This is a genomic window from Rhizobium sp. AP16, assembly GCF_000281735.1.
Lineage (GTDB): Bacteria > Pseudomonadota > Alphaproteobacteria > Rhizobiales > Rhizobiaceae > Rhizobium > Rhizobium rhizogenes.
In genome coordinates this window covers 1-54,334 of record NZ_AJVM01000008.1, presented here as the reverse complement: position 1 = coordinate 54,334, position 54,334 = coordinate 1, and the positions used below count along the sequence as shown (strand labels likewise).

65 protein-coding genes and 2 pseudogenes (1 of these 67 cut by a window edge) are annotated in these 54,334 nt (G+C 59.8%); 22 read left to right on the top strand and 45 right to left on the bottom strand.

Going from position 1 to position 54,334, the window contains the following annotated elements; translation table 11 throughout:
- From PMI03_RS05860 to PMI03_RS05825, 8 genes are all read left to right on the top strand, one after another.
- Positions 1–21, top strand: the final stretch of a protein-coding gene (locus PMI03_RS05860) for a competence/damage-inducible protein A (RefSeq protein ID WP_007690859.1). Its footprint begins 753 nt before the window's first position; the window shows 21 of its 774 coding nt (coding positions 754–774); its start codon lies beyond the left edge, outside the window; the stop codon is at positions 19–21.
- Positions 22–138: 117 nt separating this feature from the next.
- On the top strand, positions 139–981 hold the full coding sequence (locus PMI03_RS05855; protein ID WP_007690858.1) for a universal stress protein: 843 nt from the start codon (positions 139–141) through the stop codon (positions 979–981).
- Between the two features lie 349 nt (positions 982–1,330).
- The gene (gpt, locus tag PMI03_RS05850) at positions 1,331–1,828 is read left to right on the top strand and encodes a xanthine phosphoribosyltransferase (protein WP_007690857.1); all 498 of its coding nucleotides are present in this window, start codon (positions 1,331–1,333) and stop codon (positions 1,826–1,828) included.
- Positions 1,829–2,599: 771 nt separating this feature from the next.
- Positions 2,600–6,394: a vitamin B12-dependent ribonucleotide reductase gene (locus tag PMI03_RS05845; protein ID WP_007690856.1), complete on the top strand. Its 3,795-nt coding sequence runs from the start codon at positions 2,600–2,602 to the stop codon at positions 6,392–6,394.
- 201 nt (positions 6,395–6,595) lie between these two features.
- Positions 6,596–7,291, top strand: a complete 696-nt coding sequence (locus tag PMI03_RS05840; protein ID WP_007690853.1) for an HAD hydrolase-like protein — start codon at positions 6,596–6,598, stop codon at positions 7,289–7,291.
- 137 nt (positions 7,292–7,428) lie between these two features.
- Positions 7,429–7,992, top strand: coding sequence for a flavin reductase family protein (locus tag PMI03_RS05835; RefSeq protein WP_007690851.1), 564 nt, complete (start codon positions 7,429–7,431; stop codon positions 7,990–7,992).
- Positions 7,993–8,202: 210 nt separating this feature from the next.
- Entirely contained in the window at positions 8,203–8,811 is a 609-nt protein-coding gene (locus tag PMI03_RS05830; RefSeq protein ID WP_007690850.1) for a DUF2026 domain-containing protein, read from the top strand.
- A gap of 149 nt (positions 8,812–8,960) precedes the next feature.
- The gene (locus PMI03_RS05825) at positions 8,961–9,440 is read left to right on the top strand and encodes a hypothetical protein (RefSeq protein WP_007690847.1); all 480 of its coding nucleotides are present in this window, start codon (positions 8,961–8,963) and stop codon (positions 9,438–9,440) included.
- 123 nt (positions 9,441–9,563) lie between these two features.
- Here PMI03_RS05825 and PMI03_RS05820 read toward each other — a convergent pair whose 3' ends face one another.
- Positions 9,564–9,986: a helix-turn-helix domain-containing protein gene (locus PMI03_RS05820; RefSeq protein WP_007690844.1), complete on the bottom strand. Its 423-nt coding sequence runs from the start codon at positions 9,984–9,986 to the stop codon at positions 9,564–9,566.
- A 71-nt stretch (positions 9,987–10,057) separates the two neighbouring features.
- Here PMI03_RS05820 and PMI03_RS05815 point away from each other — a divergent pair, with 71 nt between their 5' ends.
- Positions 10,058–12,346, top strand: coding sequence for a heavy metal translocating P-type ATPase (locus tag PMI03_RS05815; RefSeq protein WP_007690842.1), 2,289 nt, complete (start codon positions 10,058–10,060; stop codon positions 12,344–12,346).
- Between the two features lie 68 nt (positions 12,347–12,414).
- Here PMI03_RS05815 and PMI03_RS05810 read toward each other — a convergent pair whose 3' ends face one another.
- On the bottom strand, positions 12,415–13,383 hold the full coding sequence (locus tag PMI03_RS05810) for a DUF1402 family protein (protein WP_309574326.1): 969 nt from the start codon (positions 13,381–13,383) through the stop codon (positions 12,415–12,417).
- Between the two features lie 164 nt (positions 13,384–13,547).
- Between PMI03_RS05810 and PMI03_RS05805 the strand changes: the two genes are divergently transcribed.
- Positions 13,548–13,871 (top strand): hypothetical protein, encoded by a 324-nt coding sequence (locus tag PMI03_RS05805; protein ID WP_007690839.1) that lies wholly within the window; start codon positions 13,548–13,550, stop codon positions 13,869–13,871.
- Here PMI03_RS05805 and PMI03_RS05800 read toward each other — a convergent pair.
- Entirely contained in the window at positions 13,859–14,533 is a 675-nt protein-coding gene (locus tag PMI03_RS05800; RefSeq protein ID WP_007690837.1) for a transglutaminase-like cysteine peptidase, read from the bottom strand. The genes PMI03_RS05805 and PMI03_RS05800 overlap by 13 nt on opposite strands.
- 275 nt (positions 14,534–14,808) lie before the next feature.
- Between PMI03_RS05800 and PMI03_RS05795 the strand changes: the two genes are divergently transcribed.
- Together PMI03_RS05795 and PMI03_RS05790 are read left to right on the top strand one after the other, a co-directional pair.
- Positions 14,809–16,098, top strand: a complete 1,290-nt coding sequence (locus tag PMI03_RS05795) for a hemolysin family protein (RefSeq protein WP_007690835.1) — start codon at positions 14,809–14,811, stop codon at positions 16,096–16,098.
- Between the two features lie 138 nt (positions 16,099–16,236).
- Positions 16,237–17,859, top strand: a complete 1,623-nt coding sequence (locus PMI03_RS05790; protein WP_007690833.1) for an ABC-F family ATP-binding cassette domain-containing protein — start codon at positions 16,237–16,239, stop codon at positions 17,857–17,859.
- A gap of 33 nt (positions 17,860–17,892) precedes the next feature.
- On the opposite strand, the gene PMI03_RS05785 is transcribed toward PMI03_RS05790, so the two are convergent.
- The 4 genes from PMI03_RS05785 to PMI03_RS05770 are packed head-to-tail and all read right to left on the bottom strand — an operon-like array spanning position 17,893 to position 22,130.
- Positions 17,893–18,912 (bottom strand): OmpA family protein, encoded by a 1,020-nt coding sequence (locus PMI03_RS05785; RefSeq protein WP_007690830.1) that lies wholly within the window; start codon positions 18,910–18,912, stop codon positions 17,893–17,895.
- Positions 18,906–19,886, bottom strand: coding sequence for a hypothetical protein (locus PMI03_RS05780; RefSeq protein WP_007690828.1), 981 nt, complete (start codon positions 19,884–19,886; stop codon positions 18,906–18,908). Before PMI03_RS05780 ends, PMI03_RS05785 begins: the two co-directional genes overlap by 7 nt.
- Positions 19,886–20,704: a hypothetical protein gene (locus PMI03_RS05775; protein ID WP_007690827.1), complete on the bottom strand. Its 819-nt coding sequence runs from the start codon at positions 20,702–20,704 to the stop codon at positions 19,886–19,888. The genes PMI03_RS05780 and PMI03_RS05775 overlap by 1 nt, the downstream gene beginning before the upstream one ends.
- Positions 20,682–22,130: a hypothetical protein gene (locus tag PMI03_RS05770; RefSeq protein ID WP_007690826.1), complete on the bottom strand. Its 1,449-nt coding sequence runs from the start codon at positions 22,128–22,130 to the stop codon at positions 20,682–20,684. Before PMI03_RS05770 ends, PMI03_RS05775 begins: the two co-directional genes overlap by 23 nt.
- 265 nt (positions 22,131–22,395) lie before the next feature.
- Between PMI03_RS05770 and PMI03_RS05765 the strand changes: the two genes are divergently transcribed.
- Complete coding sequence (locus tag PMI03_RS05765; protein WP_007690825.1) at positions 22,396–23,412, top strand: ketopantoate reductase family protein; 1,017 nt, start codon at positions 22,396–22,398, stop codon at positions 23,410–23,412.
- Between the two features lie 88 nt (positions 23,413–23,500).
- Here PMI03_RS05765 and PMI03_RS05760 read toward each other — a convergent pair whose 3' ends face one another.
- Positions 23,501–24,502 carry a LuxR family transcriptional regulator gene (locus tag PMI03_RS05760; RefSeq protein WP_039973641.1) on the bottom strand — a complete coding sequence of 334 codons (1,002 nt, stop codon included), beginning with the start codon at positions 24,500–24,502 and terminating at the stop codon, positions 23,501–23,503.
- Positions 24,503–24,534: 32 nt separating this feature from the next.
- Positions 24,535–24,720, bottom strand: a complete 186-nt coding sequence (locus tag PMI03_RS05755) for a hypothetical protein (protein WP_007690821.1) — start codon at positions 24,718–24,720, stop codon at positions 24,535–24,537.
- Between the two features lie 262 nt (positions 24,721–24,982).
- Between PMI03_RS05755 and PMI03_RS05750 the strand changes: the two genes are divergently transcribed.
- The 5 genes from PMI03_RS05750 to PMI03_RS05730 all read left to right on the top strand — a co-directional run bounded on the left by PMI03_RS05750 (position 24,983) and on the right by PMI03_RS05730 (position 27,243).
- Positions 24,983–25,210, top strand: coding sequence for a hypothetical protein (locus PMI03_RS05750; RefSeq protein WP_007690819.1), 228 nt, complete (start codon positions 24,983–24,985; stop codon positions 25,208–25,210).
- Between the two features lie 14 nt (positions 25,211–25,224).
- Positions 25,225–26,166: a 4-hydroxy-tetrahydrodipicolinate synthase gene (gene dapA, locus PMI03_RS05745; protein WP_007690817.1), complete on the top strand. Its 942-nt coding sequence runs from the start codon at positions 25,225–25,227 to the stop codon at positions 26,164–26,166.
- A gap of 142 nt (positions 26,167–26,308) precedes the next feature.
- The gene (locus tag PMI03_RS05740; protein WP_034518426.1) at positions 26,309–26,500 is read left to right on the top strand and encodes a hypothetical protein; all 192 of its coding nucleotides are present in this window, start codon (positions 26,309–26,311) and stop codon (positions 26,498–26,500) included.
- A gap of 31 nt (positions 26,501–26,531) precedes the next feature.
- Positions 26,532–26,801: a hypothetical protein gene (locus PMI03_RS05735; RefSeq protein WP_007690815.1), complete on the top strand. Its 270-nt coding sequence runs from the start codon at positions 26,532–26,534 to the stop codon at positions 26,799–26,801.
- Positions 26,802–26,910: 109 nt separating this feature from the next.
- Positions 26,911–27,243: a DUF1883 domain-containing protein gene (locus tag PMI03_RS05730; protein WP_007690814.1), complete on the top strand. Its 333-nt coding sequence runs from the start codon at positions 26,911–26,913 to the stop codon at positions 27,241–27,243.
- A 71-nt stretch (positions 27,244–27,314) separates the two neighbouring features.
- On the opposite strand, the gene PMI03_RS05725 is transcribed toward PMI03_RS05730, so the two are convergent.
- Together PMI03_RS05725 and PMI03_RS05720 are read right to left on the bottom strand one after the other, a co-directional pair.
- Complete coding sequence (locus tag PMI03_RS05725; protein ID WP_007690813.1) at positions 27,315–28,631, bottom strand: replication-associated recombination protein A; 1,317 nt, start codon at positions 28,629–28,631, stop codon at positions 27,315–27,317.
- Entirely contained in the window at positions 28,628–30,031 is a 1,404-nt protein-coding gene (locus PMI03_RS05720; protein ID WP_007690812.1) for a DegQ family serine endoprotease, read from the bottom strand. The genes PMI03_RS05725 and PMI03_RS05720 overlap by 4 nt, the downstream gene beginning before the upstream one ends.
- A gap of 175 nt (positions 30,032–30,206) precedes the next feature.
- On the opposite strand from PMI03_RS05720, the gene PMI03_RS05715 reads away from it, so the two are divergent.
- The gene (locus PMI03_RS05715) at positions 30,207–30,572 is read left to right on the top strand and encodes a lysozyme inhibitor LprI family protein (RefSeq protein WP_007690811.1); all 366 of its coding nucleotides are present in this window, start codon (positions 30,207–30,209) and stop codon (positions 30,570–30,572) included.
- A gap of 75 nt (positions 30,573–30,647) precedes the next feature.
- On the opposite strand, the gene ilvD is transcribed toward PMI03_RS05715, so the two are convergent.
- Complete coding sequence (gene ilvD / locus PMI03_RS05710) at positions 30,648–32,486, bottom strand: dihydroxy-acid dehydratase (RefSeq protein WP_007690810.1); 1,839 nt, start codon at positions 32,484–32,486, stop codon at positions 30,648–30,650.
- Positions 32,487–32,841: 355 nt separating this feature from the next.
- Between ilvD and msrP the strand changes: the two genes are divergently transcribed.
- Positions 32,842–33,792 (top strand): protein-methionine-sulfoxide reductase catalytic subunit MsrP, encoded by a 951-nt coding sequence (msrP, locus tag PMI03_RS05705; protein WP_007690809.1) that lies wholly within the window; start codon positions 32,842–32,844, stop codon positions 33,790–33,792.
- A complete protein-coding gene (gene msrQ, locus PMI03_RS05700) occupies positions 33,792–34,445 on the top strand; it encodes a protein-methionine-sulfoxide reductase heme-binding subunit MsrQ (protein ID WP_007690808.1) in 654 nt (217 codons plus the stop codon). The genes msrP and msrQ overlap by 1 nt, the downstream gene beginning before the upstream one ends.
- Positions 34,446–34,476: 31 nt before the next feature.
- Here the strand turns inward: msrQ and PMI03_RS05695 are convergent, their stop codons facing one another.
- The 5 genes from PMI03_RS05695 to PMI03_RS05675 form a co-directional block, all read right to left on the bottom strand.
- Positions 34,477–35,367, bottom strand: a complete 891-nt coding sequence (locus PMI03_RS05695) for an HlyD family secretion protein (RefSeq protein WP_007690806.1) — start codon at positions 35,365–35,367, stop codon at positions 34,477–34,479.
- Positions 35,364–35,573, bottom strand: a complete 210-nt coding sequence (locus PMI03_RS05690) for a DUF1656 domain-containing protein (RefSeq protein ID WP_007690804.1) — start codon at positions 35,571–35,573, stop codon at positions 35,364–35,366. Before PMI03_RS05690 ends, PMI03_RS05695 begins: the two co-directional genes overlap by 4 nt.
- 4 nt (positions 35,574–35,577) lie before the next feature.
- On the bottom strand, positions 35,578–37,650 hold the full coding sequence (locus tag PMI03_RS05685; protein ID WP_007690802.1) for an FUSC family protein: 2,073 nt from the start codon (positions 37,648–37,650) through the stop codon (positions 35,578–35,580).
- Positions 37,647–38,123: a MarR family winged helix-turn-helix transcriptional regulator gene (locus PMI03_RS05680; RefSeq protein WP_007690800.1), complete on the bottom strand. Its 477-nt coding sequence runs from the start codon at positions 38,121–38,123 to the stop codon at positions 37,647–37,649. The genes PMI03_RS05685 and PMI03_RS05680 overlap by 4 nt, the downstream gene beginning before the upstream one ends.
- 109 nt (positions 38,124–38,232) lie before the next feature.
- On the bottom strand, positions 38,233–38,631 hold the full coding sequence (locus PMI03_RS05675; RefSeq protein ID WP_007690798.1) for a DUF2809 domain-containing protein: 399 nt from the start codon (positions 38,629–38,631) through the stop codon (positions 38,233–38,235).
- Between the two features lie 434 nt (positions 38,632–39,065).
- On the opposite strand from PMI03_RS05675, the pseudogene PMI03_RS31485 reads away from it, so the two are divergent.
- Positions 39,066–39,200, top strand: a pseudogene (locus PMI03_RS31485) (DUF817 family protein); the annotation flags it as partial.
- 97 nt (positions 39,201–39,297) lie between these two features.
- Here PMI03_RS31485 and rplQ read toward each other — a convergent pair.
- The 28 genes and pseudogenes from rplQ to tuf form a co-directional block, all read right to left on the bottom strand.
- Positions 39,298–39,720 carry a 50S ribosomal protein L17 gene (rplQ, locus tag PMI03_RS05665; protein ID WP_007690793.1) on the bottom strand — a complete coding sequence of 141 codons (423 nt, stop codon included), beginning with the start codon at positions 39,718–39,720 and terminating at the stop codon, positions 39,298–39,300.
- A gap of 47 nt (positions 39,721–39,767) precedes the next feature.
- Positions 39,768–40,778, bottom strand: a complete 1,011-nt coding sequence (locus PMI03_RS05660; protein WP_007690792.1) for a DNA-directed RNA polymerase subunit alpha — start codon at positions 40,776–40,778, stop codon at positions 39,768–39,770.
- A gap of 103 nt (positions 40,779–40,881) precedes the next feature.
- A complete protein-coding gene (gene rpsK / locus PMI03_RS05655) occupies positions 40,882–41,271 on the bottom strand; it encodes a 30S ribosomal protein S11 (RefSeq protein WP_003547577.1) in 390 nt (129 codons plus the stop codon).
- A gap of 133 nt (positions 41,272–41,404) precedes the next feature.
- Complete coding sequence (gene rpsM / locus PMI03_RS05650) at positions 41,405–41,773, bottom strand: 30S ribosomal protein S13 (protein WP_007690791.1); 369 nt, start codon at positions 41,771–41,773, stop codon at positions 41,405–41,407.
- A 218-nt stretch (positions 41,774–41,991) separates the two neighbouring features.
- The gene (locus PMI03_RS05645) at positions 41,992–42,642 is read right to left on the bottom strand and encodes an adenylate kinase (RefSeq protein ID WP_007690790.1); all 651 of its coding nucleotides are present in this window, start codon (positions 42,640–42,642) and stop codon (positions 41,992–41,994) included.
- Entirely contained in the window at positions 42,639–43,979 is a 1,341-nt protein-coding gene (secY, locus tag PMI03_RS05640) for a preprotein translocase subunit SecY (protein WP_007690789.1), read from the bottom strand. The genes PMI03_RS05645 and secY overlap by 4 nt, the downstream gene beginning before the upstream one ends.
- 225 nt (positions 43,980–44,204) lie before the next feature.
- Positions 44,205–44,675, bottom strand: a complete 471-nt coding sequence (rplO, locus tag PMI03_RS05635) for a 50S ribosomal protein L15 (RefSeq protein WP_007690788.1) — start codon at positions 44,673–44,675, stop codon at positions 44,205–44,207.
- A 16-nt stretch (positions 44,676–44,691) separates the two neighbouring features.
- Positions 44,692–44,904, bottom strand: a complete 213-nt coding sequence (gene rpmD / locus PMI03_RS05630) for a 50S ribosomal protein L30 (protein WP_007690786.1) — start codon at positions 44,902–44,904, stop codon at positions 44,692–44,694.
- 13 nt (positions 44,905–44,917) lie between these two features.
- Positions 44,918–45,487, bottom strand: coding sequence for a 30S ribosomal protein S5 (gene rpsE, locus PMI03_RS05625; RefSeq protein ID WP_007690783.1), 570 nt, complete (start codon positions 45,485–45,487; stop codon positions 44,918–44,920).
- 129 nt (positions 45,488–45,616) lie between these two features.
- Positions 45,617–45,979, bottom strand: coding sequence for a 50S ribosomal protein L18 (gene rplR, locus PMI03_RS05620; RefSeq protein ID WP_007690781.1), 363 nt, complete (start codon positions 45,977–45,979; stop codon positions 45,617–45,619).
- 12 nt (positions 45,980–45,991) lie between these two features.
- Positions 45,992–46,525 (bottom strand): 50S ribosomal protein L6, encoded by a 534-nt coding sequence (gene rplF, locus PMI03_RS05615; protein WP_007690780.1) that lies wholly within the window; start codon positions 46,523–46,525, stop codon positions 45,992–45,994.
- 42 nt (positions 46,526–46,567) lie between these two features.
- On the bottom strand, positions 46,568–46,966 hold the full coding sequence (rpsH, locus tag PMI03_RS05610; RefSeq protein WP_007690778.1) for a 30S ribosomal protein S8: 399 nt from the start codon (positions 46,964–46,966) through the stop codon (positions 46,568–46,570).
- Between the two features lie 12 nt (positions 46,967–46,978).
- On the bottom strand, positions 46,979–47,284 hold the full coding sequence (gene rpsN, locus PMI03_RS05605; protein WP_007690775.1) for a 30S ribosomal protein S14: 306 nt from the start codon (positions 47,282–47,284) through the stop codon (positions 46,979–46,981).
- A gap of 33 nt (positions 47,285–47,317) precedes the next feature.
- Complete coding sequence (gene rplE, locus PMI03_RS05600; protein WP_007690773.1) at positions 47,318–47,875, bottom strand: 50S ribosomal protein L5; 558 nt, start codon at positions 47,873–47,875, stop codon at positions 47,318–47,320.
- Positions 47,868–48,176, bottom strand: coding sequence for a 50S ribosomal protein L24 (gene rplX / locus PMI03_RS05595; protein ID WP_007690770.1), 309 nt, complete (start codon positions 48,174–48,176; stop codon positions 47,868–47,870). Before rplX ends, rplE begins: the two co-directional genes overlap by 8 nt.
- A gap of 12 nt (positions 48,177–48,188) precedes the next feature.
- Positions 48,189–48,557 carry a 50S ribosomal protein L14 gene (rplN, locus tag PMI03_RS05590; RefSeq protein ID WP_003573790.1) on the bottom strand — a complete coding sequence of 123 codons (369 nt, stop codon included), beginning with the start codon at positions 48,555–48,557 and terminating at the stop codon, positions 48,189–48,191.
- A 225-nt stretch (positions 48,558–48,782) separates the two neighbouring features.
- Complete coding sequence (gene rpsQ / locus PMI03_RS05585) at positions 48,783–49,022, bottom strand: 30S ribosomal protein S17 (RefSeq protein ID WP_007690764.1); 240 nt, start codon at positions 49,020–49,022, stop codon at positions 48,783–48,785.
- Between the two features lie 12 nt (positions 49,023–49,034).
- Positions 49,035–49,235 (bottom strand): 50S ribosomal protein L29, encoded by a 201-nt coding sequence (gene rpmC / locus PMI03_RS05580; RefSeq protein WP_007690763.1) that lies wholly within the window; start codon positions 49,233–49,235, stop codon positions 49,035–49,037.
- Between the two features lie 11 nt (positions 49,236–49,246).
- Complete coding sequence (rplP, locus tag PMI03_RS05575) at positions 49,247–49,660, bottom strand: 50S ribosomal protein L16 (protein WP_004118395.1); 414 nt, start codon at positions 49,658–49,660, stop codon at positions 49,247–49,249.
- A 36-nt stretch (positions 49,661–49,696) separates the two neighbouring features.
- Positions 49,697–50,422 carry a 30S ribosomal protein S3 gene (rpsC, locus tag PMI03_RS05570; RefSeq protein WP_007690761.1) on the bottom strand — a complete coding sequence of 242 codons (726 nt, stop codon included), beginning with the start codon at positions 50,420–50,422 and terminating at the stop codon, positions 49,697–49,699.
- Positions 50,422–50,820: a 50S ribosomal protein L22 gene (gene rplV / locus PMI03_RS05565; protein WP_007690758.1), complete on the bottom strand. Its 399-nt coding sequence runs from the start codon at positions 50,818–50,820 to the stop codon at positions 50,422–50,424. The genes rpsC and rplV overlap by 1 nt, the downstream gene beginning before the upstream one ends.
- Positions 50,821–50,822: 2 nt before the next feature.
- On the bottom strand, positions 50,823–51,101 hold the full coding sequence (rpsS, locus tag PMI03_RS05560; RefSeq protein ID WP_007690757.1) for a 30S ribosomal protein S19: 279 nt from the start codon (positions 51,099–51,101) through the stop codon (positions 50,823–50,825).
- A gap of 15 nt (positions 51,102–51,116) precedes the next feature.
- Complete coding sequence (rplB, locus tag PMI03_RS05555) at positions 51,117–51,953, bottom strand: 50S ribosomal protein L2 (RefSeq protein ID WP_007690756.1); 837 nt, start codon at positions 51,951–51,953, stop codon at positions 51,117–51,119.
- Positions 51,954–51,964: 11 nt separating this feature from the next.
- The gene (locus tag PMI03_RS05550) at positions 51,965–52,258 is read right to left on the bottom strand and encodes a 50S ribosomal protein L23 (RefSeq protein WP_007690755.1); all 294 of its coding nucleotides are present in this window, start codon (positions 52,256–52,258) and stop codon (positions 51,965–51,967) included.
- Complete coding sequence (gene rplD / locus PMI03_RS05545) at positions 52,255–52,875, bottom strand: 50S ribosomal protein L4 (protein WP_007690753.1); 621 nt, start codon at positions 52,873–52,875, stop codon at positions 52,255–52,257. Before rplD ends, PMI03_RS05550 begins: the two co-directional genes overlap by 4 nt.
- Positions 52,876–52,888: 13 nt before the next feature.
- Positions 52,889–53,530, bottom strand: a complete 642-nt coding sequence (gene rplC, locus PMI03_RS05540) for a 50S ribosomal protein L3 (RefSeq protein ID WP_007690750.1) — start codon at positions 53,528–53,530, stop codon at positions 52,889–52,891.
- A 39-nt stretch (positions 53,531–53,569) separates the two neighbouring features.
- Positions 53,570–53,878 carry a 30S ribosomal protein S10 gene (gene rpsJ / locus PMI03_RS05535; protein ID WP_003547547.1) on the bottom strand — a complete coding sequence of 103 codons (309 nt, stop codon included), beginning with the start codon at positions 53,876–53,878 and terminating at the stop codon, positions 53,570–53,572.
- A 156-nt stretch (positions 53,879–54,034) separates the two neighbouring features.
- Positions 54,035–54,334: pseudogene (tuf, locus tag PMI03_RS05530) on the bottom strand (elongation factor Tu); the annotation flags it as partial.

Genomic DNA, 54,334 nt, shown 5'->3' with positions numbered 1-54,334 from the left:
AATCAGTCAGCTGAGGCATGACGCTCAACGAGGTCTTTTTCGTCCGGAAGGGAACCGGAATGATATCGGCGCATTAATATCATGCGGAATGATGGTATAATGAACCGATCCGATCCCTTCCGCACGGGAGATCTCGTCATGTCCTACAAAACCATTTTGGTTATTCTCGACACGCCCGACAACGCAAAGGTCGCGGTCGATTTTGGCGCCGCTTTCGCCAAGGAGCACGGCGCTCACATTGTCGGCCTGCATGCTGAAATCGTCTCGACCGTACCGCTGGTCGCGCCGATGGAGATCCCTGATCCGGTCGCCGTGCAAGCCCTGCAGGACATGGCCCACAGCCAGGCTGTCGAAGTCGAGCAGCTGTTCCGTGCGAAAATGGAGCGTGAGGGTCTCGACTATGAGTGGCGCAGCTTCACCAGCACCGTCGGCTATGGCTCCGAACCCCTGATCGAAAGCGCCCGTAGCGCCGATCTGCTGGTTGCCGTACAGCCAGACCCGTCCAGATCGTCCGACTCGAATGTCGACGTCGAAAGCTTCCTGTTCGAAAGCGGGCGGCCCGTGCTGATGATCCCGTATATACTGACCCAGCCCAAACCGATCCGCCGCGTCCTGATCGCCTGGAACGGCTCGAAGGAAGCAGCCCGCGCGACGTTCGACGCCATGCCGCTCCTGAAGGCTGCCGACACCGTGGAGATTTTCTCGGTCGACACATCCGAGAGCTCCAAGCATTCACCAACGGAGACTAGCCGCGAGATCGGAGCGACGCTTGCGCGTCACGGTGTTCGCGCCACGCTGACGACGGAAAGCTGCGGCGGCAAGACGCCGTCGCAGGTCATCGAGAACCGTCTTGCCGACAACTCGATCGACCTGCTTGTCATGGGCGCCTATACGCATTCCTGGCTCTGGCAGCTGATCTTCGGCGGTACGACCCGGACGCTGTTGAAGTCGATGACAGCGATGACGCTGCTGGCGAGGTAAGCGCGCCTATGATGGACTGAAGGGCACATGATTGCCCGGCATCAAAGCCGCTGCCTCAGCTTTTGCACACCCTGCCGGATGGGCTGCATAGCCGCGGCTCTTGCCTTTTGGCCGTAAATCCAGCAGAAAACAGCGACCGATGACAGAATTCCCGCCAGGGAACCATTCGCGCGGTCCAGGGAACATGCCCCAAACTGCCCAGACGCTTCTGGGTGAGATCATGTTCCGGCAGACGGCGAGCGAATTGCGTTTCAGGATTTGGTCCATGGTCCGCGCCCGTCGCGGGGTCTGCTCAGGGTCGCCGGTAGCGCCGGTGTGTCGTTATTTTTGCTCCCGGAGCTCCTGAGCCATGTCCCTGCCCGATAAAGCCTTTCCCGTATCCTGGGATCAGTTCCATCGCGATGCCCGCGCCCTTGCCTGGCGGCTTGCCGGCCTCAACAAGAACTTCAGGGCGATGGTCTGTATCACCCGTGGCGGCCTCGTTCCCGCGGCCATCATTTCGCGCGAACTCAACATCCGCATGATCGAGACCGTCTGCGTCGCCTCCTACCATGATTATTCGAGCCAGGGCGAAATGAACCTGCTCAAGGGAATCACCGCGGAACTCCTCACCGACGGCGGCGAAGGCGTGCTGGTTGTCGACGACCTGACCGATACCGGCAAAACCGCCCTCGAAGTGCGCGCCATGCTGCCGAAAGCGCATTTCGCCTGCGTCTATGCCAAGCCGACCGGCGTACCGACCATCGACACCTTCGTCACCGAGGTCAGCCAGGACACCTGGATCTACTTCCCCTGGGACATGGGCTTCACCTATCAGGAGCCGATCGCCAAGGGCCATAAGGGCTGAAATGGACTCGGAGCTCGCCCGAATCAGCGGTGATTCTCTGTGACGCATGCGATCCATCTAATATATCAGCAGTAGAGGTGGGCGCTTCGGCGCCCACTATATTTAGTAGCCTTCGCCCGCAAGAACATGCGGGATTCAAGGCCTTCCACGCGAATCATAAGACGCCACAGCATGGTTTTGCGCCAAAACCAATGGTTTCGGGGCCACGTTCACAATATTGTCGCGCTGGCCTCCTTCGTTGATGGTATTTACCCCGAAAGCGGTCGTGCGAAGGGCGAGCATTTTCCGCCAAGCACTTGAATCTTCTGACATCCCAGCGTTTCCCCAGTTTCCACAGGTAAGCCCACAAGATATTGTGGTTAAAAATCTGTCGCAAACCACCCCTTGACGGAATCGGGTCTTTCAAACTTAATAAGAACCGTTGCGGCGGCGACTGGGCCAGGCGGAATAATGAGGGGCTGGTCCTCAACTCGAAATCGGATTTGAATTCAGGGCGATGCACCAATGATGGTCGCGCCGTGAGGCTTTTTGTGCCGATGTCGAAGCTGCCAAAAAAACACATGCGGGGACTGGCGGCAATAAGCTGTTAATACTATATTTAGTGTTTGCAGCCACCATCGCCACAAGATACAGGAAAGTCATCTCCGAATGACATCCCCTGTCAGATAGCGGAATGAGCAATGGCTGCGCGTTGAAGTCGCGAGGCCAGACGAGAACTTTTGCGCCCTGTTTACGAGGCAGGTGTGCTCCAACGAATGAGGTTATGGGACCATGCGCATCGAGCGTCGCTTTACGAAGGCAGGCCAGTCACCCTATGCGGAGATCGAATTCCGCAAGGCTACCAGCGAGATCAAGAATCCCGATGGCTCGATCGTTTTCCGCCTCGAAAACATCGACGTGCCGGCGCAGTTCTCGCAGGTCGCCGCCGATATTCTGGCGCAGAAGTACTTCCGCAAGGCCGGCGTTCCGACCAAGCTGAAGAAGGTCGAGGAAAACGACGTCCCTTCCTTCCTGTGGCGCTCCGTTCCCGATGAAGCTGCCCTGAAGGATCTGCCGAAGGAAAGCCAGACCGGTTCCGAAATCGATGCGCGTCAGGTCTTCGACCGTCTGGCCGGCACCTGGACCTACTGGGGCTGGAAGGGCGGCTATTTCTCGTCCGAGGAAGACGCCTCCGCTTTCCAGGACGAGCTTGCCTATATGCTCGCCACCCAGCGCGTCGCGCCGAATTCGCCGCAGTGGTTCAACACCGGCATGCACTGGGCCTACGGCATCGATGGCCCCGGCCAGGGCCATTATTATGTCGATCCCTTCACCGGCAAGCTCACCAAGTCCAAGTCGGCCTATGAGCATCCGCAGCCGCATGCCTGCTTCATTCAGTCGGTCGAGGACGATCTCGTCAACGAAGGCGGCATCATGGACCTCTGGGTCCGCGAAGCCCGTCTCTTCAAATATGGTTCCGGCACCGGCTCGAACTTCTCGCTGCTGCGCGGCGAAGGCGAAAAGCTGTCCGGCGGCGGCCGTTCTTCCGGCCTGATGAGCTTCCTGAAGATCGGCGACCGGGCTGCCGGCGCCATCAAGTCGGGCGGCACGACGCGCCGCGCCGCCAAGATGGTCGTCGTCGACATCGATCATCCGGATATCGAGGAATACATCAACTGGAAGGTCAAGGAAGAGCAGAAGGTTGCTGCCCTCGTCACCGGTTCGAAGATCGTCGCCAAGCACCTGAAGGCGATCATGAAGGCGACCGTCAATTGCGAAGGCGACAATGACGATTGCTTCGACCCGGCCAAGAACCCTGCCCTGAAGCGCGAAATCCGCGCTGCCAAGAAGGACCAGGTTCCGGAGAACTACGTTCAGCGCGTCATCCAGTTCGCCCGCCAGGGCTACAAGGATCTTGAGTTCAAGACCTACGACACCGACTGGGACTCGGAAGCCTATCTGACCGTTTCCGGCCAGAACTCGAACAACTCCGTCTCGATCAAGGACGAGTTCCTGCGCGCCGTCGAGAACGATGCCGACTGGCACCTGACCGCCCGCAAGGACGGCAAGATCATGAAGACCCTGAAGGCGCGTGATCTCTGGGAATCGATCTCCTACGCCGCCTGGGCATCGGCCGATCCGGGCCTGCACTTCAACACGACGATGAACGACTGGCACACCAGCCCGGCTGCCGGCCCGATCCGCGCATCCAATCCGTGCTCGGAATATATGTTCCTCGACGACACCGCCTGCAACCTTGCCTCGCTGAACCTGATGACGTTCAAGGATGCAGCGACGAAGCGCATCAACATCGCCGATTACGAGCATGCCGTCCGCCTCTGGACCGTCGTTCTCGAAGTCTCGGTGATGATGGCGCAGTTCCCGTCGCGCCGCATTGCCGAACTCTCCTATGAATACCGCACGCTTGGCCTCGGCTACGCCAATATCGGCGGCCTGCTGATGTCCTCCGGCATTCCCTATGACTCCGACGAAGCCCGCGCCATCGCCGGCTCGCTGACCGCGATCATGACCGGCATCTCCTATGCGACCTCGGCGGAAATGGCCTCGGAGCTCGGGACGTTCCCGATGTTCAAGCCGAACCGCGAGAACATGCTGCGCGTCATTCGCAATCACCGCCGTGCCGCCTATGGCGAGACTTCCGGCTATGAAGGCCTGGCGGTTAATCCGGTGGCGCTGATCCATTCCGAAAATCCGGACCAGGATCTCGTTGCCCATGCCAAGGCTGCCTGGGACAAGGCGCTGGCACTCGGCGAAAAGCATGGCTACCGCAATGCCCAGGCAACCGTCATCGCGCCGACCGGCACGATCGGCCTCGTCATGGATTGCGACACGACCGGCATCGAGCCTGACTTCGCCCTCGTGAAGTTCAAGAAGCTCGCCGGCGGCGGCTACTTCAAGATCATCAACCGCGCCGTTCCGGAAGCACTGCGGGCGCTCGGCTATAGCGAAAGCCAGCTTGCAGAGATCGAAGCCTACGCCGTCGGCCATGGCAATCTGAACCAGGCGCCGGCCATCAACCCCTCGACGCTGAAAGCCAAGGGCTTCACCGACGAGAAGGTGGAAGCCGTCAACGCCGCGCTGAAGAGCGCCTTCGACATCAAGTTCGTCTTCAACCAATGGACCCTCGGCGCCGACTTCCTGAAGGGCACGCTGAAAGTTTCCGACGAGCAGATGGCAGACATCAGCTTCAACCTGCTCGACCATCTCGGCTTCTCCAAGAAGGACATCGAGGCCGCCAACATCCATGTTTGCGGTGCGATGACGCTGGAAGGCGCGCCGTTCCTGAAGAACGAGCACCTCGCCGTCTTCGATTGCGCCAATCCCTGCGGCAAGATCGGCAAGCGTTACCTTTCGGTCGAAAGCCACATCCGCATGATGGCGGCTGCCCAGCCCTTCATCTCGGGTGCGATTTCCAAGACGATCAACATGGCCAACGAAGCAACCGTCGAGGATTGCAAGAACGCCTACATGCTCTCCTGGAAGCTCGGCCTGAAGGCGAACGCGCTCTATCGCGACGGCTCCAAGCTCAGCCAGCCGCTCAACTCCTCACTGATCGAAGACGAGGATGATGAGGATGCGCTGGAGGAATTCCTGCAGGCTCCGGCTGCCGCCCAGGCCGTCACCATCACCGAGAAGATCGTCGAACGCGTCATCGAAAAGGTCGTCCGCAGCCAGGAGAAACTCCCCGGCCGCCGCAAGGGCTATACCCAGAAGGCCAAGATCGGCGGACACACCATCTTCCTGCGCACCGGCGAATATGACGACGGCCGCCTCGGCGAAATCTTCCTTGATATGAACAAGGAAGGCTCGGCGCTGCGCGCCTTCATCAACAACTTCGCCATCTCCGTCTCGCTCGGCCTGCAATATGGCGTGCCGCTCGAGGAATATGTCGACGCCTTCACCTTCACCAAGTTCGAGCCGGCCGGCATCGTCACCGGCAACGACGCGATCAAGAACGCCACGTCGATCCTCGACTACGTGTTCCGTGAATTGGCCATCTCCTATCTCGGCCGCCATGATCTCGCGCATGTCGACACTTCGGACTTCAACGCCACGGCGCTCGGCCGCGGCATTTCGGAAGGCAAGGCCGATGTGTTCTCCAAGGGCCTGACCCGCGGCTACAAGCCGACGCTGGTGCCGACTTCGGGCGAGCGCCCGGCAGCCGAGGTCAAGGGTTCGGCCACTGCCGCCCCTGCCCGCGCCTCCTCGGTTTCGACGATCTCCGCTTTCTCCGGCAATGCCGTGCGCAAGCTGGAACCGACGAGCGCCATCTCCACCTCGGAAGTCGTCGCCTTCAAGCGCGATTATGAGGAACGCGCCAAGGAATTGGCCGAAGAGATTGCCGAGGAAGTGGTGGAAGAAACCGGCCTCTTCACCGACAAGGCGGCAGACGACGCGGCAGCGGCCAAGGCCGACGCCAAGAAGTTGGAATCCGAACGCCGCGCCCGCTCCATTATGCAGGGCTATACCGGCAACATGTGCACCGAATGCCAGAACTTCACCATGGTCCGGAATGGCACCTGCGAGAAGTGCGACACATGCGGCAGCACGAGTGGGTGCAGCTGATCAAAGGTGGGCGGGCTTGCTTGTGCTTGTCACAAAGTGATTGTGCCCAGGTTTCCGCGCATTCTGTTCTGTTAGAAATGTCAGAGAGCGGCCGAAAGGCCGCTTTCATTCGTTAGAGCGAACCTTTTGCCGCAATCATTGCGAGGCCATAGGTTCCTGTTCGCTTCCCTTGACGCGTTCCCCTGATATCCGCGTTTATAAATGGCTCTGTTTTCGACCATCGATAGAGAAAGTGAGATCCCCGTGTCCTACACCGCTTCCAACCTCCTCCTCGATCTCGATGGAACGTTGGTCGATTCCCAACCAGGTATCCTTTCAAGCTGCCGCGCGGCGTTGCGGGCTCTTGGCCATGAAACGGACCCCGAGATGGATATCCGCTCGATCATTGGGCCGCCGATCGAAGATGTGATGCGTTACCTTCTCAGCTCATTCGGCGATGATCGTGTCGCGGAGGCGGTCGACGCTTACCGAGCTGACTATGGAACTCGTGGTCTCCTGCTGAGCGAGCTTTACCCCGGCATCAGGGAAACACTCCTCGAGCTGCATTCTCAAGGCATTCGCCTCCTTCTGGCGACTTCCAAACGGCAAACATTCGCACAGCGCATTCTCGACAATCACGGACTATCGAACCTTTTCCGGGGCATATATGGCTCCATACCAGGAGCCGGTCTGGACCATAAGCCCGAACTGCTGGCGCATATTCTGCAGGATACTGGACTGGCCGCCCAGGATTGCCTGATGGTCGGCGATAGAAAATTTGACATCGTCGGCGCCCAGGCGAATCGGATGCGTGCCGTCGGCGTTCTTTGGGGCTACGGTAACCGTGAAGAACTCGAGCTCGCTGGCGCGGATCTTATTCTGGTTGCACCAGAGGAATTGAGATCATTATCGAGGTAAGACGCGCGCTACCGCTCTTCTTCGTTTTTAACGTCCTGGTGCCTGTTTCGGCTTATTTCATTTCACATACGTCGGAATGGCATAAGTACCAGCCAGGAAGCCACGGGCAGTTATGACTTCATCTATCTGGACTTCCAATGAACGAGCACATGAATTCCGTTGAGCTTAAGAAGGCCTTTCGTCTGATCAACCACGGCCCGACCGTGCTCTTGTCCGCACGGCATGGCGGCATCGACAACGTCATGGCTGTGGCCTGGTGTTGCGGTCTTGATATCGATCCACCGAAGCTCACCCTGGTTGTCGACAAGGTTGCGCAGACGCGCTCCCTCATCGAGGCGAGCGGGGTTTTCGTCGTGCAAGTTCCGACGGTCGCCCAACTTGCGCTGACACGGGACGTCGGAACGCGGACATTGTACGACGAACCGGACAAGCTTCAGAAATCAGGTGTCTCGATCTTCGAAGTGCCCGGACAGGATCTGCCGTTCGTTGAAGGCCGTTCGGCCTGGCTCGCCTGCAGACTGGTCAGCGAGCCGCATACACAGGACACCTACGACCTCTTCATTGCCGAGGTCATCGCTGCGTGGGCGGACGACCGCGTGTTCCGGGATGGGCATTGGCATTTCGAAACAGCGGGGCCGGAATGGCGCAGCCTTCATCACGTCGCGGGTGGACACTTCTATGCCATTGGGGAGGCGCTTTAGACCTCGGCCGAAACAACCTGAAATCGCGTGCCCTCATATTCGATAGCCAATTGCGCTTAACTCCTGCCGTCCAAGACTGTCCGTAGCAACACAGGATCGAATGTGACCCTGGGCGAAGGATAGAGGCCATATCTGTCACATCTGACGTTTACATGGCCGCTGCCATCACTTACGGGAAGGCCCATATTGTGGGTTTAAGGGCAAACGATCATGCTGATCAAGCAAAGCGACTACCATCGGATTTACCGGGTCATCAACAGCCTGCTGATCAACGAAAACGCCAATCCCGCCACGGCTTCGATGTATTTCAGTACGTTCGGAGCCTTCATTCTCGAACATCATTTCAAGATCAAGGCAAAGCCGAAGGGCGGTCTCGCCGCTTACAATCTTGACGGAAAACACATCCTTTTCGCCGACCAGCGCGACGATGGCTATGTCTCCGGCGCTGGCGAAAATTTCCACTGCTGGGTCGAAGCGGACGGTTGGGCCATCGACTTCATGGCCCCTGCGTTCTCGGAAAGTGCGCCAGGCCTGTTGATCCATTCGAAGATGTTTCAGCGTCGGCTTTCATCCATGGCTGCGTCTATCAACGATCTCGGCCAGTCCGGCGATTTCTTCTATCATTTCGAGCCTGAGGCGACGGCCGAGCGTTTCGCGGATTGGCGCAAGCATCCGATGATCGGAGACCTCGCCACCGTTGCCACGAACTGGTTTCGGAAGTCGCCTAAGAAAATGCAGGCGTCTATCACCGTTCGGAACCAGGATGGAAGAACCAACCTCGTTCCGCTCCTCGGCAATTCCCTGATTGGCGCTTGGTAATCTTCGGAAACTCGTTCAAGCCAAAGTCACCGTCGCGGCATGGCTTCGCGTTTGCCCGCAAAGGGTTTGCTAGATATCGTAGGGCGCCCAAGCGAACATATTTAAACAGCCATTGACCACCAGTTGATGACGATATGAGGCTTTCAGAGATGGTCATCGAACGCCGACGCCGGTCTGCCTTGCAATTGCTTCTGCTACCTTTGCGGCTCGTCATAACCGTGCTCGTGCTCATCAGCGAAGTCGCCCGACCACTATACCGCCCGTTCGTGAACTGGTTCGCCTCGCTCTCCATCGTAGTGCACTTCGGCGAGTTTGTTGGTTCATTGCCACGAGGCGTCATTCTCGTTCTGTTCGTCGTCCCGCTTGCGATTGCTGAGCCACTGAAGATCTACGCTCTATTCGTCATTGCCAGGGGTCATGTGATCTTCGGACTCGTAATAATCGCATTGGCATACCTGATGAGCTTCCTGTTGGTCGAACGTCTTTTCCACGCAGGCCGCGAGAAGCTGCTAACTTACGGCTGGCTCAAATGGATTATGGATCGTGTGGAGACCGTTCGAAACTCGGTCGCTGACATGAAAAGAAGCGTCATCGCAATGGTACGCAGCTGGCTTCGACAAGGCGCTTGAACGAAGGCCGACTGTTATCCAGCTTGGTGCTGATCAGTCTCGGCTTGAGGAAAAACATTACTTTTCATGGTGCTCGATGGGGCACTGCGAGATGGCAATTGGGGTGAATTCAACCCTATCCCATCAATGCTGCGGATGCATGCATTCCCCGTGATCCGCAAGAACCTCGATCACCCGGCATTGGTCGACGCGGCCGTGGCCGCAGCCTTTTACCATCATTTCCAATTCGGCTTTCAGCGCCATCAGGCTGCGGATGCGCTGCTCGACCTCGATCAGGCGGGCCTTGGCGATGGCGTCGGCCGAGGCGCAGGATTGGTGCGGGTCGTCCTGTAGCGCCAGCAGCGTGCGGATGGAGTCGACTTCGAAGCCGAGTTCACGGGCGTGGCGGATGAAGGCGAGCCTCTGCAGATGCGACTGCTGGTAGGAGCGCTGATTGCCCTCGCTCCGCTCCGGTTCAGCCAGAAGACCGATGCTCTCGTAGTAGCGGATCGTCGGCACCTTCACACCGCTTTGCCGGGCCGCTTCGCCGATCGTGATCTTTTTCATAATTTTCCTCTTGCACCTCTAGTCACTAGAGGATGTAGGAAGGATGCCACGGTTTGACAAGGAAGCGGATCATGGCAGCAGCGACACAGACACGATACAGAGTTGGCGGGATGGATTGCGCGTCTTGCGCGGCCAAGATCGATACGGCCGTCAGGCGCATGCCCGGCGTCGAGGATGTCTCGGTCTCGGTGACCGCCGGCACGATGACCGTCCGCCACGACGAGACCAGCAACCTTGTCGCCATCGAAAAGAAGGTGGCGGGCCTCGGCTATTCCGTCGCGCCGCTTGCCGGCAAGGCAGCACCCTCGCCCACTGAACATCAGCATGACGATCATGGCCACCAGTGCAAAGGCGATCATGACCATTCCCATGATCACAGCGGCCACGATCATTCGGCGCATGACCATGCCAGCCATGATCATCATACCGATCAGAAGCACGCCGAGAAGGAGATCGAGGGACTGCATGGCCACGACCATGCGCCGACGAACGGCCCATGGTGGGCGAGCAAAAAGGGCCGGCTGACGATCCTGTCAGGCGGCGCGCTGGTTGCCGCCTATGCTATCGGCCATCTCGTTCCCTCGATCGCACCCTATGCATTTATCGTCGCGATGCTGGTCGGCCTCGTGCCGATCGCGCGCCGTGCCGTCATGGCAGCATTGGCCGGCACGCCTTTTTCCATCGAGATGCTGATGACCATCGCGGCCATCGGCGCCGTCATCATCAATGCCGGCGAAGAAGCGGCAACAGTCGTCTTCCTTTTCCTCGTCGGCGAGCTGCTGGAAGGCGTGGCCGCCAGTAAGGCGCGCGCCAGCATCCAGTCACTGACGACATTGGTTCCGAAAACCGCGCTGGTCGAGGAAGACGGCCAGACCCACGAAGTCCAGGCCGACAGCCTCAAGGTCGGCACGATCATTCTCATTCGCCCCGGCGACCGTATCGCCGCCGATGGCGTGATCGTCGAAGGCGAAAGCGCCATCGATGAGGCGCCGGTGACCGGCGAAAGCACGCCGGTGCGCAAGGGCATAGACGCCAAGGTCTTCGCGGGCACGATCAATACCGACGCCGTGCTGCGCGTCAAAGTCACCGCGGCCGCCGCCGACAACACGATTGCGCGTGTCGTCAAGCTGGTCGAGGAAGCCCAGGAGTCCAAGGCACCGACCGAGCGCTTTATCGACCGCTTCTCGCGCTACTATACGCCTGCTGTCGTGGCTGTGGCGGCACTGGTCGCGGTGACGCCGCCGCTGGTGGCCGGCGCGAGCTGGATGGAATGGGTCTATAAGGGCCTCGCCATCCTGCTGATCGGCTGCCCCTGCGCCCTCGTCATCTCGACGCCGGCAGCCATCGCTGCGGCCCTTTCGGCGGGCGCTCGCAACGGCTTGCTCTTGAAGGGCGGCGCAGTTCTGGAAACCATGGGCAAGGTGACGACGGTCGCCTTCGACAAGACCGGCACGCTGACCGAGGGCAAGCCGAAGGTGACCGACGTCGCCGGTTTCGGCCATACCGAAGCCCAGGTGCTGTCGAGGGCTGCCGCACTGGAAAGCGGCTCAAGCCATCCGCTTGCGCTTGCGATCCTCGAACGGGCAAAGGCTGACAGGCTCCCGGTTCCGCCTGCTGCCGAAGCGAAAGCCCTGCCCGGAAAGGGCGTCAGCGGCCGGGTTGGCGGCGAGGCCATATTGCTGCTCTCACCACAGGCGGCGCGGGAGATCGAAGTATTCTCGACCGAACAGGATGCCCAGATCGTGGCCCTGAACGATGAAGGCAAGAGCGTCTCCGTGCTGGTCGTGGAAAGCAGGATCGCCGGCCTGATCGCCATGCGTGACGAGCCGCGCACTGACGCCCGCGCCGGGATCGAGGCACTGAGAGCGGCCGGGATCGGTGCTGTCATGCTGACCGGCGACAATGCACGGACGGCTGCGGCCATCGCCAAGGGTCTCGGCATCGAGCCCCGCGCCCAGCTCCTGCCCGAGGACAAGCAGCGCATCGTGCGCGAGTTGCAGGCGCAAAAGCAGATCGTCGCAAAGGTCGGAGACGGCATCAATGACGCGCCGGCGCTGGCGGCCGCCGATGTCGGCATCGCCATGGGCGGCGGCACCGATGTGGCGCTGGAGACGGCCGATGCCGCGGCTCTTCATGGCCGCGTGACCGATGTCGCCAACATGGTCGTGCTGTCGCGCACGACGATGAGCAATATCCACCAGAACATCACCATGGCCCTCGGCCTGAAAGCGGTGTTCCTGGTGACCACGGTTGTCGGCATCACCGGCCTCTGGCCGGCGATCCTCGCCGATACCGGCGCCACCGTGCTCGTCACCGCCAATGCGATGCGGCTTCTCGGATGGAAGGGTGCGAGATCGTAAGGGTCGGCCCCTCATGCCTGTAACGGCAAAAGCGGGTCGGCATCGCTGCCTCACCCGCCTTCCGCCATTCATGACCCGGCCAACAGGCCCTGAAGTTCCGTCAGCTTGTCGTTGACCAGCCAGCCGTAATAATTCTCCTCCGGCAGCTTGCGACCACCGGGCTTATCGGCATCCTGCCGGAGCGACAGCGCCCGGCGACGCGGCTGGCCGACATTGTATAGCGTCGCGGTCAGGCCGGGATTGTCGGAGATATCGAAGCCCTGATCCCGGTAGGCCTCTATGGCATCCTTGATGATCGCGGCGATGTAGAGAACGCTGCGCGCCGGATCCATGATGTCGCGATAGATCGCCTGCGGATCGTCCGGCGATAATTTCGCCAATCCGCTGGTGGCATGCACCCGGTCGGTGACCTCCAGCGCCGTCAGCGGGCTGATCTGCCCGAGGCCGAAGGTCTGCCCGGCATAGAAGGGCTGAAAGAACGCTCGCTGGAACGTCATGTTCTCATAGGAAATGCCGTCGATGGTCTTACCGCGAAAATTCTGATCCCACGTCTCGTCGCGGCATTCCCAGAGTTCGGTGCTGCCGGTGAAACCATTGCAACGCGCAAATTCCGGCCTCTTCACGAAGGACTGCACGGACGTGCCCTTGTAGCTGAACGTGAAGTCCGCCTTCGAATAGGCGAGCGCCTTGACATAGTAGGACTGAACCCTGTCGACGATCGTGATGTTGTAGGTGTGCTCGCCGACAAGGGCGCCAATGATGTGGATCGGATCGATCTGATAGGTCTCAGCTGCCTTCTTAATCTGCTGCATCAGGCTTTTGTCCTGGCGGAGCACCGTGAGGATCTTCTCGTATTTCTCCTCATAGGTCGTGGAGAAGGCCTTGGCGCGCATCGCCGATGTCGAGGGGATCGCAGGCTGCTCGGAATTGCGGTTGCCGGGAGGCACGCGCACCATGTCCTGGGCCGCGCAAGTGGAGGTAATGGCAAGAAAAAGGATGAGGCTGGTCGCCGAAATCTTCGATAGGCTTGTTCGCATTTGATAATCGCTCTCGTAAAAGGCCCCGACCACAGGACCGCCTTCATATTCGAACAAGCTCCTGAAACAAGGCTGAGCGGTTCTTCCGTGAGACGAATCGCAATAAACTTTAGGTGACGTGGCACTTGCCCACGCACGAATCCACGACTTCAGAGAGGAACCCGGTGAACCATCTTTTCGTGACCGGAGGCATTCTGCTTGCCGCAGCACCTGGCGCCGCAATTCCGACGATGGACGATGTTCCGGCACTTGCCGCCGCCGCGATCGTGCGAAGGATAGATGTCCCGATGTCGGCCATCCACATATCGAGCACCAAACCCAGCACCAAAATGCCCGGGTTCGTCGTCTGTGGGATCATCAACGAGCAATCCGCCGGTGGGGACAAGAACGAGCGCTTCTTTGTCGTCATACCCGGTGACTTCGCAATCCTCGACCGCGACGGGCAGAAGCTCGTGGATACCTACTGGTCTGCCAATCAGTGCAAGTGATTTGCCATGGCCTTGCTGATCATGGCAAGTTCTTCGGGCGTGCGGCCCGGCTCAAGACGGAGCCAGACATTCGGATCGTCAGCGGATTGCCGCTTGATATAGGTGTAACCCGTCCCGCTCCACGTCTTCACGGCATCGGTCAGATTGTCCAGAACGAGATCGCCGTCGTTCGTTCGCGCCATCAGCACGAGATGCCCCTCATTGTGCTTGTCGAGAACGACCGTCAGCAGCAAGGCCGAACGGGGCCAGCCCGCCTCTATGAGAAGCTTCCTTTTCAGCAGAACATAGTCGTTGCAATTGCCCATGCCGTCATCGGGATAGGTCCACCAGTTCATGATGCCTAGCTTGTAAATTCCATAATGGTCGTCATCTCCGACGCCCTGGATCTCATGATTGACCAATTGGTTGATCTGCAGCAGCTCCGCCCGGCGGTCCTCGTCGACTTTTGCGAATTCTTCGCTCTTCTGCCCTGCGGCACATTCGGCGGGTTGGGCGTCGCAGAAGCTGATCCAGCCGATCGGCACGGTCGTTCTTATGGTGACACGCGCAAAGCTATGCGGCTGCGAGCCGGACATATTCCCTGCGGGCTTCGCGATGGTCGCGCCCGAAAAGAACAAAAGCCCGGCTAGAAACAGAATGCATGTGACGAGTAACGATCGCATCTTTGGCTCCATGAACGACGCCATGAAGCCGAAAGCCCGTCAAATTTATTCAAAAGAAGATTGTTCGCATTTTAGGTTTCCTGCGTTTTTCACCCGACAGAGCCATCGAGATCGATCGCATGTTAAAAATTCTCCGAACGATCAAAACCGGCAGTCGGCCTTCTTTTGAGCCCCACAACCGGCCTCTCGAGGATATTATGCCGCCCTTCCCACTGGCGCGGCGGGGCATTGATGCATATCTTCACCGGCATCCTCATCAATTATAAGAGCCGGTTTTGTTTCTCGAAATTTCAATCGTCGTCCTGCTGACCATCCTTAACGGTGTCCTGGCAATGTCGGAGCTTGCCGTGGTTTCCGCACGACCGGCACGTCTCAAGGTTCTTGCGGATCAGGGCAGCAGAGGTGCCCGCCTGGCGATCAGACTGATCGAGCACCCCGGCCGCTTTCTGTCGACGGTCCAGATCGGCATCACGCTGGTCGGCGTCCTCTCCGGCGCGTTCTCAGGCGCAACGCTCGGCGCCCGCTTCACGAACTGGCTGGTCACCCAGGGCATGTCCCAGGGGTTGGCCGACGCCCTCGGCGTCGGAACAGTCGTCGTGGCGATCACCTATCTCTCGCTGATCGTCGGTGAACTCGTGCCGAAGCAGATTGCGCTCCGCGCGCCCGAGACAGTGGCCAGCAAAGTCGCCCCGGCGATGACCGTTCTCTCGAAGCTCGCCTTGCCGCTGGTCTGGCTTCTCGATGCGTCCGGCCGTCTGGTGCTCAGCCTTCTCGGGCAATCCGGAAAGGGTAGCGACGGCGTCACCGATGAGGAGATCAAGACCATTCTTGCCGAGGCGCAGAGCGCCGGCGTGATCGAGAGCGAAGAATCCGCGATGATTTCGGGCGTCATGCGGCTGGCGGACCGGACCGCGCGAGCGCTGATGACCCCAAGGCGCGAGGTCGAGCTGATCGATGTCGATGACAGTGCGGAAGAGATACGCACACAGCTTCATCGCACCAACCGTTCGCAGCTTCCCGTGCGCAGGGGAAGTTCCGACGAGGTTCTGGGCGTTCTGTTCGTCAAGGATTATTACGACGCGATGTCCACCGACGGCCGCGCCGATATCAAGGCGCTAACGCGCGAGGTTCCGGTCGTGTCGGATCTTGCCACCGCCAACACCGTCATCCAGATGATCCGCACGTCGCCCACCGACATGGTCCTCGTCTTCGACGAATATGGGCACTTCGAAGGCGTCGTTACCTCCGGCGATATCATGGAAGCCATCATGGGGGTGTTCCAGACCGAACATGGCGAAGAGCCGGCAATCGCGCGGCGCGACGACGGTTCCTATCTCGTCTCCGGCTGGATGCCGATCGACGAATTCTCGGAATTCATGAACATCCCGCTCGACGAGGATGCCGAGTATCAGACCGTCGCGGGTCTGGTGCTGGAGGAACTGAAACATCTTCCGGAACTCGGGGAGAGTTTCAGCAGGAACGGCTGGCGTTTCGAAGTCATCGATCTTGACGGCCGGCGGATCGACAAGCTTCTGCTGTCACCTGAAAAGACCGAGGCTGCATAGCATCGACCCGGCCGACTGTGCTCTTCTCGTACCGGCGGCAATTTTCGACGGACCGGATGGCTGAAAACCTGGGACAGACCGAGAGACACATGGCATAAGGGCGCCAAAATCTCTCTCTTCGGGCCTCGCGTAGACAATATGATCCGTATCGAAAATATCAGCAAGCAGAACAGCCACCGCATCCTCTTCATCGAGGCGTCCGCAGCGCTCAACAGGGGCGAGAGCGTCGGGCTCGTCGGTCCCAACGGGGCCGGCAAGACGACGTTGTTCCGGATGATCACCGGACAGGAGCTGCCCGACGAAGGGCAAGTCTCCGCCGATAAGGGCATCACCATCGGCTACTTCAACCAGGATGTCGGTGAGATGGAAGGCCGCAGCGCCGTCTCCGAAGTCATGGAAGGCGCGGGTCCGGTCAGCGTCGTCGCCGCCGAATTGCGCGATCTTGAGGCCGCCATGGTCGATCCCGATCAGGCCGACAACATGGACAAGATTATCGAGCGCTACGGCGAAGTGCAGGCGCGCTACGAAGAGCTGGACGGCTATGCTCTGGAGGGTCGCGCTCGCGAAGTCCTGGCAGGACTGAGCTTCAGCGAAGAAATGATGGACGGCGATGTCGGCGCGCTGTCGGGCGGCTGGAAGATGCGCGTGGCGCTCGCCCGAATTCTCCTCATGCGCCCCGATGTCATGCTGCTCGACGAGCCGAGCAACCATCTGGATCTCGAAAGCCTCATCTGGCTCGAAGAATTCCTGAAGGGTTATGAAGGCGCATTGCTGATGACCTCGCACGACCGCGAGTTCATGAACCGCATCGTCACCAAGATCATCGAGATCGATGGCGGTTCGCTGAACAGCTATTCGGGCGACTATGAGTTCTACGAACAGCAGCGGGCCCAGAACGAGAAGCAGCAGCAGGCGCAATTCGAGCGTCAGCAGGCGATGCTCGCCAAGGAAATCAAGTTCATCGAGCGCTTCAAGGCGCGTGCCTCGCACGCTTCTCAGGTGCAGAGCCGCGTCAAGAAGCTGGAGAAGATCGACCGGGTGGAGCCGCCCAAGCGCCGCCAGACGGTCGCCTTCGAATTCCAGCCGGCCCCGCGCTCCGGCGAAGATGTCGTCAATCTGAAGAACGTCCATAAAAAGTACGGCAGCCGGGTCATCTACGAAGGGCTGGACTTTATGGTACGGCGCAAGGAGCGCTGGTGCATCATGGGCATCAACGGTGCCGGCAAGTCCACCCTGCTGAAGCTGGTTGCCGGCTCGACGCAGCCGGACGAAGGCAGCGTTGCCTTGGGCGCCAGCGTCAAGATGGGTTATTTCGCCCAGCATGCCATGGATCTTCTCGACGGCGAACGCACCGTGTTCCAGCAGCTCGAACACGACTTTCCGCAGGCGGGCCAAGGGTCGCTGCGCGCGCTTGCCGGATGTTTCGGGTTTTCCGGCGACGATGTCGAGAAGAGATGCCGGGTGCTGTCGGGCGGCGAGAAAGCGCGTCTGGTCATGGCGATCATGCTCTTCAACCCGCCGAACCTCCTCGTGCTCGATGAGCCCACGAACCATCTGGACCTCGACACGAAGGAAATGCTCATCAAGGCGCTGTCGCAATACGAGGGCACCATGCTGTTCGTCTCGCATGACCGACACTTCCTCGCAGAGCTCTCCAACCGCGTGCTCGAGCTGACGCCCGAAGGCATCCACCAATATGGCGGCGGCTATACGGAATATGTGGCGCGTACAGGCCATGAGGCGCCCGGTCTGCATAGCTGAACATAAGAGCGAGAGCTTTCGCGGCGAAGGTCGCTAGTGCGTGCTGACGCTGACAGGCAGAGGGGTTGACCCGTCGACCACCGCGACAGGCGTCGTCCTGCCACGGACGCGGATCTCGATGCGGCGGCGGGTTTCCACGGCTCCCGCCTGCCCCGCCGAGATCGTATCGCCCGGCAGGATCAGCTGAGCCGCCGACATTGGCAGGATCGTAGCATTCTTCAGCTTGGGATTGGCCTTCAGCACATTGGCAACGGCGATGGCGCGGGCCAGCCCCAGCCCGGCATTGTCGGCCGGCTCGACGGCCGATATCGGCAACCTGCCATCCATGGCGCCGATCAGCGTGTCGTCGAGGTTGGAGACCCTTCGCGCCACCGGCTGTTCGTCCGTATGGCCAATCACCTCGACGATATTGGCATCGTAGTCGTTGAGGTTGCCGGCGATCTCATCGGCGACGGTGGTATTGAGCAACTGCACGAACGTCCTGGTCAGATCGGTGCTGCCCGACTGAAAATAATTCGTCCTGACATCCTCCAGATTGATGATCGGAGGCCATTCGTGGGGGCCTGTCCCGCCGAGCCCTGCCGCCAGAAGCCTGTCCACTTCGTCGGGCGCCTTGGCGAGCGCGACGCCGTGCTGCTTCAACACTGCCGCAACCTTGGCAAGCTCTCGCAAATCCTCGGGCTTCGTTCCCTCCGTGCCTATGCTGTCCAGCGTCTCGCGCGCCAATACCAGCTCGCGCCAGTCCTTTTCCAGCTTCGCCTGATCCGCCGGAGAAAGGTCGCCGGACTTGAGCTGCTTTTGCAGCTGTACGATGAGATAGCTCTGCTCGGACCGCTTCTGTTCCAGAAGAACAAGCTGCTGCTCGGCATTCTTCAGCTTGCGCTCTGCCTCATAGCGCTGGCTTCTTTCTCGCGAAATCATCGCCGCTGCGACCAGCAGCAAGCAAAAGACCAGGAGCAGCATGGATTCAGCCATGGTCAAGCCGAGGATAAGGCCACGATTGTAGCCCCTGTGTTCCAGCTTCGGCTTGGCGTCCGTGGCGCGTATCACCATAGATGCCACCGGCGTTTACGCCCAGCCGTCCCGGAAAGTACCTCATTATGCATGAGCACATCCTCGGCACCGGATGACCTCTCCGGATGTGGATCAACCACTTTGAGTTCGGGCGACAGTGGCCGTCCCGGCAGATCGGCTATACGGTTCAACGTCCGCTCGATATTCTGCAGCGGCTGCAATTGTGCCTCGGCCATGTCCTTGATGGCGGCGATGGCCGGCGCGAGCTCGGCCCGGACCACATCTTCCGGCGCGCGGATATCCTCGAGCTTCTTGCCGACCGTTTCGACGGCGGTGCCGAATTTGCCGATGATCTCGGATAGCTGCGATGTCGTTTCCGTCAGTTGCGCCGCCGCCTCGTTGATCGGCTTGACCGCCTGTTTCGCCAGGACTTCCAGGATCTTCTGGATTTCCTCGCCATTGCGCTCGGCCTGGTGCGCAATCTCCTCGAACCCCTCCGACAACATTTGCTGGCTGACGCGCCTATAGTGGGAGAATTCACGCGAGGAGGCGTCAAGCTCCGTACGCACACGCCGCGTCATCTCGGCCAGCTCATGGCGGGTACTGCGCTCGATGTCGATCGGGTCGCGCCGCATCTGGTTGAAGAGAATGCGCAGCGTCACGCCGGCGATGGTCGAGGTGACGGCAATGCCGAAATTGCGGACGATCGTCTCAATCGAGGTCTCACCGGCGAAGAGATAGAGCGAGACGCCGAGGCTCGACAGGGTGAACAGGAAGCCCATGTAATAAAGATTGTCGCCCGTCTGCTCGTTCTGGAGGCGGAATCCGGCGAAGGCCAACGAAGCGACGAAATAGATCGCCATCAGCAGCAGCGGCACGCCGGTCACGACCGGCAGCGACCAACCCAAGAGCTTGGAGGTCCAGATGAAGATCATGCCGCCGATGGTGGTGGAGGCGAAGAGGACCATCGGCCCGTAGTCGCGCATGGCGAACCTTGCCTCAGCATCGGCCATCAGCGTATCCCCTCCAATCGGACGAAGCCGTCGAAATAGCCATTGTTGTTCTTGATCCACTGCGCCCAGAAATTCGCAAGATCCTCCATACTGAACTTCGTATTCGGCCTTTGAAAGGCGATGATCTTGACCATGACACCATCCAGTGACGTCCGGTACTTGTCGCGCGCGGGGCTCGCCTGAAATTTCTGGTAGGAGGCGCCATCGCGATAGTTCGAGAAGGCGTCGGTGTGCTCCAGCATGTCGGAAGCGATGTAGAGATGCTTCGGCGTGCCCGGAGCGGCGCTTGCGAAGACCTCCAGATTGATCTTCTGGATCGCGGCCATGATCGGCGACAGCTTGCCCGCCTCGCCGACGTTCAGCTTACCGGCGATATCGGCAAGCGGCTTCTGGAATCCCTTCTCCCAGCGCGCCTGCGCCAGCCGTGGATTGCTGGTCCATTCGTCGACGTTGGCGCCGCTTCCAGGATTGCAGCCGTGGAAGGTCTGGATGAGCTCGCCCTCCTTCGCCGTCAGCGCGTAGATATCGATCGCGCCGCCGACCGGCACATCGGCGACGATCTTCTGGAACTGGTTGCGCAGGTCGAGCGCCGTCGTGTCCGATATCGGATCGGTGACGTCTAGCAGGATTGCCGTTTCCGACTTCGGTCCGTCCACCGGGCAAAGCGATACCTGGTCGACCGCGACATTGCCATTCGCCTTGTAGCGCAGCCAGCCATAGGCGCCGACGATGCCGAGCGACAGGACGGCAAGGCAAACCGTCGCGATGATCAGACCCGCCGAGCTGCCGCCCCGGCTACGCCGCTTGCGTCGCGCCAATGGTGCTCTCCGGGAAAAGATTGTCGAGCTTGTGATACTTCTCGATGGCGCTCTCGAATTCGTCGCCGATCCGTTTGATCTGCTCGCTCAATTCGGCCTGCGCGCTCTGGATACGTTCGCCAAGCAATTTGTCATCCCATTCCTCGTTGCTATGCAGCACCGGCACCAAGCGCTCAAGCTGATAGCGGGAGGCGAAATAGGCTGGCTCAGGCTCCGTGCGCGCGCCTCTATTGGCCTCGCGATAGATGGTCAGAAGCGTGTTGGCGGTGCGCTCGAGATGATTTTGATGTTCGGCGAAGAGACCGGCCGTCCGGGCGCGGTGGGCGAGGATCGCGGCGGTCTCCTGGCGGCGCATGCTGAGATCGCGGATGATCGCCTCGATCTTGCTGTTGTGTTCGTCGCGGATATCCCGGAGATCGTCGATCAGATCGAGCTTGCGGTCGATATAGCTGCTTCTCGCCGCATCGAGGCGCTTCTGCACGCCGGCAAAGCCTGGATAAGGATCCGTCAGGTAGCAGCCGTCGATGAAGGCAAAGAGCGAAAACATCAAGCCGACGGCAAACAGCATCCAGGAATTCAGCTCCTGCAGGCCGAGCGGCGCGGTCTTCAGCCGCTGCATCACCTCCACGCCCGCGCCGGAGAGAATGGTTGCCGACACCTCGCGGTAATGCGCCAGCGCGATGTTGATCGCCAGCGCCACGGCGACGTAGGCGACCAGACCAAGCAGGCCGAGCAGCTTCAAAAGAAACGACCGGTGCACGAGGAAACGGACGCAGAAGAATGAAAACATCAGCGCCGCGCCGATGTTCAGGAAGGCGAAGGCCGCCGCTTCCGTCACGCCGCCGACGACACCCTGCTCGCTTCCCTTGGCAAGAAAGCTGCCGTTCATCACCATCTCGATCAGGATCAGGAAGACGATCAGCGCCACCTTGAAGCCCCAAGCAGCCTTGCTGGAAATCTTCGCCGCACGCTGCAACCTGTGCCTCGACTTGAAGTCCACCAATTCATCCTCGGCGGTCTTCAGACTGCGGCGCAGGCCGTGCAGCTCATCGACGCCGCTCGCGACCTCCGCCTTGAAATCCGAAATGCTCGACGCATTCGCTTGCCGGATCAGCCCGAATTGCCCCTCGAAATCAAGATTGCGCAGGCGGCTGTCGAAGGTCTGGAACTGATCCTCGAGGATCTGATGCGAGCTTTTCTTTTCCGTCTCGATCCAGGCGACCATATTCTGTTCAGTCTCGTCGAGGGATTGCGCGATCGGCCCCGGCCGGTTGAGCCTGCCGGCGGTCGCACCCTTCTCCTTTAGGCTGAGTGTCGTGCTCAGCTTCTCGACATCGACGACGGGAAACACATCGGTCGAGGCCCGAAAATCATGGCTGGTCTCCCGAACGGTCTCCCAGAGGCGGTTTAAGGCTTCAAAACGCAACGATCTTCCCCAGGCGAAACTATCAACTTTAGAAGGACTAGTGATAGACCGATACCGTACCGGTTGTCCCTGGTCCAGAGCAGTGCCGGCGAAGTTAAAACGGGATTGTGGTAAAGAATAGCCCGAAAGAACCTTGCCGGCCGGGAGGCTGCCGCGGTTGACGGCAAAGGCCCGGGATTTTTGTCGCCAGCCTCAATAAACCACTCGCCAAATCATCAAGATCGCCTAATTTGCTCCAATCGCGACAGAGCCGGAGATCAAGACCATGACATCCTCCCCCCTCAAGAATATCTGTATTTACGGTGCCGGCGCGCTTGGCGGCGCGATTGCGGCAAAACTGGCTTCAGGGCTCGGGGAACAGGCCCGCATTTCCGTCATTGCGCGCGGCGCGCATCTGGATGGCATTCGCACGCAGGGTATACGCCTCTGGGAGGCCGGGGCGAACAGCCCGCTCATGGCACAAGTGACGGCGACCGACGATGCGGCGGAGCTACCGCCGCAGGACCTTGTGATCACGGGGCTTAAGGGCCACCAGCTCGGTGCGGCAGTGCCCGGCATCGCCAAGCTGCTGCACGCCGGCACCCGCGTCATGATGATCCTGAACGGCATACCCTGGTGGTATTTTCATCGGGACCAGCAAAGCGGCCATGCCGAGCGCCAGATGGAGGAGCTCGACCCGAACGGCGACCTCTGGCGATCGATCGGCCCTGAGCGCGTTATCGGCTGCGTCGCCTATCAGGGCGCGGAGGTCATCAATCCCGGCGAAATCGAGCTCAGCAATAACGGCCATTTCATCCTCGGCGAACCCTCGGGCGAGACATCAGGCGACATCGAAGCGATTGCGGCCCTGCTGAAGCAGGCAGGTGTCAACATCTCGATCTCGCCGCGCATCCGCGACGAAATCTGGAGCAAGCTGATGGGCAACGCCGCCTTCAATCCGATCAGCGCGCTGACACGGGCGCGGATGTCGGAAATCATGGCCAACCCTGCCCTCTCGGCCATGGTCGGTGCGGTGATGCGCGAGGTGAAGGCGGTGGCGGAAGCCCTGGGGTCGAAAATAGCGATCTCCATCGAGGAACGCCTCGAGCGCTCCCGCCACATCGGCCCGGTGCGAACCTCCATGCTGCAGGATCTGCTGGCCGGCAAGGCGCTGGAAATCACACCACTGGTCGGCACCGTCGTTTCGCTCGGCAAGCTGACGGGTGTGGCAACGCCGACCTCGGCGACGATCCTGGCGCTGGTGACGCAATTGGACCAGGAGAATTTACGGACGGCAGAGTAGCCGTCAGCCGCCCTGATGCTGAGGTGGGAATCTGAAGGGTTCTGTGAGGTCCGCTCGCGGAGCGTGTCGCAGTCTGCAAGCTGCAGTGCTACTTGTTGGGCGCGTTGACGCTGAGCAGCGAACGCACCAATGCAGCCTGGCTACGCACACCGGTTTTGTCGAAAATGCGCTGCAGCTGAGTGCGTAGCGTATTGACGCTAACTGCCAGGAGGCCGGCTGCCTCCGCGAGATCGTGGCCATCGACGATGAGGCGGGCAAGCTTGACCTGCGCGGGTGACAAACCATAGATCTCCCGTGCCCCATCTATCCGGCGGGCGACCGTCTCCGCATCGTCGAACGACACCAGCGCCTTGCCATCTTCGAGTAGGAGGACCCAGCAGTGCATCGGTATCCCCGCCGCGTCCTCGCCAAGGGCCACCGCCCAGGCTTGCTTCGGCGATAAGCGTAGCCGTGTCTGGCCCTGCAGTTCGCGAAAGGCCAGCCGGACGGCGTCACGAAGCGCGGGATCGTGTTCGCGCCGCTGGGCGCGGAGGCATCCGGCGGCGACGGCGAGTCCCTGATGGTCGCGTATCCGCTCTTGCGCGAGTCGGTTACTCCACAGGATACGCCTATCGGCATCGACCTCAATCAACGGGGAGTTCGCCTGTTCGACAGCGCTCTCCATCATCACCATGCAACTGATCTTCCAGATACCATCGACCCGGTGCAGGATTTTTAGCATGCGCTTCAGATCGCCGTTGGCGTTGGTGCCGATCTCGTCGTAGGTGACCCAGGCCATATTCCCGGCAACGATGACGTTGACCTTCTCCCACCGAACGCGCTCCGAAAAGAGGTGTTTCTCCGGAAATCGCTCCACGATCGTCTTAAGTCGCGCGGCGATCGCGTCCCAGCCTTCGTCGACCCGGATGCCCAGCGAGACGAAGGAGTCCATCCGCCGGGTCTGCGGCGATTGCACCCAGTGGCTTGCCACTGCCTCGAAGTCCCGCTGCAACCAGGCCTCGGTCTCGCTGCGGATCATTGCAATGATCGCGGCCTCGCCAGCCTCGCTTTCGTCCATTCCACGATCTCCGGTGACCTCGGGTCGCAGCATAACACGCTGATATCTCGTGGTACTAGGCTGCCTCAGATCAGGGTTATGCCAAGGATCAGGATCACGCCAACCATTATCGTGACCGACCCAAGCAGTCCCGAGCTCAAGCGCGGCAGAGCGATCTGGTTCGAGTAGTAGCGGTCCTCGGCCCAAGCACTTATCCGCACCGGTCGGGGCCTGGTGTGAATGTGTGTGATGGCGAGACTGTAAATGTCCATGATTTCCTCCGCTCCTGACGCTTTGATCCAAGCATCTTGGCATGGAGAGGTACCCTGACTTGTCATGCGAGCGGACGACAGCGGACAGGTTTGCAACAGGCTTGGCCTTTCACCCCGACCCCTTCCCCATTTGCACGGGAAAGGGAGTTACAGAGCCACCACCCGCATCTTTATATCCCACTTATTTCTTCGCCTCTCGCCGCGAATGGATTTCCTATGCCGCTCGGCGTTACCCTTACGGTCGAATGTAGAGGTAAACGTCATGCTTGACACACATTCTCCCAATCTGACCGAGTCCATCCGCTTCCTTGTCCACGACAGCGACAAGAGACACCATCGCATTGCCGCTTCCGTCCCTACCGATAAGGTCCAGCCGAAACGCCGGCTCCGCAACCGGCAGGTCCGCGAGAAGCGCACCTTCTATGCGATGTTTGCCTTCGGGCTGCTGCTAGGCGCCCTCGAGCTCTTCATCGTGCTGCACTATCTCTAAGCGGCCTCAGGATCATGACCAGAACAGCCTTGCAAAGGCGCATTGGCGGCGCGATCACCGCGCTCGTCACACCGTTTCGGGATGGCGCGCTCGACAGCGTCGGTCTGATGGCGCATGTGGAGTGGCAATTGCTCAGCGGCATCGACGGGCTGCTTGCCTGTTCGCTGACCGGCGAAGGCCCGGTGCTTGACGAAGCCGAGCGGGCGCGGATCATCGAGATCTGCGTCGAACTGGCGGAGGGACGAGTTCCGGTCATCGTTGCCACAGGCACCAATGATACGGCAACGACCATCGAAGAAACGCTGCAGGCTGAAAAGCTTGGCGCCGACGCCGCCTTCGTCACCCTTCCCTATTATTCCAAGCCCACCCAGAAGGGCATTGTCCATCACTTCGAGCGGCTGGCGGAAAGCACCGACCTGCCGCTGATCATCCACAACCTTCCTTCCCATACCGCTGTCGACCTAACGCCGATGACGGTCGCGCGACTGGCGGAAATCCCCACCGTCATCGGCATTGCCGACGGCAGCGGCGACCTCGCGCGCATCGGTGCCTGGCGGCCATCGCTGCCGGGATGGATCGGGCTCTATTCGACACATGATGTGACAGCGCTCGCCTTCACCATTGCCGGTGGATGCGGATCGTTTTCGAGCGCCGCCAATATCGTGCCGCGGCTTTTCCACTCCATGCAGATGTCGGCCGAATGTGAGCATCTGGCGGCGGCGCGGCTGATCGAGGATCGGCTGCGGCTGTTGTTCACTGCACTTGCGTGCGAAAGCGCCCCGGCGACAGTGAAGCATGCGCTAGCCTTGATGAAGGATATGAGCCCCGATGTGCGCCTGCCGTTGATCGGCGTCGAGGCAGAGACCGATGCAGCAATCCAGACGGCCATCGCTTCGCTTCGACTGGATTGCGATCATCGCGCTCCCGCGCCGCTGGCATTCCGCCTAGGTTTATAAAAGCGCTCTATCCCTATGAGATTTTTATATTTTAGCCTTTCCTGCCAAATGGAAATCATACCGCATAGCACATAGATTTGAGTGCGTGGCGCTCGCGTCGGTCAGGATCGACAGCAGCGCCGGTGACACTTGGAAAGGAACTATGATGTCACGCTACATCGAATACGGCACTGCCGCTGACCCACTCCAACGCTCTCGTGCAGCTGCCAAGGCCATGCGCCCGGCCCGTTCGCATGCGCTGCAAGACGGCCTTCTCGCCATTGCGCCGCGGCTTGCCCTTGTCGTTCTCGGCGCCGGCGTCGTCCAGGTGCTGATGCACTGGGCCGTCAACTGAGCCTATCGAAGCGAATTTACGAGAGAAAACCATGGCAAACGCACAGCATATCCAGCGCCGCACGGCTCATATGGCCGCTTCACCGGCACCCGCCCGCTTCACCGTCGGCCGCGACCGGCGTGGCAGCTGGATCGTCCAGGACCGGCAGGGCCTCGTCGGCGGCCTGTTCGCCAATGAAGCGGCAGCGCTGCATTTCGCGGCGGAAGAGTGCAATCATAATCCAGCCGATATCTGCCGCGCCCCGGAAGGCTCGGTTCTCGATCTCAACGGCCTCGTCATACCCTTCTCCAACCTGCATTAAGGCGGGATAGTTCAAGAAACTCTTCGACCGCCTCGCGCGCCCGGCCCAACGCTTCTTTAACCCACGCTTGGGTAAAATAGCGGCCGGGTGCCATCAGAGTGAAAGCGCAATGTCGAAGCCTGCCTTCCGTTATAGCCACTACGATCTCAAGGAGCAGCGTGCCGGAACAGTGATCGAAATCACGTTGTCGGCCATCGCCAATGTCCGGCTGATGAACGGCTCCAATTTCCAGCGCTTTACGGAAACTCTGAAGCATCAGTTTCTCGGCGGCGTCGCCAAGAAATCGCCAATCCGGTTGACGATACCGGAGACCGGCCATTGGCATCTGGTGGTCGACATGGAAGGCCATAACGGCTTGGCGGAATCGAGCGTCAAGATGATTGAGAAGGCGCCTGCTCCGCGTATGCAGAAGACCGGATCGCAGACCATCACCAACCGGTGACACCTAGTCTATCTCATTGTCTCTACGCAATTCCGGACGGAAAACCGCTGCGCACTTTTCCTGGCATTGCTCTAGCGCTCGCCGCGCTCCTTGCGCAACTTCGACCACCAGTCCAACCGCTTGCGGATTTCGCGCTCGAAGCCGCGCTCCGGCGGATCGTAGAAGGTCTGGCGGCCCATCTTTTCCGGAAAATAGTTCTGGCCTGAAAAGGCATCCGGCTCGTCGTGATCGTAGCGGTAGCCGTCACCATAGCCCTCGGTACGCATCAGCTTCGTCGGCGCATTGAGGATCTGTTTGGGCGGCAACAGCGAACCATTTTCCTTGGCGGCCTGGGTGGCAGCCTTGAAGGCCGTGTAGAGGGCATTCGATTTCGGGGCGGTGGCGAGATAGACGCAGGCTTGCGCCAGCGCCAATTCCCCTTCCGGCGAACCGAGATAATCATAGGCGTCCTTGGCGGCGTTGCAGATCACCAGCGCCTGCGGATCGGCAAGCCCGATATCCTCGACCGCCATCCGCACCAGCCGACGCCCAAGATAAAGCGGGTCTTCGCCTGCATCGAACATCCGAGCGAGATAGTAGAGCGCCGCGTCGGGGTCGGAGCCGCGCACGGATTTATGCAGCGCCGAAATCAGATTATAATGGCCGTCCTGCGCCTTGTCGTAGACCGGCGCACGGCGCTGCACGATCTTCACCAGCGCGTCCGGATCGAAAAGCTCATCCTTGCGGGCGGCGCGCCAGACTTCTTCCGCCAGCGTCAGCACCGAGCGGCCATCGCCATCGGCCATGCGGATCAGGCTGGCGCGGGCGTCCTCGGTCAGCGGCAGCGGCTTGCCTTCCGTCTTTTCCGCGCGGCTCAGCAGCTCCGCCAGACTTTCCTCGTCGTGCGAGCGAAACGTCAGGACGCGGGCGCGGGACAAAAGAGCGGCGTTGAGTTCGAAGGACGGGTTCTCGGTCGTGGCGCCGACCAGAATAACGGTTCCGTCCTCCATGACGGGCAGGAAGCTATCTTGCTGAGCGCGGTTGAAGCGATGGATCTCGTCGACGAACAACAGCGTCTGGCGGCCATCCATGCGGCGCAGGCGCGCGGTTTCGAACACCTTCTTGAGATCCGCGACGCCGGAGAAGATCGCCGAGATCTGCTCGAAGGCGAGACCCGCCTCGCCCGACAGCAGCCGCGCCACCGTCGTCTTGCCGGTGCCGGGTGGCCCCCAAAAGATCATCGAGCCGAGTGAACCGGATTCGATCATCCGCCGCAGCGCGCCGTCCTCGCCGGTCAGGTGTGACTGGCCGGTGACATCAGCCAGGGTTTGCGGCCGCAGACGATCGGCAAGAGGCCGCTTGCTGGCGACCCCCTCCGGTATCTTCGGTGCAAACAGGTCATCGCTCATCGAAAGAATTGCCGTATGCGCTGGCCGTCGCGTTCGATCTCGACGCGCCAGAAGCTTGGATTGCCGCTAACGGCCTGCTGTAACACGTCGGTCGTGGTGATGGCGACGCCGTTGACGGAAATAATGATATCCTTCGGAGCGAAACCAACGCGATCGGCCGGTGAATTCGCCTTCAGGCTCTCGACCACGACACCGGCCGTATCCGGCGCCAGGTGCAGCTCATCAGCGACACGCGGCGACAGATTGGCGACCGTTACGCCCGCGAAGGGGTTGTTACCCTGAATGAGCTTCTCTTCGCGTGGCGTGGTCTCTGGCGCGGCGGCGAGCGTCATGCTGGCCTGATGTTCCTTGCCGCCATCCAGAACCGTCAAGGTCACGGTGGCGCCGAGGCCGGCCGTCGTCAGACGGTAGCCCAATGCGTCCGGATGCTCGACCGGGATATTGTTGAGGGCGGTGACAACTTCGCCCGGCTTCAGACCGGCCTTCGCCGCCGGCCCACCGTCAATCACCTTGGTCACCAGCGCACCGCGCACCTTGTCGAGGCCGAGCGCTTCGGCAACGTCAGATGTCACCGGCTCAAAGGAGGCGCCGATATAGGGCCGGTCGAAAGTTTTGTCGCCACGATCGGCAGCAGCGAGGAAAACCTTGACCAGATTGGCGGGGATGGCAAAGCCGATACCGTTGGAGCCGCCGCCCTGCGAGAAGATCGCCGTGTTGAGACCGATCAGCTCGCCGTTCATATTCGCAAGCGCGCCGCCGGAATTGCCGGGATTGATCGAGGCGTCGGTCTGGATGAAGAAGCCGACCTCGTTCTTCACCTGATTGCGGGCAAGCGCCGAGACGATACCGCTCGTCACCGTCTGGCCGACACCGAAGGGATTGCCGATCGCCAGCACGAGATCGCCGACTTCAACGCCATCGGAATTGCCGAGCGGCAGAATCGGGAAGGTCTCGTTCTTCGACTGGATCTTCAATACCGCGAGATCGACCCGGTCATCTTTCAGGATGACCTTGCAGGGAAATTCGCGGCCGTCCGACAGCGCGATCTTGATATCATCGGCGCCATCGACAACATGATTATTGGTGATAACGGTGCCGTTTGCTTCGACGATGACGCCGGAGCCCAGCGAGGATTGCTTCTCCGTGCGATTCGGCATGCGTTGGCCAAAGAACTGCTCAAAAAAGGGGTCGCCGGCAAAAGGCGATTGCCGCTGCACCACCCGCTCGGCATAGACGTTGACCACCGCGCCGGCCGTCTGCTTCACCAGCGGCGCGAACGACAGCTGCATTTGCATCTGGCTTTCCGGCACCGACTTCGCAGTCTGCGCCGCGGCGGAAAGCGGCATCGCCATGATGAGGGCAATCATCGAAACGGCAGTGCGCTTCAGCAGGACCTGCATGGAATTTTCCTTTTTAAATGCTCTTGAAACAACGTTGTAGCGCCCAACACTAGAAAGAAAAGAGGGCGGAAGCATGAAGCATAGATGGTCGTGCGCGCTCATAAAAAACAGTTGGAATGAACAAAACTGTGTGATTGCGCATTTCACTTCGGAAATCGACAGATGGAGTGACCTTATGCGACCAAACAACCTGACGGCAGCCTTCCTCATCACCTCTCTCACCCTGCTTAGCACCCTCTCCGCGACCGGCACATCCCGGGCCGCGAGCTTCAATTGCGATGCGCAGAACCTGCAGCCTGACGAGAAGGCGATCTGCGATGTGAGGGCGCTCAACGATGCAGACGTGAAGATGGTGACGACCTTCGACCTGCTCTCAGGCCTGCTCGCCATGGGTTCGCGTGGCACGCTGCAGGATGAACAGTCCGCCTGGTTGAAGAAGCGGCAGGCATGCGGCGCGGATGTCGGATGTTTGACGTCGTCTTATCAGGAGCGGATGAAGGAGCTGGATGAGACGTATAAGAGGATCAATCGGCCGATCTAAAAGTAAAATCGCCCCAAAAGACAAAACCCCTGATTTGTAATCAGGGGTTTTGCGCTTGCTTTAGATGGTCGGCTATTACTTCCCGCCCAGATCCCTGACGGCGCCGCGGTCCGCGCTGGTCGCAAAGGCCGCATAGGCCTTCAGCGCCGTGGTGACATTGCGCTTGCGCTTTTCGGCCGGGAACCAGCCCTTGGCGTTCTGGGCTTCGCGGCGGGCGGCGAGTTCGGCCTCATCGACGCGCAGGCTGATCGTGCGGTTCGGGATATCGATGTCGATCATGTCGCCTTCGCGCACCAGGCCGATCGTGCCGCCGTTGGCCGCTTCGGGTGAAGCGTGGCCGATAGAGAGGCCCGAGGTGCCGCCGGAGAAGCGGCCGTCGGTGATCAGTGCGCAAGCCTTGCCGAGGCCCTTCGACTTCAGATAGCTGGTCGGATAGAGCATTTCCTGCATGCCCGGGCCGCCCTTCGGACCTTCATAGCGGATGACGACGACGTCGCCGGCCACGACCTGGTTGCTGAGGATGCCCTTGACGGCCGAATCTTGGCTTTCGAAGACCTTGGCAGGACCGGAGAATTTCAGGATCGATTCATCGACACCGGCCGTCTTCACGATGCAGCCGTCGAGCGCGAGATTGCCCTTCAAGACGGCGAGGCCGCCATCCTTGGAGAAGGGATGCTGGGCATCGCGGATGACACCCTTTTCACGATCGAGATCAAGCTCTTCCCAGCGCGCGCTCTGGCTGAAGGCAACCTGCGTCGGGACACCGCCAGGGGCAGCGCTGAAGAGCTCCAGAGCCGCCTTGTTGTCGGTCACCGCAATATCCCATTGCGCCAGCGCCTCGCCCAGCGTTGGGGCGTGGACGGTCGGCAGATCGGCATTCAACAGGCCGGCACGGTTCAGTTCGCCGAGAATCGCCATGATGCCGCCGGCGCGATGCACGTCTTCCATGTGAACGTCTGCCTTGGCCGGTGCCACCTTGGAAAGGCAGGGAACGCGCCGGGACAGGCGATCGATGTCATCCATGGTGAAATCGATTTCACCCTCATGCGCTGCCGCAAGGATATGCAGCACGGTGTTGGTCGAGCCGCCCATGGCGATGTCGAGCGCCATGGCATTCTCGAACGCACCCTTGCTGGCGATTGTCCGCGGCAGTGCCGTGACATCGTCCTGCTCGTAATAACGCTTCGCGAGAGCGACGACACGGCGACCAGCCTCGAGGAAGAGTTCCTTGCGGTCCGAATGGGTGGCGAGCGTCGAGCCGTTGCCGGGCAGCGACAGGCCGAGCGCTTCCGTCAGGCAGTTCATCGAATTGGCGGTAAACATGCCGGAACAGGAACCACAGGTCGGACAGGCCGAGCGTTCGATGACGGCGACGTCCTCGTCGCTGATCTTGTCGTCGGCGGCAGCGACCATGGCATCGACCAGATCGAGCGCGACCTTCTTGCCATGCATGATGACCTTGCCGGCTTCCATCGGGCCGCCGGAAACAAAGACCGTGGGGATGTTGAGGCGCAGCGACGCCATCAGCATGCCGGGGGTGATCTTGTCGCAGTTGGAGATGCAGACCATGGCGTCGGCGCAATGGGCGTTGACCATGTATTCGACGCTGTCGGCGATCAGCTCGCGCGAGGGCAGCGAATAGAGCATGCCGTCATGGCCCATGGCGATACCGTCGTCGACGGCGATGGTGTTGAATTCCTTGGCAACGCCGCCGGCCGCTTCGATTTCGCGCGCGACAAGCTGGCCGAGATCCTTCAGATGGACGTGACCCGGCACGAACTGGGTGAAGGAGTTGACCACCGCAATGATAGGCTTGCCGAAATCGCTGTCCTTCATACCCGTGGCGCGCCAAAGGCCGCGCGCGCCCGCCATGTTGCGGCCGTGGGTCGTGGTTCTGGAACGATAAGCTGGCATGGTGTATTCCTCGTCGTCTCGGAAATTGTGAGGCGCCGGCCGGCCCTGGCTTTGCGCCAAAGGGAGCGCCGACATTCCTGCTTTTTGGAATTGTCCTAATCCAATCGCACAGGACTGTCACTATCAACTCAGCCGAATCCGGTACGCCGTAAGGGCAAACCCGGCCTCGAGCCGTTTGTCGGGCGTATTCATCGGCCAAATGACGTGAACACGCGAGCAAGCCGTTTCATCGATCACGGACAGACACAAAAAATTGGTTTCCGTTCGAAAGAAATACCGGCGTAAGACCGTAACAAATCGTGCGTCCCGTACGTAGAGGTCGTATTATCTCTATGATCGCTGAAAGGACTATAGCATGCCTTCCTACCGCCCGCCAAAGATCACCTCCTCCGAGATCACGCCGCGCTCGATCTATCTCAGGCGCCGGGAGTTCCTGACGGCGGCGGCAGCCAGTGCCGGCGTGGCCATCGCCGGCGGCAAGAGCGCGCTGGCGGATCCGCTGACCGCGACGAAGAGCAACTATACGGTCGACGAGAAGCTGACACCGATCAAGGATGTCACCACCTACAATAACTTCTACGAATTCGGCCTCGACAAGGGCGACCCAGCGAAGCTTTCCGGCAACTTCAAGCCGCGCCCGTGGACCGTCAAGGTCGACGGCATGGTCAACAAGCCCGGCACCTTCGACATCGATGCGCTGATCAAGGAATTCCCGCCGGAAGAGCGTGTCTACCGCATGCGTTGCGTCGAGGCCTGGTCGATGGTGATCCCGTGGGATGGCTTCCCGCTTTCGGCCTTGCTCGACAAGGTAGAGCCACTCGGCAGCGCCAAGTTTGTCGCCTTCGAGACGGTCGTGCGGCCCTCGGAAATGCCGGGGCAGTCAGGCCTCCTCCAGTCCCTGGACTGGCCCTATGTCGAAGGCCTGCGGCTCGATGAAGCCCGCAATCAGCTGACGCTGCTCGCCGTCGGGCTCTATGGCGAAACGCTGCCAAACCAGAACGGCGCACCGATCCGGCTCGTCGTGCCGTGGAAATATGGCTTCAAGGGCATCAAGTCGATCGTGCGTATCACGCTCACCGACAAGCAGCCGATGAACACATGGCAGGTGGCCAACAGCCAGGAATATGGCTTCTACGCCAACGTCAATCCGGCGGTCGACCATCCGCGCTGGAGCCAGGCAACCGAGCGCCGCATCGGCGAAGGTGGTTTCTTCAGCGCCAACCGCCACCCCACCTTGCCCTTCAACGGTTATGCCGACCAGGTCGCAAGCCTCTATGCCGGCATGGATCTGAGGGCGAATTTCTGATGGCCGTCTCTCTCGCTCTGCCCAAACGCTGGCAACCCGCTTCCGTCTGGGCGCTCTATGTCATCGGGCTGATACCGGCGGCATGGGAATTCTATCTCGGGGCCACCGATCAGCTCGGCGCCGATGCGGTGAAGACCTTCGAGCTGTTCCTCGGGCTTTGGGCGATCCGCTTCCTGCTGCTGACGCTCGCCGTCACCCCAGCGCGAGATCTGTTCGGCTGGAACTATCTGCGCTATCGCCGTGCGCTCGGCCTGCTCTGTTTTTACTACGCGCTGATGCATCTGGCTGTTTACATGATCCTCGATCAGGCGCTCGACGTCGGAGCGGTGATCGACGATGTGCTGAAGCGGCCATTCATCATGTTCGGCATGGCGGGACTGGTGATGTTGCTGGTGCTGGCCGTGACCTCCAACAGTTTCTCGATCAAGCGCCTCGGCAAGAAATGGATCTGGCTGCACCGGCTGGTCTATATCATCGCCGCCTGCGGCGCGTTGCATTTCGCGCTGTCGACCAAGATCCTGTCGCTGGAGCAATATATCTATATCGGCCTGCTGATCGCCATGATCCTCTACCGGTCGTATCGACCGATCATGATGGAGAGACGCAGGGCGGCGCGGAAACCGGTTGCAGCGTCCAGTTCCAGAGCGGCCTGAACTCGGCCGCCCTGTCCTTTTCACACGACGTTCATTCCGCAGCACTGGCGATCTTGGCCTGGGCCTGTTCCTGCACCTCGACGGTTGCCGTCAGCCCGGCAATCAGCTTGGTGCCGTCTGGCACCTTGTCGAGCGCAATGCGAACCGGCACGCGCTGCGCCAGGCGAACCCAGCTGAAGGTGGGCGTGATATTGGCAAGCATGCTGCCGGAGGTGCGCTCGCGATCCTCGATGCCGTTGGCGATGCTCTCGACATGGCCGGTCAGCTTTTCGGTCTGGCCCATCAGGTGGATGGAGACCTCGTCTCCGACATGGATCCGCGGCAGTTTGGTTTCCTCGAAATAGCCCTCGACGCGCAGGGAATCGCTGTCGATCAGCGCCACTTCAGCGCTGCCGGCCGTCACGTAGTCGCCCGGACGCAGGCTCAGGTTCGAGATCCTGCCGTTCACGGTGGCGCGAACCTCGGAGCGATCGAGATTGAGCTGGGCGAGATCGCGACTGGCTTGCGCCTGACGGAAGGATGCATCGGCCTGCTGCTCGGCGGTCAGCGCCTGCTCTTTCTGCTGCAGGGAACCTGCGTCGCCGAGACGCGACTGCCGCTGGTTTTCGCGATGGGCCTGATCGAGCGCGGCTTTGCTGCTTTCCAGCGCAGCATCGGCCTGCGCCAGCGCAATGGCGAAGCGCTCCCGGTCTACACGGAAGAGGACATCGCCCTTGTTGACGGTCTGGTTATCCTTGACCAGCACGTCGCTGACAAGACCCGCGACATCCGGCGCGATGCCGACGACATCGGCGCGCAGGCGCGCATCGCGCGTCCATGGCTCATCCATGTAATGCCCCCAGAGCTCTCGGCCGACGAAGACAGCTCCGACGACAAAGATAAGGGTAACGAAAAGGCGGCCGATCATTTTGAACGTGTTCATGTGAAGTACCAACGGGAGAGTGAGGAAACCGCGCCGAGCAGCAGGACATAGAGCGCGAGATCGAAGAGACCGCGATGCCAGACCAGGGCATAGGCCCCAACCCTTGCGAGAAGGCGACGGAGGGGAATGACGGCGAGCAGCGTCACGAGCATGAGGACAAGGAGGCGTGGGATATAGACGCCATAAAGATCGAATTCTGCGGGCATGATGTTACTCGGCTGCGATGGAAAGAGGTGAGGACGTATCCGACATGGGCGGCTGCCAGCTTTGCGGCGGCTCGGCATGGGGAAAGAGCGCCCGGCGCAGGCCGACCAGGGCATCGAGGCTAGGACGGCCCGCCGACCCATCCCGGAGCGCAATCGCTTCCAGGCTGTTGTCGATAGACTGGCGCAATCCATCCGATGGATCGATGGCCTGCCCCGCCTTTACCCGCGAGCGATAGAAATCCGCGACACCGGAAAGAACCGTGCCCACCGAAGATGCGCCGGCGGTGCTGAGCTGCGGGCGTTCCTTCTGCAACATGAGCGCGTTGAAGCCCAGGCGAACGTCGGCATAGCCGTCGACCTTTTTCAGTTCGCGGTCCTCGACTGCGGCAAGGCGGGGAACGAGCTGGCCGAGGCGATCGAGGATGCGGCCGGACAGACGCGTATGATCGCCCCTCCGCGCACCGGCGGCGGTCTCGGCAAGATCGCTCCAGCCGGCCCGCACCAGCCGCGATGCGGCAAGTTCAGAGCCGAACGGCCGCGTCAGTTGCGTCCAGACCAGCGCGAAGCCGACGCCTGCCAAGGCGGCGATCGCGCCATTGATGAAAGTGCTGAAATCGGCCGTATAGTGATCCTGCAGTGCGATGAAGGTGGCGCCGTTCACCGTCAGCAGCATGGCGAGCATGTTCGACTGCGGCCGCGGGATCAGCAGGCCGATTACCAGGAATGGCGGCGCGAATGCCAGCACGAGCAGTTCGTAGCTGTTGATGCCCGGCAATATGCCAAAGAGATAGATGAAGGCGATCACCAGGCTGAATGCGGTCCAGACGAACATCGAGGTGATGAACGGCGCCGGACGATCAAGCGCGGCAAAGAAGGAACAGGCGACGGCGGCCATGGTCACGAAGCCGGCGCCATCTTCCCAGCCGGTCACGATCCACAAGAAGCAGGCCATGAAGATGCCGACGACAACCGAACCGGCGGAGAAAGCCAGCAAGGCATAATCATAATGCCGGCTGCGCCCGACGACGTCGCGATGGCGAAAAGCGGGGCGCCAGGAACCAGCTCGCTTGCCGGCGACGATCTCATTGCGCAGCGTCAGGCAATCCTGCCACAGATCGACGATTTCCTTCAGCCGTGCGAGCGCACTGGAGAGCACAAGGTCATCCCAGTTCAGATCGGGATCGGCATTCTGTAAAGCCTCGATCTTTCCGGAGAGGAGGATAGCCGTCTTATCGGTCTCGCCCTTGCCACCTTGGGACAGCCAATCGGCCACTTCGTTCATGACCGCGAGGAGTTCAGGAGGCAGGGCTTTCTCCCTCGCCTTCAACGCATGCAGGCGATCGGCCAGCGATGAGAAGAGCGGCAGCAACATCAGGAGACGGCTGCGCAGCTCGCGGGAATGGCGGACGATATCGCGGCTGCCGGCATCATAGCCGAGCTGGCTGATGATGAGATCGAGGCCGGTGACATCTGAGGCAAGCTTCTGCCGCTTCAGCGGCGTGGCGGGCGAAGCACCCTCCCCGCGCAGGATTTCATCGGCCCAGCTGCCGGCATCGTCGAGCCATGTCGTGATGCGCTGACCAAGGACCGAGCGTACGCTGGTCGGGAAAAAGACGGCGCTGACGACGCTGGCGCAGGCAATGCCAATGAGGATTTCTTCCGAGCGGGCAAGCGCAACGTCGAAGACTGTTTCCGGAGCGCCGACGGTCGGCAGGGCGATCATGGGCAGCGTGTATCCGGCCAGCATGAAGACGTAGCTGCGCGAGGTCCGATCAAGCATCGATATGAACAGCAGCGTGCCTGTCCACAGCGCGATGACGATGGAAAGGAGCATAGGTGCATTGACGAAAATCGGAACGAAAAAGACGGCGGCGGAGGCGCCCAGGAGCGTGCCGAGCGCGCGAAAGAGCGCTTTCGAGCTCGTTGCCCCCGCAAGCGGATTGGCAACGACGTAGACGGCCGCCATCGCCCAGTAAGGGCGCGGAAGGTCCAGAGACAATGCGATGAAGAGCGCGAGCATAGCGGCCACAAAGGCCTTGCCGGAAAACAGCCAATCACGCCAGGACGGGAGGCTCATAATGCCTCCTCGCGCTGTTGATTGGTTCCGGACGCCTTCGGCGCCTCGAAATCTTCGAAGGCCTGCAACACACGGATCGCGGCTTCGATATCGGCCTTATCGACATTGGCGAGGATCCTGCCGCGCAATTCGTCGAGCGTCTCCTCCATGCGCGTCGCAAGTGCCTCACCCTCTGTGGTCAGCCACAAGCCTTTCGCCCGGCGGTCCGTCGGATCGTCCTTGCGCACGACAAGCCCGAGACCTTCGAGCTGATCGAGCAAGCGCACCAGCGACGGGCCTTCGATGCCGACATAATTGGCAAGAACCACCTGCCGCACCCCGCCGCCGAGACGGCCGATCCACAGCAATGGTGCGGCGGACGCCTCCGAGATCCCATGGGAACTCAGGACAAGGTCAACGACCCGCCGCCATTGGCGGCCGGTCGTCAGAAGGTTAGCCGTGAAGATTCGCTGGAGAGCGTTAAACGATTTCATGGCTATCTATTAGCATTAAATTAGTTAGGATTCAAACGATCTCATGAAAATGAGCCTGCCAAAACGGAAATGCAGCTATGCAATCAAGGATGAGCGATGAAGCGGATTTTCATGCCGCCGGCTTCTGCCAAACTCCCTTTCCCGCCGAAAGAGCGGCATCAAGCGCCAGAGCTGCGCCTATTCCTGCGGCATAGGCCAATATGTTCCACAACGAAAACACGCGCCCCAGCAATAGAGCACCTGCCGTCGTCAATCGAAACGCGTCCAGCCACGGCATATGAACCAGCCGGAACACTTCGACGCAAATGGCAATCAATACTGCGGCCACAGCGATCTTCGAGGGCTTCGCAGTGACCACTATCGACGCCAGCAGAAAATAGACCATCGATCCCCACAGGATCGAGCCGCCATATTTGACGACGGTAAAAGGCAGATGCGCTTCGTATCCAAATCGCCTGAGGACGAGACCGCAGGCAATGGTCAGGACGAGAGCGGAAAGCAGCAACATCCTTCTCGACACGTCACTTTTCCGGACTTCCAAATATCGTACCTCGCCGACCGACAGACATCAATCTCAGACGCAGGTAGCCCACGATCTTCTTGAAAAGCAAGAGCATGCAGCGCCACCCTGGATACGGAAAATTCACGCGTGTCAGCACAATGTTGAGCTGCAATTTCGCCACGCTCTTCCTGTCATCAACATTGCCATCCGAGACATCATCAGCGCCTAGAGCGAGAGATACTGAAAATGTCCAAAGTCGCTGCACTCGAAAAGCTTTTGCCGTCTCTCGATACCTACCTCACCCGCATGCCTGCTCACTCCGATCTCAAGGGCATCCGTCGGTTCGCCGTCGAGTTCCTGTTCTTCGGCATAAAGGAGGCCCGCGCCTGTGTTTTCGTGGGGCTGTTTTTCCTGGCGATCTTCACGGTTCCACATGCGGGTACCCAAATCAACTCGGAGCCTGGTCCGCAGTCCATATCGGAAAATGGAGTTCCTGGTCACTTCTCGTCATCATGATCTTCACCATCGTCGCCAACCTGAAGCACATCAAGAAACACGTTCATATTCCCCAATAGTGCCGCAGCACTGGAAACGACGTGTCTGGACACAAGGAACAGAAAAAGGCCGGACGATCGCTCATCCGGCCTTTTGATTGTCTATCCGAAGCGAGCCTTAAGCGGCTGCGGCTTCTTCCTCGGCAGCAACGCGGGCCTTGTCGGCTGCGCCCTTGGCAGAGGTGTCGCGATCAACGAATTCGACGACTGCGAGAGCGGCATTGTCGCCCTGGCGGAAGCCGGCCTTCATGATGCGCAGGTAGCCGCCGTTGCGGGTGGCGTAACGCGTTGCGATCGCATCAAACAGCTTGGCAACGACAACGGCGTCGCGGATCTGCGAGATGGCCTGACGACGAGCGTGCAGGTCGCCGCGCTTGCCGAGGGTAACCAGCTTCTCGACGATCGGGCGAATTTCCTTCGCCTTCGGCAGAGTGGTGACGATCTGCTCATGGGTGATGAGCGAAGCCGCCATGTTGGCGAACATCGCCTTACGGTGGCTAGCAGTTCTATTCAGCTTGCGGCCGGCTTTACCGTGGCGCATGGCTATTCTCCTTCACTTGCAGGCATCATCCACCTGCAGTTTGTTGGTTAGTATTGGTCTTCGTATCGCTTGGCGAGATCTTCGATGTTCTCAGGCGGCCATGCCGGCACTTCCATGCCGAGGTGCAGACCCATGGAAGCGAGAACTTCCTTGATTTCGTTCAGCGACTTGCGACCAAAATTCGGCGTGCGGAGCATTTCTGCTTCGGTCTTCTGAATGAGGTCGCCGATATAGACGATGTTGTCGTTCTTCAGGCAGTTTGCCGAGCGAACAGACAGTTCCAGTTCGTCCACCTTCTTGAGGAGCGCCGGGTTGAAAGCAAGTTCGGTAACTGCTTCTTCTTCGGCTTCCTTCTGCGGCTCGTCGAAGTTGACGAACACGCCAAGCTGATCCTGGAGGATGCGGGCCGCGAAAGCGACTGCATCTTCACCGGTGATCGAACCATCGGTTTCGATCGACATGCTCAGCTTGTCGTAGTCGAGAACCTGTCCTTCGCGGGTATTTTCAACCTTGTAGGACACCTTCTTGACCGGCGAATAAAGGCTGTCGACCGGGATAAGACCGATCGGAGCATCTTCCGCACGATTACGCTCGGCCGGGACATAGCCCTTGCCGTTATTGACGGTGAATTCCATGCGGATTTCGGCACCCTCGTCGAGCGTGCAGATCACATGCTCGGGGTTGAGGATTTCGATATCGCCGACCGTCTGAATATCGCCAGCCGTTACGACGCCGGGGCCCTGCTTGCGAACCACCATGCGCTTGGCATCATCGCCATCCATCTTGATGGCGATTTCCTTGATGTTCAGCACGATGTCCGTCACATCTTCCCGGACGCCCGGGATAGAGGAGAACTCATGCAGCACGCCGTCGATCTGCACGGCCGTCACAGCGGCACCGCGCAGAGAGGACAGCAGAACGCGACGCAGCGCGTTGCCGAGGGTGAGGCCGAAGCCACGCTCCAGCGGTTCGGCCACGAGCGTTGCCTTGGTGCGGCCGCTCGAGGTGAACTCGACCTTGTTCGGCTTGATCAGTTCCTGCCAGTTTTTCTGAATCATATTCTTGCCTTCCGTTCGTTGTCACCATCCAATCGTGACAACCGAGCTTGAAAAGCACCGAGCCGGACACATATGCGCCGGCCGGTGTCGTGAGTGGCGATGATCAGACGCGGCGCTTCTTGCGCGGGCGGCAACCATTGTGCGGGATCGGCGTCACGTCACGGATGGACGTGATCATGAAACCGGCAGCCTGGAGTGCGCGCAGAGCGGATTCACGACCGGAACCCGGACCGCAAACTTCAACTTCCAGCGACTTCATGCCATGTTCCTGGGCCTTCTTGGCGCAGTCTTCAGCAGCGATCTGGGCAGCGAACGGGGTCGACTTGCGCGAACCCTTGAAGCCCTTGGCACCAGCGGACGACCAGGCAATAGCGTTGCCCTGTGCGTCGGTGATGGTGATCATCGTGTTGTTGAAGGTCGAGTTGACGTGCGCAACGCCCGACGAAATATTTTTACGCTCGCGACGGCGAACGCGTACGGCTTCCTTGGCCATGGTAGTCCTTTCTTGGATCTCTGCACCGCCGTAATGCCAGCGGCTCCACCGGAGCAGCGCCCGATCGGCGCAGTTCCAAACTCAAAAGAGGCCGGCGCAGACCGCCAGCCTCCCAAATCCGGTTTCCCGGAAATTACTTCTTCTTACCAGCGATAGCCTTTGCCGGACCCTTGCGGGTGCGGGCATTGGTGTGGGTGCGCTGGCCGCGAACCGGAAGGCTGCGACGATGGCGCAGGCCACGGTAGCTGCCAAGGTCCATCAGACGCTTGATGTTCATCGAGGTTTCACGACGAAGGTCGCCTTCGACCTGATAATCGCGATCGATGGTTTCGCGGATCTGCAGAACTTCAGCGTCCGTCAACTGGTTGACGCGACGCTCGGCCGGAATACCGACCTTCTCGCAGATTTCCTGTGCAAACTTCGGTCCGATCCCGTGAATGTAGCGAAGCGCAATAACTACGCGCTTTGCAGTCGGGATGTTGACGCCAGCGATACGAGCCACGCCTGTTCTCCTTGCATTCCTTTTGCCTGAGCAAAGGGCTTTTGTTATGCAGCCCGGGAGCTGCTTGTTCGATTAGATCCGTAACACGTCAAAACGACCGTACCCGGACTTCCCGATGGAAATCCGCGCCGATCGCTTGGTATGTCGCGAGTTGGCGCGGTGTTTAACGGAATCAGTGCAAAAAAGCAACCGCTCCCGGCAAGTTTATTTTAAGCTATCTAAAGCTTAGAGAGGATCGCCTCGATATTGGCGGTCACATGTTCGATATCCGCCATGCCGTCGACCGACTGAAGCTTGCCCTTGGCATAGTAATAGCCGATGAGCGGCGAGGTTTCCTTGTAGTAGACCTGCAGACGCTCGACGACCGTTTCCCTGTTGTCGTCGGCCCGGCGTTTGAAATGTGTGGAACCGCAACGGTCGCACACACCCTCCACCTTCGGTCTCAGATTTTCGTCGTGATAGCCGGCGCCGCAGTTGGCGCAGGTATAACGGCCCGAAATACGATCGGCGAGCACGGCGTCATCCACCTTGATCTCGATCACGGCGGAGAGCTCGAGACCCTTCGCCTTCAACATCGCTTCCGTCGCATCGGCCTGAACGAGCGTCCGCGGAAAACCATCGAGGATAAAGCCCCTGGCGCAATCCGGTTGATCGATTCGCTCGGACACGATGGCATTGACGATGTCGTCTGAAACAAGCTTGCCGGCGTCCATGACGGCCTTGGCGCGCTTGCCTACTTCAGTCCCGGCCGCCACGGCGGCCCTCAGCATATCCCCCGTGGAAAGCTGCGGAATGCCATGCTTTTCCACGATACGCTGGGCCTGGGTTCCCTTACCTGCACCCGGCGGCCCTAAAAGTATCAATCTCATCGCCCCCTCTTTCCTCCACGCAACTTCGATTTCTTGATCAGGCCTTCGTATTGCTGTGCGATCAGGTGACCCTGAATCTGTGCCACCGTATCCAGCGTTACGCTAACCACGATCAGAAGCGAAGTGCCACCCAGCGCCAACGGAATACCGGTCTGGGACACGAGAATTTCGGGCAGAATGCAGACGAAGACGAGATAGATCGCGCCGATGACCGTGATACGGGTCAGCACATAGTCGATATATTCGGCGGTGCGATCACCCGGACGGATGCCCGGAATGAAGCCGCCATGCTTCTTCAGATTATCGGCCGTATCCTTCGGATTGAAGACCAGCGCGGTATAGAAGAAGGCAAAGAAGGCGATCAGGGCGGCGTAGAGCACCATGTAGAGCGGCTGGCCGTGCCCGAGGGCCGCGACGATCGAGGTGACCCAGGTCGGCAGCGCCGTATTGGTGCCGAGGCCGGCAATGGTCGCCGGCAGCAGCAGCAACGAAGACGCGAAGATCGCCGGGATAACGCCCGAGGTGTTGAGCTTCAGCGGCAGATGCGAGGTGTCACCCTGGAACATGCGGGTGCCGACCTGGCGCTTCGGATACTGGATCAGCAGGCGGCGCTGAGCGCGCTCGACGAAGACGATCAATGCGATGACCAGGACAGCCACGACAAGCACGAGGAGAATGAGGCCCGTCGACAGAGCGCCGGTGCGGCCAAGTTCGAGCGTACCGGCAAGTGCCGTCGGCAGACCGGCTGCAATGCCCGCGAAGATGATCAGCGAAATACCGTTGCCGATACCGCGCGAAGTCACCTGCTCGCCGAGCCACATCAGGAACATCGTGCCGCCGAGCAGCGTAATGACGGTCGAAATGCGGAAGAACCAGCCCGGATCGAGAACGACGCCATTGCCATGCTCAAGGCCAATCGCAATGCCATAGGCCTGCAATGCGCCGAGCAGCACCGTGCCGTAGCGGGTGTACTGGTTGATGATCTTACGACCCTGCTCGCCTTCCTTCTTCAGGTTCTCGAGCGCCGGCACGACCGAGGTCATGAGCTGCACGATGATCGAAGCGGAGATGTAGGGCATGATACCTAGCGCGAAAATCGCCATGCGCTGGACGGCGCCGCCGGAAAACATGTTGAAGAGGCCGAGAATGCCGCCAGACTGATTCTGGAACGCCTGGGCATAGGCCGCCGGGTTGAGACCCGGAAGCGGGATATGAGTTCCCAGTCGGTAAACCAGGAGAGCTCCGAGCGTGAACCACAAGCGCTTCTTGAGATCCTCGGCTTTGGCAAAGGTCGAGAAATTGAGATTGGACGCCAATTGTTCCGCAGCAGAAGCCATGCAAATCTCCGCACTACCAATTCCGGCAAAATCGGCCGGGTCCGGAATCAGTTTTCAAATTGTTCAAAAGCCGGGCTTCGGACGGATTGCACTGCAATCGGATGCCTCACCCTGGGGTCCCGTTATTCACCGGAAAGACACAGCTGCATCATTCAGGTTCGTGAGGCACACATATGGGAGCAAAATCGCCCGGTGTGAAGCACCCCGGGCGACTTATTGATAAGATTATTCTGCGGCAGAAGCGAGCAGCTTAATGGAACCGCCAGCCTTTTCGATCTTTTCGACCGCCGGCTTGGAGGCGCCTGCAACTTCCAGCGAAATCTTCGCCTTCAGTTCGCCGTCCGAGAGAACCCGAACGCCGTCCTTGACACGGCGAATCACGCCGGCAGCCTTGAGAGCGGCAGCATCGATGGTCTTCTTGGCGTCGAGCTTGCCGGCGTCAACCGCAACCTGGATGCGCGCCAGCGATACGACAACGTAATCGGCAGCGAAGATGTTGTTGAAGCCGCGCTTCGGCAGACGACGGTAGATGGGCATCTGACCGCCTTCGAAGCCGTTGATCGCAACGCCCGAACGGGACTTCTGACCCTTAACACCACGGCCGCCGGTCTTGCCGGAGCCGGAGCCAATGCCGCGGCCGAGGCGCTTGCGGCTATGGGTCGAGCCTTCGTTATCCTTGATCTCATTCAATTTCATAGCGATTACCTCCGGCTCACTTCTCGTCGACTACGCGAACGAGATGCTGGACAGCACGGATCATGCCACGAACAGCCGGAGTATCTTCCAGCGTGCGGCGACGGTGCATCTTGTTCAGTCCGAGACCGATCAGCGTCTTCTGCTGAACATCCGGACGGCGGATGGGGCTGCCAATCTGCTCGACCGTAACGGTCGCCTTGGCTTCAGCCTTCTTGGTCGTCTTGGCCATAGGTCAAACTCCCTTATTCTTCAGAGGCATTGCCCGAAGCGGAGCGACGAGCCTGCAGAGTGGCATACTTGATGCCGCGCTGAGCTGCGATGTCCTTCGGGTGAACCTGGTGCTTCAGGGCGTCGAACGTAGCGCGAACCATGTTGTACGGGTTCGACGAACCGGTCGACTTGGCAACGACGTCATGAACGCCGAGCGTTTCGAAAACGGCGCGCATCGGGCCGCCGGCGATGATACCGGTACCGACCTTGGCCGAGCGCAGCAGAACCTTGCCAGCGCCATGACGGCCATGGACGTCGTGATGCAGCGTACGGCCGTCGCGCAGCGGTACAAAGATCAGATCGCGCTTGGCGCTTTCAGTGGCCTTGCGGATAGCTTCCGGCACTTCGCGTGCCTTGCCATGACCGAAGCCTACGCGGCCCTTCTGGTCACCAACAACGACGAGAGCGGCGAAACCGAAACGGCGGCCACCCTTTACAACCTTGGCGACACGGTTGATCGCGACCAGCTTGTCGACGAATTCGCTATCGCGCTCTTCACGGCTCTGACGGTCATCCCGCGAGCCCCTCTTTTCCTGTGCCATTGTCCTCTTCCTTTTTCTTTTCCGGGTGCAATCGGCAAACAACAAAGACCGCATGCCCTCCCCTTACGGGGAAACGTGCGGTCCGGTGAATATCCGGCCGGCGCTTAAAGCTGCCGGCCGGAAACTTGATTAGAAGGACAGACCGCCTTCGCGAGCTGCTTCAGCCAGGGCCTTGATACGGCCGTGGTAGATGAAGGCGCCGCGATCGAACACGACTTCCTTGACGCCTGCCTTGGTGGCACGCTCGGCGACGAGCTTGCCAACGAGGGCGGCGGCGGCTGTGTCGGCACCGGTCTTCAGAGAACCGCGCAGATCCTTATCGAGCGTGGAGGCAGACGCAAGCGTCTTGCCGGCCGCATCATCGATGACCTGAACGTAGATGTTCTTCGACGAGCGATGAACCGACAGGCGCGGACGGCCATTGGCCACCGACTTGAGTTGACGGCGCACGCGGTTGGCACGACGTGCAAGTGCTTCTTTCCTGCTAGCCATTTCGCGTGATCCTTACTTCTTCTTGCCTTCTTTGCGGACGATCCGCTCGCCGGCATACTTAACGCCCTTGCCCTTGTAGGGCTCAGGACCGCGATATTCGCGGATTTCAGCGGCAACCTGGCCGACCTGCTGCTTGTTGATGCCGCTGACGACGATTTCCGTCGGCTTCGGCACAGCAATCGTAATGCCTTCCGGCGGCTCGTAAACCACGTCGTGGCTGAAGCCGAGCGCGAGCTGCAGGTTCTTGCCCTGCAGGGCGGCACGGTAGCCGACGCCGTTGATTTCGAGCTTCCGCTCGTAGCCTTCCTTAACACCCTTCAGGATGTTCTCGATCATCGTGCGGGACATGCCCCACTTCGAACGAGCATCCTTGGAGTTGCTAAGCGGCGTTACGACAATTGCATTATCTTCCAGCTTGAGACCGATTTCGTCGTTAGCAACGAAAAACAGTTCGCCCTTGGGGCCCTTAGCAGTCACCTTTTGGCCATCAACCGAGGCCGTGATTCCTGCAGGCACCTGAACGGGCTTCTTACCGATACGAGACATTTTTTCAAACCTGTCTGTTTCGAAGGAGATCCATGTTCGGCCTTAGAAGACCGAGCAAAGAACCTCACCACCAACATTCTGTTCACGAGCCTGGTGGTCGGCCATTACGCCCTTCGGAGTCGAAAGGATAATGATACCGAGACCGTTCGCGACCTGCGGAATGGACTTGACCGAGACATAAACTCGGCGGCCCGGCTTAGACACACGGCCGATCTCGCGGATCACCGATGAGCCTTCATAGTACTTGAGTTCGATGCTGAGCTCAGACTTGCCGTTGCCGAAATCGACGACGGAGTAGCCACGAATGTAGCCTTCAGCCTGGAGAACATCGAGAACGCGTGCACGGAGCTTGGAAGCAGGCGTCGAAACCGACGACTTGCGACGCGAAGCGCCGTTGCGGATGCGGGTGAGCATATCGCCCAAAGGATCAGTCATAGTCATCTAATCTGCTCCTTACCAGCTCGACTTGACAATGCCCGGCACCTTGCCGAAATTGCCGAGTTCACGCAGCGCGATACGCGACATGCGCAGTTTGCGGTAGTACGCACGCGGACGGCCCGATACTTCGCAACGGTTGCGAATGCGGGTCTTCGATCCATCGCGCGGGAGCGATGCCAGCTTCAGTGTGGCCTTGAACCGGTCCTCGATCGGGAGAGACTGGTTCATGATGATTGCCTTCAGAGCAGCCCGCTTTGCGGATTGAGTGGCAACCGTATTGCGGCGGCGCTTGTTCTTTTCAACTGCGCTTGTCTTCGCCATATTTAGGTTCCTTTTCTACGCTCGTCGTTACGGTTATTGACGGAACGGGAAGTTGAACTCTTTCAGAAGAGCCCGAGCTTCGTCATCCGTTGTCGCCGTCGTGCAAACGATGATGTCCATGCCCCACATCTGATCAACCTTATCGTAGTTGATCTCAGGGAACACAATGTGCTCCTTGATGCCCATGGCGAAGTTGCCACGACCGTCAAAGCTTTTCGGGTTCAGGCCGCGAAAGTCGCGAACGCGCGGGAGCGCGATGTTGACCAGACGATCCAGGAACTCATACATACGGGCGCCGCGAAGGGTTACCTTGGCGCCGATCGGCATATTTTCGCGGACCTTGAAGCCAGCGATGGAGTTGCGCGCATGGGTGATGACCGGCTTCTGGCCGGCAATCGCTGCGAGGTCGGCGGCAGCAACAGTCGGCTTCTTCGAATCAGCCGTTGCTTCGCCAACGCCCATGTTGATCACGATCTTATCGAGCTTCGGGATCTGCATTTCGTTGGCGTAGGAGAACTTCTCCTGCAGCGCCGCACGAATGCGGGCAACATATTCCTTCTTGAGCCGCGGCTCGTACTTTACCTCAGCCATCGATCACTTCTCCCGAGGTCTTGGCCACGCGGACCTTCTTGCCTTCTACAACCTTGAAACCGACGCGGGTCGGCTTGCCGTCCTTGTCGACGATTGCCAGGTTGGACAGGTGAAGCGAGGCTTCCTTGCTGATAATGCCAGCTTCCTGGGTCTGCGTCTGGCGCTGATGGCGCTTGATGACGTTGACGCCACGGACGACCGCACGGTCTTCCTTCGGCATTACTTGAATGACTTCGCCGGTACGACCTTTGTCCTTGCCGGCCAATACGACAACCTTGTCGCCTTTACGGATCTTTTGCATCGCTCCGCTCCCTTACAGTACTTCTGGAGCCAGCGAGATGATCTTCATGTGGTTCTTGGCGCGAAGTTCGCGCGGAACCGGTCCGAAGATACGGGTGCCGATCGGCTCTTTCTTGTTGTCGATGAGGACTGCTGCATTGGTATCGAAGCGGATGACGCTGCCATCCGGACGACGGATATCCTTGGCGGTGCGAACGACCACCGCCTTCATCACGTCACCCTTCTTCACGCGGCCGCGCGGAATGGCTTCCTTGATCGAAACGACGATAACGTCGCCGATCGAGGCATACTTGCGCTTCGAGCCGCCCAGCACCTTGATGCACATGACACGACGTGCGCCGGAATTATCCGCCACGTCGAGGTTTGTTTGCATCTGAATCATGTCAGGTCGCCTTCTTGTTGTTACCGGAATGGTTGGGTCTAACGACCCCCTACCCCGGCTTATGGACTAGTCTCTTGTCTGATTTCTCCAGCGTGCGGAACCACCAGGGTTACCTTTGCCGGCCATCAATAAAGCAAAAGAACGCTCGTACTCGAGCGTCCTGCTTCCAAGCTCGTGCTTCATACAGATATTTCGCCCAGACGCAAGGGCCTGAGCGAAATTCTGTTACTTGGACTGGGCGGAAACGACCGTCCAGGTCTTGTCTTTGGAGATCGGCGCGCATTCCTCGATGGAAACGGTGTCGCCGACCTTGTACTGATTGTTTTCGTCGTGAGCCTTGTACTTCTTGGAACGACGAACGGTCTTCTGGAGCAGCGGGTGAGCGAAACGACGCTCAACGCGGACAACTACCGTCTTCTCGTTCTTGTCGCTGACCACGACGCCCTGCAGAATGCGCTTCGGCATGTTATTTTTCCTTTAGGCCTTTGCTTCTGCCGCCTTCTGGCGGGCAATGGTTTTCACGCGGGCGATATCCTTGCGGACTTCGTTGATGCGCGAGGACTTTTCAAGCTGGCCAGTTGCCTTCTGAAAGCGCAGATTGAACTGCTCCTTCTTCAGCTTGGCAAGCTCGTCCTTGAGTTGGTCGGCGCTCAGGGCGCGAACATCTGCGGCTTTCATGAGCTTCTTCCTTACTCTGCAATGCGCTGCACGAAGCGCGTCTTGACCGAGAGCTTGGCGGCGCCGAGGCGCAGAGCCTCACGAGCGATTTCTTCGCTCACACCATCGATCTCGAACATCATACGGCCGGGCTTGACCTTGCATGCCCAGTATTCGACAGAGCCTTTACCCTTACCCATACGGACTTCGGTCGGCTTTGCGGTTACCGGAACATCCGGGAACACGCGGATCCATACACGGCCGGCACGCTTCATGTAGCGCGTGATCGCGCGGCGAGCCGCTTCGATCTCACGAGCATTGACGCGGTTGGGTTCCTGCGACTTCAGGCCGAATTCGCCGAACGCCAGATCAGAACCACCCTTGGCAACGCCCTTGATGCGGCCCTTAAATTGCTTCCGGTACTTCGTACGCTTTGGCTGCAACATTTTTCTATTCTCCGAACTTATCTGCCACGTACGCTATCAAGCGTTATCGCGGCGGCGGTCTCTATCGCGATCACGGCTAGCCGGACCCTGGGCGTCGCCTTCCAGCGCACGGCGTTCGGAGGCCATCGGATCATGCTCAAGGATTTCGCCCTTGAAGATCCAAACCTTGATGCCGCAGATGCCGAATGCGGTTTCTGCTTCAGCCGTACCGTAATCGATATCGGCGCGCAGCGTATGCAACGGCACGCGACCTTCGCGATACCATTCCGTACGAGCGATTTCAGCGCCGCCGAGACGGCCACCGCAGGTGATCTTGATGCCTTCGGCGCCAAGACGCATCGCGGACTGAACAGCACGCTTCATAGCGCGGCGGAAAGCCACACGACGCTCGAGCTGCTGAGCGATCGACTGGGCAACCAGAACAGCGTCGATTTCCGGCTTGCGAACTTCAACGATGTTGAGGTGCGTTTCAGAATTCGTCATGTCCGACAGCTTCTTGCGGAGCTTGTCGATGTCTGCGCCCTTCTTGCCGATGATCAGGCCCGGACGAGCCGAGTGGATCGTGACGCGGCACTTCTTGTGCGGACGCTCGATGACCACCTTAGAGATACCAGCCTGCTTCAGTTCGTCCATGACGAACTTACGCATCTTCAGGTCTTCGTGGAGAAGCTGGCCGTACTCGGCATTGTCCGCAAACCAGCGGCTATCCCAGGTACGGTTGATGCCGAGACGAAAACCGATTGGATTGATTTTCTGACCCATTATGCGGCCTCCCCTTGAGCTTCCACAGCTTCCACTTCACGAACAACGATCGTCAGGTGGGCGAACGGACGCTCGATGCGAGACGCACGACCACGGCCACGAGCGTGGAAACGCTTCATGACGATCGACTTGCCGACGTAAGCTTCCGCCACGACCAGCGAGTCAACGTCGAGATCATGGTTGTTCTCTGCATTGGCGATCGCAGATTCAAGCGTCTTCTTGACGGCGCCTGCGATACGCTTGCGGGAGAATTCCAGCTCTGCGAGTGCACGATCAACCTTCTTGCCGCGGATAGACGCTGCAACCAGGTTGAGCTTCTGCGGGCTGACGCGGAGCGTGCGCGCAACTGCCTGCGCTTCATTGTCCTTCAGCCGGCGTTCGGCTTTTGCCTTGCCCATTGTTACTTCCTCTTCGCCTTCTTGTCCGCGCCGTGACCGTAGTAGGTGCGGGTCGGGGCGAACTCACCGAACTTGTGACCGACCATGTCTTCGTTGACACTGACCGGAATGTGCTTGCTGCCGTTGTAGACGCCGAAGGTAAGACCAACGAACTGCGGCATGATCGTGGAGCGACGGCTCCAGATCTTGATTACTTCACTGCGTCCGCCTTCGCGCACCTTCTCAGCCTTCTTGAGAAGATAGCCGTCAACAAACGGACCTTTCCATACTGAACGAGCCACTTGAGACTTCCTCTCTTACTTCTTGCGCTGATGGCGCGAGCGCATAATCATTTTATCGGTCGACTTGTTCGACCGCGTGCGCTTGCCCTTGGTCGGCTTGCCCCATGGGGTCACCGGATGGCGACCACCAGAGGTACGGCCTTCACCACCGCCGTGCGGATGGTCGACGGGGTTCATGACGACGCCGCGAACGTGCGGCTTCTTACCGCGCCAACGCGAACGACCGGCCTTACCGTCGTTGATGTTGCCGTGGTCCGGGTTGGAAACGGCACCGATCGTTGCAAGGCAAGTGCCGTGCACGAGGCGCTGTTCACCGGAGTTCAGGCGAAGGATCGCCATGCCCTGGTCGCGGCCGACGAGCTGAGCGTAACCGCCAGCGGAGCGAGCGATCTGGCCACCCTTGCCCGGCTTCATTTCCACGTTGTGGATGATGGAGCCGACCGGGATGAACTGAAGCGGCATGGTGTTGCCCGGCTTCACGTCCACTGCCTTCTCGGAAGCGATGACCTTGTCGCCGGCAGCAAGACGCTGCGGAGCAAGGATATAGGCCTGATCGCCGTCGGCATACTTCACCAGAGCGATGTATGCGGTGCGGTTCGGGTCGTACTCGATGCGCTCGACGGTTGCTTCGACGTCAAACTTGCGACGCTTGAAGTCTACCAGGCGGTAGGTACGCTTGTGACCACCACCCTGGAAACGCACGGTGATGCGGCCGGTATTGTTACGGCCACCCTTGGAAGACAGGCCTTCCGTCAGCGACTTGACCGGCTTGCCCTTGTAGAGGGACGAGCGATCGACGATGACCAGCTGACGCTGGCTCGGGGTCGTCGGATTGAATGTTTTCAATGCCATTTTCTTATTCCTCAGAGACCGGTGGAGACGTCGATCGACTGGCCTTCGGCGAGCGTCACGATAGCCTTCTTCACGTCCTTCTGCTTGCCGACGAGACCTTTAAACCGCTTGGTCTTGCCGAGGCGCAGCAGAGTGTTAACGGCCGTAACCTTGACGCCGAACAGAGCTTCGACGGCAGCCTTGATTTCAGGCTTCGTCGCGGTCTTGGCAACGTTGAAAACAACCTGGTTATTGTCCGAAAGCAGAGTGGACTTTTCGGTGATCGCAGGAGAAACGATCACATCGTAATGGCGAAGATCCGTCACTTGAATCGCTCCTCTAGAGCTTCAACTGCAGCCTTGGACAGCACGAGCTTGCCGCGGCGCAGGATATCGTAAACGTTGATGCCCTGAACCGGCAGAACATCGATATTCGGGATGTTAGCGGCTGCGAGCTTGAAGTTGCTGTCGAGCTCTGCACCACCGATGAAGAGCGCGTTGGTCAGGCCGAGCGTCTCGAAAGCGCCGGCCAGAGCCTTGGTCTTGGCATCCGCTGCAACCAGGTTGTCGAGAATGATGACATCCTCGGCCTTAAGCTTGGCGGACAGAGCGAGACGCAGGCCGAGGGCGCGAACCTTCTTCGGCAGGTCATGCTCGTGGCTGCGCACGACCGGGCCGTGAGCCTTACCACCGCCGCGGAACTGCGGAGCACGAGCCGAATGGTGACGAGCGCGGCCCGTACCCTTCTGCTTGTACATCTTGGCGCCGGTGCGCGAAACTTCCGCGCGGCCCTGTGCCTTGTGCGTGCCCTGGCGCTTCTTGGCGAGCTGCCAGCGAATGACGCGTGCGATGATATCTTCACGCGGCTCAAGGCCGAAAATCGCGTCAGAAAGGGAAACCTTCCCAGCGTCTTTGCCCTCGAGGGTCTTGACGTTCAATTCCATTGGTTTGGCTCCCTTACTTCGCTGCCGACTTGACGGCATCGCGTACGATGATCCAGGCACCCTTGGAGCCGGGAACTGCGCCCTTGACGAGGATCAGACCGCGATCTTCATCGGTCGATACCACTTCGAGGTTCTGCGTCGTGACGCGCGTCTGGCCCATGTGACCAGCCATCTTCTTGTTCTTGAACACCTTGCCCGGATCCTGGCGCGAGCCGGTCGAACCGTGCGAGCGGTGCGAAACCGACACACCGTGCGTGGCGCGCAGACCGCCGAAGCCGTGGCGCTTCATGGCGCCGGCAAAGCCCTTACCGATCGTCGTGCCGGTCACGTCGACGAGCTGACCCGCCGAAAAGTGAGCTGCCTTGATCTCGGTGCCGACTTCAAGCAGGTTGTCGTCCGAAACACGGAATTCAACGAGCTTGGCCTTCGGCTCAACGCTGGCAACGGCGAAGTGACCGCGAAGGGCCTTCGACGTGTTCTTGACCTTAGCCTGGCCAGCACCGAGCTGAACTGCGGTGTAGCCATTCTTTTCTACTGTGCGCTGGGCTACGACCTGGCAGCCTTCCATACGCAATACGGTTACCGGGACATGCTCGCCGGCGTCGTTATAGACGCGGGTCATTCCCACCTTCTGTGCAATCACACCTGAACGCATCGGTTCAATCCTTCTCACTCAGCTCGAGAACCAAAGGTCTCAGAGCTTGATCTCAACATCGACACCGGCGGCGAGATCGAGCTTCATCAGCGCGTCTACCGTCTGCGGGGTCGGGTCAACGATGTCGAGAAGACGCTTATGCGTACGCATCTCGAACTGCTCGCGGCTCTTCTTGTCGATGTGCGGGGACCGGTTAACCGTGAACTTCTCGATACGGGTCGGAAGCGGAACGGGGCCCCGGACGCTAGCACCGGTGCGCTTAGCCGTCGATACGATCTCGCGCGTGGAAGCGTCGAGAATCCGATGATCGAACGCCTTAAGGCGGATGCGGATATTCTGGCCGTTCATTCGACTTTATCCTTGTGTCTGTTACCTGCGCGCCTCTCTAAGAGACACGTCTTTAACTTTAGTTACTCGAGGCGGGCCACCGGTTTCAAAGATCGAGAGGGACACCAGTTTCGGTGTCCCTATCCTTAATCTCCGGGCGTTGGCCCAGCCGCCTAATTACTCAACGATGCTGGCAACGATGCCTGCGCCGACGGTACGGCCGCCTTCACGGATAGCGAAGCGCAGCTTTTCTTCCATCGCGATCGGAACGATCAGCTCGACGGCAACAGTGACGTTGTCGCCTGGCATAACCATTTCCGTGCCTTCCGGAAGCGTGACGATGCCCGTCACGTCCGTCGTGCGGAAGTAGAACTGCGGACGGTAGTTCGTGAAGAACGGCGTATGACGGCCGCCTTCTTCCTTCGTCAGGATGTAGGCTTCTGCCATGAACTTCTTGTGCGGCTTGACAGAGCCCGG

Coding starts and splice junctions, on each gene's coding strand:
- PMI03_RS05735 (WP_007690815.1), top strand. CDS start 26,532: ATGGCAAACGCACAGCATATCCAGCGCCGCACGGCTCATATGGCCGCT.
- PMI03_RS05820 (WP_007690844.1), bottom strand. CDS start 9,986: ATGAAAAAGATCACGATCGGCGAAGCGGCCCGGCAAAGCGGTGTGAAG.
- PMI03_RS05755 (WP_007690821.1), bottom strand. CDS start 24,720: ATGGACATTTACAGTCTCGCCATCACACACATTCACACCAGGCCCCGA.
- rplQ (WP_007690793.1), bottom strand. CDS start 39,720: ATGCGCCACGGTAAAGCCGGCCGCAAGCTGAATAGAACTGCTAGCCAC.
- rplR (WP_007690781.1), bottom strand. CDS start 45,979: ATGGCTAGCAGGAAAGAAGCACTTGCACGTCGTGCCAACCGCGTGCGC.
- rpsC (WP_007690761.1), bottom strand. CDS start 50,422: ATGGGTCAGAAAATCAATCCAATCGGTTTTCGTCTCGGCATCAACCGT.
- dapA (WP_007690817.1), top strand. CDS start 25,225: ATGACCAGAACAGCCTTGCAAAGGCGCATTGGCGGCGCGATCACCGCG.
- PMI03_RS05685 (WP_007690802.1), bottom strand. CDS start 37,650: ATGAGCCTCCCGTCCTGGCGTGATTGGCTGTTTTCCGGCAAGGCCTTT.
- rplE (WP_007690773.1), bottom strand. CDS start 47,875: ATGGCTGAGGTAAAGTACGAGCCGCGGCTCAAGAAGGAATATGTTGCC.
- PMI03_RS05765 (WP_007690825.1), top strand. CDS start 22,396: ATGACATCCTCCCCCCTCAAGAATATCTGTATTTACGGTGCCGGCGCG.
- PMI03_RS05790 (WP_007690833.1), top strand. CDS start 16,237: ATGATCCGTATCGAAAATATCAGCAAGCAGAACAGCCACCGCATCCTC.
- PMI03_RS05785 (WP_007690830.1), bottom strand. CDS start 18,912: ATGGTGATACGCGCCACGGACGCCAAGCCGAAGCTGGAACACAGGGGC.
- PMI03_RS05780 (WP_007690828.1), bottom strand. CDS start 19,886: ATGGCCGATGCTGAGGCAAGGTTCGCCATGCGCGACTACGGGCCGATG.
- PMI03_RS05760 (WP_039973641.1), bottom strand. CDS start 24,502: ATGCTGCGACCCGAGGTCACCGGAGATCGTGGAATGGACGAAAGCGAG.
- rpsE (WP_007690783.1), bottom strand. CDS start 45,487: ATGGCACAGGAAAAGAGGGGCTCGCGGGATGACCGTCAGAGCCGTGAA.
- PMI03_RS05855 (WP_007690858.1), top strand. CDS start 139: ATGTCCTACAAAACCATTTTGGTTATTCTCGACACGCCCGACAACGCA.
- PMI03_RS05845 (WP_007690856.1), top strand. CDS start 2,600: ATGCGCATCGAGCGTCGCTTTACGAAGGCAGGCCAGTCACCCTATGCG.
- PMI03_RS05815 (WP_007690842.1), top strand. CDS start 10,058: ATGGCAGCAGCGACACAGACACGATACAGAGTTGGCGGGATGGATTGC.
- PMI03_RS05750 (WP_007690819.1), top strand. CDS start 24,983: ATGCTTGACACACATTCTCCCAATCTGACCGAGTCCATCCGCTTCCTT.
- rplV (WP_007690758.1), bottom strand. CDS start 50,820: ATGGGCAAGGCAAAAGCCGAACGCCGGCTGAAGGACAATGAAGCGCAG.
- rpsH (WP_007690778.1), bottom strand. CDS start 46,966: ATGACTATGACTGATCCTTTGGGCGATATGCTCACCCGCATCCGCAAC.
- rplD (WP_007690753.1), bottom strand. CDS start 52,875: ATGGAATTGAACGTCAAGACCCTCGAGGGCAAAGACGCTGGGAAGGTT.
- rplN (WP_003573790.1), bottom strand. CDS start 48,557: ATGATTCAGATGCAAACAAACCTCGACGTGGCGGATAATTCCGGCGCA.
- PMI03_RS05810 (WP_309574326.1), bottom strand. CDS start 13,383: ATGCGAACAAGCCTATCGAAGATTTCGGCGACCAGCCTCATCCTTTTT.
- rplX (WP_007690770.1), bottom strand. CDS start 48,176: ATGCAAAAGATCCGTAAAGGCGACAAGGTTGTCGTATTGGCCGGCAAG.
- PMI03_RS05675 (WP_007690798.1), bottom strand. CDS start 38,631: ATGTTGCTGCTTTCCGCTCTCGTCCTGACCATTGCCTGCGGTCTCGTC.
- rpsJ (WP_003547547.1), bottom strand. CDS start 53,878: ATGAACGGCCAGAATATCCGCATCCGCCTTAAGGCGTTCGATCATCGG.
- rpsK (WP_003547577.1), bottom strand. CDS start 41,271: ATGGCCAAGGAAGCCGTACGCGTTCGCCGTCGCGAGCGTAAAAATATT.
- PMI03_RS05825 (WP_007690847.1), top strand. CDS start 8,961: ATGGTCATCGAACGCCGACGCCGGTCTGCCTTGCAATTGCTTCTGCTA.
- PMI03_RS05835 (WP_007690851.1), top strand. CDS start 7,429: ATGAACGAGCACATGAATTCCGTTGAGCTTAAGAAGGCCTTTCGTCTG.
- rplP (WP_004118395.1), bottom strand. CDS start 49,660: ATGTTGCAGCCAAAGCGTACGAAGTACCGGAAGCAATTTAAGGGCCGC.
- rplO (WP_007690788.1), bottom strand. CDS start 44,675: ATGAAATTGAATGAGATCAAGGATAACGAAGGCTCGACCCATAGCCGC.
- secY (WP_007690789.1), bottom strand. CDS start 43,979: ATGGCTTCTGCTGCGGAACAATTGGCGTCCAATCTCAATTTCTCGACC.
- rpmC (WP_007690763.1), bottom strand. CDS start 49,235: ATGAAAGCCGCAGATGTTCGCGCCCTGAGCGCCGACCAACTCAAGGAC.
- PMI03_RS05800 (WP_007690837.1), bottom strand. CDS start 14,533: ATGCGATCGTTACTCGTCACATGCATTCTGTTTCTAGCCGGGCTTTTG.
- gpt (WP_007690857.1), top strand. CDS start 1,331: ATGTCCCTGCCCGATAAAGCCTTTCCCGTATCCTGGGATCAGTTCCAT.
- PMI03_RS05830 (WP_007690850.1), top strand. CDS start 8,203: ATGCTGATCAAGCAAAGCGACTACCATCGGATTTACCGGGTCATCAAC.
- PMI03_RS05660 (WP_007690792.1), bottom strand. CDS start 40,778: ATGATTCAGAAAAACTGGCAGGAACTGATCAAGCCGAACAAGGTCGAG.
- PMI03_RS05695 (WP_007690806.1), bottom strand. CDS start 35,367: ATGAACACGTTCAAAATGATCGGCCGCCTTTTCGTTACCCTTATCTTT.
- rpsQ (WP_007690764.1), bottom strand. CDS start 49,022: ATGCCGAAGCGCATTCTGCAGGGCGTCGTGGTCAGCGACAAGAACGAG.
- rplC (WP_007690750.1), bottom strand. CDS start 53,530: ATGCGTTCAGGTGTGATTGCACAGAAGGTGGGAATGACCCGCGTCTAT.
- PMI03_RS05720 (WP_007690812.1), bottom strand. CDS start 30,031: ATGCAGGTCCTGCTGAAGCGCACTGCCGTTTCGATGATTGCCCTCATC.
- PMI03_RS05715 (WP_007690811.1), top strand. CDS start 30,207: ATGCGACCAAACAACCTGACGGCAGCCTTCCTCATCACCTCTCTCACC.
- PMI03_RS05680 (WP_007690800.1), bottom strand. CDS start 38,123: ATGAAATCGTTTAACGCTCTCCAGCGAATCTTCACGGCTAACCTTCTG.
- PMI03_RS05730 (WP_007690814.1), top strand. CDS start 26,911: ATGTCGAAGCCTGCCTTCCGTTATAGCCACTACGATCTCAAGGAGCAG.
- msrP (WP_007690809.1), top strand. CDS start 32,842: ATGCCTTCCTACCGCCCGCCAAAGATCACCTCCTCCGAGATCACGCCG.
- PMI03_RS05740 (WP_034518426.1), top strand. CDS start 26,309: ATGATGTCACGCTACATCGAATACGGCACTGCCGCTGACCCACTCCAA.
- rplF (WP_007690780.1), bottom strand. CDS start 46,525: ATGTCTCGTATCGGTAAGAAGCCCGTTCAGGTGCCTGCAGGAATCACG.
- PMI03_RS05725 (WP_007690813.1), bottom strand. CDS start 28,631: ATGAGCGATGACCTGTTTGCACCGAAGATACCGGAGGGGGTCGCCAGC.
- rpmD (WP_007690786.1), bottom strand. CDS start 44,904: ATGGCCAAGACGACCAAGAAGGCTGAAGCCAAGGCGACCGTTACGGTC.
- PMI03_RS05690 (WP_007690804.1), bottom strand. CDS start 35,573: ATGCCCGCAGAATTCGATCTTTATGGCGTCTATATCCCACGCCTCCTT.
- msrQ (WP_007690808.1), top strand. CDS start 33,792: ATGGCCGTCTCTCTCGCTCTGCCCAAACGCTGGCAACCCGCTTCCGTC.
- ilvD (WP_007690810.1), bottom strand. CDS start 32,486: ATGCCAGCTTATCGTTCCAGAACCACGACCCACGGCCGCAACATGGCG.
- rpsN (WP_007690775.1), bottom strand. CDS start 47,284: ATGGCGAAGACAAGCGCAGTTGAAAAGAACAAGCGCCGCCGCAATACG.
- rplB (WP_007690756.1), bottom strand. CDS start 51,953: ATGGCATTGAAAACATTCAATCCGACGACCCCGAGCCAGCGTCAGCTG.
- PMI03_RS05645 (WP_007690790.1), bottom strand. CDS start 42,642: ATGAGATTGATACTTTTAGGGCCGCCGGGTGCAGGTAAGGGAACCCAG.
- PMI03_RS05840 (WP_007690853.1), top strand. CDS start 6,596: ATGGCTCTGTTTTCGACCATCGATAGAGAAAGTGAGATCCCCGTGTCC.